55 protein-coding genes and 1 pseudogene (1 of these 56 running past the window's edge) are annotated in these 54,809 nt (G+C 65.3%); 30 read left to right on the top strand and 26 right to left on the bottom strand.

Translation table 11 applies throughout. The features are described 5' to 3' along the window. Positions 1 to 279: a hypothetical protein gene (locus BJ6T_RS21480; protein WP_014494570.1), complete on the bottom strand. Its 279-nt coding sequence runs from the start codon at positions 277 to 279 to the stop codon at positions 1 to 3. A gap of 311 nt (positions 280 to 590) precedes the next feature. On the opposite strand from BJ6T_RS21480, the gene BJ6T_RS21485 reads away from it, so the two are divergent. Next, positions 591 to 1,049: a host attachment protein gene (locus BJ6T_RS21485; protein ID WP_014494571.1), complete on the top strand. Its 459-nt coding sequence runs from the start codon at positions 591 to 593 to the stop codon at positions 1,047 to 1,049. 32 nt (positions 1,050 to 1,081) lie between these two features. On the opposite strand, the gene BJ6T_RS21490 is transcribed toward BJ6T_RS21485, so the two are convergent. Next, a complete protein-coding gene (locus BJ6T_RS21490; RefSeq protein ID WP_014494572.1) occupies positions 1,082 to 1,345 on the bottom strand; it encodes a hypothetical protein in 264 nt (87 codons plus the stop codon). A 291-nt stretch (positions 1,346 to 1,636) separates the two neighbouring features. Here BJ6T_RS21490 and BJ6T_RS21495 point away from each other — a divergent pair, with 291 nt between their 5' ends. From BJ6T_RS21495 to BJ6T_RS21505, 3 genes are all read left to right on the top strand, one after another. Beyond that, positions 1,637 to 2,083: a hypothetical protein gene (locus tag BJ6T_RS21495; protein ID WP_014494573.1), complete on the top strand. Its 447-nt coding sequence runs from the start codon at positions 1,637 to 1,639 to the stop codon at positions 2,081 to 2,083. 99 nt (positions 2,084 to 2,182) lie between these two features. Beyond that, on the top strand, positions 2,183 to 3,055 hold the full coding sequence (locus tag BJ6T_RS21500) for a DMT family transporter (RefSeq protein WP_014494574.1): 873 nt from the start codon (positions 2,183 to 2,185) through the stop codon (positions 3,053 to 3,055). A gap of 97 nt (positions 3,056 to 3,152) precedes the next feature. Beyond that, on the top strand, positions 3,153 to 3,899 hold the full coding sequence (locus BJ6T_RS21505; protein WP_028169903.1) for a hypothetical protein: 747 nt from the start codon (positions 3,153 to 3,155) through the stop codon (positions 3,897 to 3,899). A gap of 55 nt (positions 3,900 to 3,954) precedes the next feature. Here BJ6T_RS21505 and BJ6T_RS21510 read toward each other — a convergent pair whose 3' ends face one another. Continuing rightward, positions 3,955 to 4,251, bottom strand: coding sequence for a hypothetical protein (locus BJ6T_RS21510; protein ID WP_014494576.1), 297 nt, complete (start codon positions 4,249 to 4,251; stop codon positions 3,955 to 3,957). A gap of 66 nt (positions 4,252 to 4,317) precedes the next feature. After that, the gene (locus BJ6T_RS21515; RefSeq protein ID WP_240537996.1) at positions 4,318 to 5,709 is read right to left on the bottom strand and encodes a cryptochrome/photolyase family protein; all 1,392 of its coding nucleotides are present in this window, start codon (positions 5,707 to 5,709) and stop codon (positions 4,318 to 4,320) included. Between the two features lie 169 nt (positions 5,710 to 5,878). Between BJ6T_RS21515 and BJ6T_RS21520 the strand changes: the two genes are divergently transcribed. Next, positions 5,879 to 7,609 carry a methyl-accepting chemotaxis protein gene (locus BJ6T_RS21520; RefSeq protein ID WP_014494578.1) on the top strand — a complete coding sequence of 577 codons (1,731 nt, stop codon included), beginning with the start codon at positions 5,879 to 5,881 and terminating at the stop codon, positions 7,607 to 7,609. Positions 7,610 to 7,738: 129 nt separating this feature from the next. Here BJ6T_RS21520 and BJ6T_RS21525 read toward each other — a convergent pair whose 3' ends face one another. Next, positions 7,739 to 8,398 (bottom strand): peroxiredoxin, encoded by a 660-nt coding sequence (locus BJ6T_RS21525; protein ID WP_014494579.1) that lies wholly within the window; start codon positions 8,396 to 8,398, stop codon positions 7,739 to 7,741. A 380-nt stretch (positions 8,399 to 8,778) separates the two neighbouring features. Here BJ6T_RS21525 and BJ6T_RS21530 point away from each other — a divergent pair, with 380 nt between their 5' ends. Continuing rightward, a complete protein-coding gene (locus tag BJ6T_RS21530; protein ID WP_014494580.1) occupies positions 8,779 to 9,351 on the top strand; it encodes a hypothetical protein in 573 nt (190 codons plus the stop codon). 76 nt (positions 9,352 to 9,427) lie between these two features. Here BJ6T_RS21530 and BJ6T_RS21535 read toward each other — a convergent pair. Next, positions 9,428 to 11,275, bottom strand: a pseudogene (locus tag BJ6T_RS21535) (alkaline phosphatase family protein); the annotation flags it as partial. Positions 11,276 to 11,734: 459 nt separating this feature from the next. Continuing rightward, positions 11,735 to 12,649 carry a LysR family transcriptional regulator gene (locus BJ6T_RS21540; RefSeq protein ID WP_014494582.1) on the bottom strand — a complete coding sequence of 305 codons (915 nt, stop codon included), beginning with the start codon at positions 12,647 to 12,649 and terminating at the stop codon, positions 11,735 to 11,737. Between the two features lie 156 nt (positions 12,650 to 12,805). On the opposite strand from BJ6T_RS21540, the gene BJ6T_RS21545 reads away from it, so the two are divergent. From BJ6T_RS21545 to BJ6T_RS21565, 5 genes are all read left to right on the top strand, one after another. After that, positions 12,806 to 13,552, top strand: a complete 747-nt coding sequence (locus tag BJ6T_RS21545) for an SDR family oxidoreductase (protein ID WP_014494583.1) — start codon at positions 12,806 to 12,808, stop codon at positions 13,550 to 13,552. Positions 13,553 to 13,564: 12 nt separating this feature from the next. Beyond that, on the top strand, positions 13,565 to 14,353 hold the full coding sequence (locus BJ6T_RS21550) for a carboxymuconolactone decarboxylase family protein (RefSeq protein ID WP_014494584.1): 789 nt from the start codon (positions 13,565 to 13,567) through the stop codon (positions 14,351 to 14,353). 83 nt (positions 14,354 to 14,436) lie between these two features. Then, positions 14,437 to 14,832 carry a (R)-mandelonitrile lyase gene (locus BJ6T_RS21555; RefSeq protein ID WP_014494585.1) on the top strand — a complete coding sequence of 132 codons (396 nt, stop codon included), beginning with the start codon at positions 14,437 to 14,439 and terminating at the stop codon, positions 14,830 to 14,832. A 5-nt stretch (positions 14,833 to 14,837) separates the two neighbouring features. Then, entirely contained in the window at positions 14,838 to 15,209 is a 372-nt protein-coding gene (locus tag BJ6T_RS21560) for a DUF2255 family protein (protein WP_014494586.1), read from the top strand. Between the two features lie 145 nt (positions 15,210 to 15,354). Next, positions 15,355 to 15,804 carry a hypothetical protein gene (locus BJ6T_RS21565; RefSeq protein ID WP_014494587.1) on the top strand — a complete coding sequence of 150 codons (450 nt, stop codon included), beginning with the start codon at positions 15,355 to 15,357 and terminating at the stop codon, positions 15,802 to 15,804. Positions 15,805 to 15,822: 18 nt separating this feature from the next. Here the strand turns inward: BJ6T_RS21565 and BJ6T_RS21570 are convergent, their stop codons facing one another. After that, on the bottom strand, positions 15,823 to 16,665 hold the full coding sequence (locus BJ6T_RS21570) for a GNAT family N-acetyltransferase (RefSeq protein WP_014494588.1): 843 nt from the start codon (positions 16,663 to 16,665) through the stop codon (positions 15,823 to 15,825). 112 nt (positions 16,666 to 16,777) lie between these two features. On the opposite strand from BJ6T_RS21570, the gene BJ6T_RS21575 reads away from it, so the two are divergent. Both BJ6T_RS21575 and BJ6T_RS21580 read left to right on the top strand, forming a co-directional pair. Next, positions 16,778 to 17,482 carry an SDR family oxidoreductase gene (locus BJ6T_RS21575; RefSeq protein ID WP_014494589.1) on the top strand — a complete coding sequence of 235 codons (705 nt, stop codon included), beginning with the start codon at positions 16,778 to 16,780 and terminating at the stop codon, positions 17,480 to 17,482. A gap of 278 nt (positions 17,483 to 17,760) precedes the next feature. Continuing rightward, on the top strand, positions 17,761 to 18,594 hold the full coding sequence (locus BJ6T_RS21580; RefSeq protein ID WP_014494590.1) for an outer membrane protein: 834 nt from the start codon (positions 17,761 to 17,763) through the stop codon (positions 18,592 to 18,594). A 67-nt stretch (positions 18,595 to 18,661) separates the two neighbouring features. On the opposite strand, the gene BJ6T_RS21585 is transcribed toward BJ6T_RS21580, so the two are convergent. Beyond that, complete coding sequence (locus BJ6T_RS21585) at positions 18,662 to 19,717, bottom strand: serine hydrolase (protein ID WP_014494591.1); 1,056 nt, start codon at positions 19,715 to 19,717, stop codon at positions 18,662 to 18,664. Between the two features lie 280 nt (positions 19,718 to 19,997). On the opposite strand from BJ6T_RS21585, the gene BJ6T_RS21590 reads away from it, so the two are divergent. The 3 genes from BJ6T_RS21590 (at position 19,998) to BJ6T_RS21600 (ending at position 21,925) form a co-directional block, all read left to right on the top strand. Further along, positions 19,998 to 20,387, top strand: a complete 390-nt coding sequence (locus BJ6T_RS21590; protein WP_028169901.1) for an ArsR/SmtB family transcription factor — start codon at positions 19,998 to 20,000, stop codon at positions 20,385 to 20,387. Beyond that, on the top strand, positions 20,387 to 20,878 hold the full coding sequence (locus BJ6T_RS21595; RefSeq protein ID WP_014494593.1) for an SRPBCC family protein: 492 nt from the start codon (positions 20,387 to 20,389) through the stop codon (positions 20,876 to 20,878). Before BJ6T_RS21590 ends, BJ6T_RS21595 begins: the two co-directional genes overlap by 1 nt. 204 nt (positions 20,879 to 21,082) lie before the next feature. Continuing rightward, positions 21,083 to 21,925 (top strand): hypothetical protein, encoded by an 843-nt coding sequence (locus tag BJ6T_RS21600; protein ID WP_014494594.1) that lies wholly within the window; start codon positions 21,083 to 21,085, stop codon positions 21,923 to 21,925. A gap of 5 nt (positions 21,926 to 21,930) precedes the next feature. On the opposite strand, the gene BJ6T_RS21605 is transcribed toward BJ6T_RS21600, so the two are convergent. The 4 genes from BJ6T_RS21605 to BJ6T_RS21620 form a co-directional block, all read right to left on the bottom strand. Continuing rightward, positions 21,931 to 23,142: an ABC transporter substrate-binding protein gene (locus BJ6T_RS21605; protein ID WP_014494595.1), complete on the bottom strand. Its 1,212-nt coding sequence runs from the start codon at positions 23,140 to 23,142 to the stop codon at positions 21,931 to 21,933. A 44-nt stretch (positions 23,143 to 23,186) separates the two neighbouring features. Beyond that, on the bottom strand, positions 23,187 to 24,038 hold the full coding sequence (locus tag BJ6T_RS21610; protein ID WP_014494596.1) for a fumarylacetoacetate hydrolase family protein: 852 nt from the start codon (positions 24,036 to 24,038) through the stop codon (positions 23,187 to 23,189). A gap of 22 nt (positions 24,039 to 24,060) precedes the next feature. Then, on the bottom strand, positions 24,061 to 25,569 hold the full coding sequence (gene mhpA, locus BJ6T_RS21615) for a bifunctional 3-(3-hydroxy-phenyl)propionate/3-hydroxycinnamic acid hydroxylase MhpA (RefSeq protein WP_014494597.1): 1,509 nt from the start codon (positions 25,567 to 25,569) through the stop codon (positions 24,061 to 24,063). Between the two features lie 76 nt (positions 25,570 to 25,645). Then, positions 25,646 to 26,437: a DNA-binding transcriptional regulator gene (locus tag BJ6T_RS21620; RefSeq protein WP_014494598.1), complete on the bottom strand. Its 792-nt coding sequence runs from the start codon at positions 26,435 to 26,437 to the stop codon at positions 25,646 to 25,648. A gap of 147 nt (positions 26,438 to 26,584) precedes the next feature. Between BJ6T_RS21620 and BJ6T_RS21625 the strand changes: the two genes are divergently transcribed. Together BJ6T_RS21625 and BJ6T_RS21630 are read left to right on the top strand one after the other, a co-directional pair. Then, positions 26,585 to 27,568, top strand: a complete 984-nt coding sequence (locus BJ6T_RS21625) for a VOC family protein (protein WP_014494599.1) — start codon at positions 26,585 to 26,587, stop codon at positions 27,566 to 27,568. Between the two features lie 45 nt (positions 27,569 to 27,613). Then, positions 27,614 to 28,576, top strand: a complete 963-nt coding sequence (locus BJ6T_RS21630; protein ID WP_014494600.1) for an MBL fold metallo-hydrolase — start codon at positions 27,614 to 27,616, stop codon at positions 28,574 to 28,576. A 13-nt stretch (positions 28,577 to 28,589) separates the two neighbouring features. On the opposite strand, the gene BJ6T_RS21635 is transcribed toward BJ6T_RS21630, so the two are convergent. Together BJ6T_RS21635 and BJ6T_RS21640 are read right to left on the bottom strand one after the other, a co-directional pair. After that, a complete protein-coding gene (locus BJ6T_RS21635; RefSeq protein WP_014494601.1) occupies positions 28,590 to 29,237 on the bottom strand; it encodes a response regulator in 648 nt (215 codons plus the stop codon). Beyond that, a complete protein-coding gene (locus tag BJ6T_RS21640) occupies positions 29,234 to 30,619 on the bottom strand; it encodes a HAMP domain-containing sensor histidine kinase (RefSeq protein ID WP_014494602.1) in 1,386 nt (461 codons plus the stop codon). The genes BJ6T_RS21635 and BJ6T_RS21640 overlap by 4 nt, the downstream gene beginning before the upstream one ends. 188 nt (positions 30,620 to 30,807) lie before the next feature. On the opposite strand from BJ6T_RS21640, the gene BJ6T_RS21645 reads away from it, so the two are divergent. After that, positions 30,808 to 31,674, top strand: coding sequence for a DUF3280 domain-containing protein (locus tag BJ6T_RS21645; protein ID WP_014494603.1), 867 nt, complete (start codon positions 30,808 to 30,810; stop codon positions 31,672 to 31,674). A 14-nt stretch (positions 31,675 to 31,688) separates the two neighbouring features. On the opposite strand, the gene BJ6T_RS21650 is transcribed toward BJ6T_RS21645, so the two are convergent. From BJ6T_RS21650 to BJ6T_RS21660, 3 genes are read right to left on the bottom strand one after another with little or no spacing between them, the layout of a single operon-like run. After that, positions 31,689 to 32,720, bottom strand: coding sequence for an L-idonate 5-dehydrogenase (locus BJ6T_RS21650; protein WP_014494604.1), 1,032 nt, complete (start codon positions 32,718 to 32,720; stop codon positions 31,689 to 31,691). Positions 32,721 to 32,742: 22 nt separating this feature from the next. Continuing rightward, complete coding sequence (locus tag BJ6T_RS21655; RefSeq protein WP_014494605.1) at positions 32,743 to 33,510, bottom strand: SDR family oxidoreductase; 768 nt, start codon at positions 33,508 to 33,510, stop codon at positions 32,743 to 32,745. Between the two features lie 12 nt (positions 33,511 to 33,522). After that, on the bottom strand, positions 33,523 to 34,722 hold the full coding sequence (locus BJ6T_RS21660) for a mandelate racemase/muconate lactonizing enzyme family protein (protein ID WP_014494606.1): 1,200 nt from the start codon (positions 34,720 to 34,722) through the stop codon (positions 33,523 to 33,525). A gap of 174 nt (positions 34,723 to 34,896) precedes the next feature. On the opposite strand from BJ6T_RS21660, the gene BJ6T_RS21665 reads away from it, so the two are divergent. Together BJ6T_RS21665 and BJ6T_RS21670 are read left to right on the top strand one after the other, a co-directional pair. After that, positions 34,897 to 35,664, top strand: coding sequence for a GntR family transcriptional regulator (locus BJ6T_RS21665; protein ID WP_014494607.1), 768 nt, complete (start codon positions 34,897 to 34,899; stop codon positions 35,662 to 35,664). 25 nt (positions 35,665 to 35,689) lie between these two features. Beyond that, complete coding sequence (locus BJ6T_RS21670) at positions 35,690 to 37,054, top strand: MFS transporter (protein WP_014494608.1); 1,365 nt, start codon at positions 35,690 to 35,692, stop codon at positions 37,052 to 37,054. A gap of 9 nt (positions 37,055 to 37,063) precedes the next feature. On the opposite strand, the gene BJ6T_RS21675 is transcribed toward BJ6T_RS21670, so the two are convergent. From BJ6T_RS21675 to BJ6T_RS21690, 4 genes are all read right to left on the bottom strand, one after another. Beyond that, positions 37,064 to 38,314 carry an arsenic transporter gene (locus BJ6T_RS21675; RefSeq protein WP_014494609.1) on the bottom strand — a complete coding sequence of 417 codons (1,251 nt, stop codon included), beginning with the start codon at positions 38,312 to 38,314 and terminating at the stop codon, positions 37,064 to 37,066. Between the two features lie 25 nt (positions 38,315 to 38,339). After that, positions 38,340 to 39,626, bottom strand: a complete 1,287-nt coding sequence (locus tag BJ6T_RS21680) for an MFS transporter (RefSeq protein ID WP_014494610.1) — start codon at positions 39,624 to 39,626, stop codon at positions 38,340 to 38,342. Positions 39,627 to 39,694: 68 nt separating this feature from the next. After that, complete coding sequence (locus BJ6T_RS21685; RefSeq protein ID WP_014494611.1) at positions 39,695 to 40,135, bottom strand: EamA family transporter; 441 nt, start codon at positions 40,133 to 40,135, stop codon at positions 39,695 to 39,697. Positions 40,136 to 40,145: 10 nt separating this feature from the next. Further along, positions 40,146 to 42,623 (bottom strand): PAS domain S-box protein, encoded by a 2,478-nt coding sequence (locus BJ6T_RS21690; RefSeq protein ID WP_014494612.1) that lies wholly within the window; start codon positions 42,621 to 42,623, stop codon positions 40,146 to 40,148. Positions 42,624 to 42,836: 213 nt separating this feature from the next. Here BJ6T_RS21690 and BJ6T_RS21695 point away from each other — a divergent pair, with 213 nt between their 5' ends. From BJ6T_RS21695 to BJ6T_RS21710, 4 genes are all read left to right on the top strand, one after another. Beyond that, positions 42,837 to 43,907: a zinc-binding metallopeptidase family protein gene (locus tag BJ6T_RS21695; RefSeq protein WP_014494613.1), complete on the top strand. Its 1,071-nt coding sequence runs from the start codon at positions 42,837 to 42,839 to the stop codon at positions 43,905 to 43,907. Between the two features lie 176 nt (positions 43,908 to 44,083). Beyond that, positions 44,084 to 46,099, top strand: a complete 2,016-nt coding sequence (locus tag BJ6T_RS21700; RefSeq protein WP_014494614.1) for an acetyl-CoA carboxylase biotin carboxylase subunit — start codon at positions 44,084 to 44,086, stop codon at positions 46,097 to 46,099. Positions 46,100 to 46,256: 157 nt separating this feature from the next. Beyond that, positions 46,257 to 47,123: an isocitrate lyase/PEP mutase family protein gene (locus BJ6T_RS21705; protein WP_014494615.1), complete on the top strand. Its 867-nt coding sequence runs from the start codon at positions 46,257 to 46,259 to the stop codon at positions 47,121 to 47,123. Beyond that, positions 47,120 to 47,419, top strand: coding sequence for an acylphosphatase (locus tag BJ6T_RS21710; RefSeq protein WP_014494616.1), 300 nt, complete (start codon positions 47,120 to 47,122; stop codon positions 47,417 to 47,419). Before BJ6T_RS21705 ends, BJ6T_RS21710 begins: the two co-directional genes overlap by 4 nt. Positions 47,420 to 47,546: 127 nt before the next feature. On the opposite strand, the gene BJ6T_RS21715 is transcribed toward BJ6T_RS21710, so the two are convergent. Continuing rightward, positions 47,547 to 49,067, bottom strand: a complete 1,521-nt coding sequence (locus BJ6T_RS21715; protein WP_014494617.1) for a PAS domain-containing hybrid sensor histidine kinase/response regulator family protein — start codon at positions 49,065 to 49,067, stop codon at positions 47,547 to 47,549. Positions 49,068 to 49,218: 151 nt separating this feature from the next. Here BJ6T_RS21715 and BJ6T_RS21720 point away from each other — a divergent pair, with 151 nt between their 5' ends. From BJ6T_RS21720 to BJ6T_RS21735, 4 genes are read left to right on the top strand one after another with little or no spacing between them, the layout of a single operon-like run. Continuing rightward, complete coding sequence (locus BJ6T_RS21720; protein WP_014494618.1) at positions 49,219 to 49,776, top strand: GbsR/MarR family transcriptional regulator; 558 nt, start codon at positions 49,219 to 49,221, stop codon at positions 49,774 to 49,776. 16 nt (positions 49,777 to 49,792) lie between these two features. Next, on the top strand, positions 49,793 to 50,458 hold the full coding sequence (locus BJ6T_RS21725) for a DUF4166 domain-containing protein (protein WP_014494619.1): 666 nt from the start codon (positions 49,793 to 49,795) through the stop codon (positions 50,456 to 50,458). Then, entirely contained in the window at positions 50,455 to 51,891 is a 1,437-nt protein-coding gene (locus tag BJ6T_RS21730) for a TIGR01777 family oxidoreductase (protein WP_014494620.1), read from the top strand. Before BJ6T_RS21725 ends, BJ6T_RS21730 begins: the two co-directional genes overlap by 4 nt. Before the next feature lie 60 nt (positions 51,892 to 51,951). Further along, positions 51,952 to 52,329, top strand: coding sequence for a hypothetical protein (locus tag BJ6T_RS21735; protein WP_141378656.1), 378 nt, complete (start codon positions 51,952 to 51,954; stop codon positions 52,327 to 52,329). On the opposite strand, the gene BJ6T_RS21740 is transcribed toward BJ6T_RS21735, so the two are convergent. After that, positions 52,326 to 53,177: a LysR family transcriptional regulator gene (locus BJ6T_RS21740; RefSeq protein WP_014494622.1), complete on the bottom strand. Its 852-nt coding sequence runs from the start codon at positions 53,175 to 53,177 to the stop codon at positions 52,326 to 52,328. The genes BJ6T_RS21735 and BJ6T_RS21740 overlap by 4 nt on opposite strands. A gap of 113 nt (positions 53,178 to 53,290) precedes the next feature. Between BJ6T_RS21740 and BJ6T_RS21745 the strand changes: the two genes are divergently transcribed. After that, a complete protein-coding gene (locus BJ6T_RS21745; protein ID WP_014494623.1) occupies positions 53,291 to 53,713 on the top strand; it encodes a tautomerase family protein in 423 nt (140 codons plus the stop codon). Between the two features lie 45 nt (positions 53,714 to 53,758). Here the strand turns inward: BJ6T_RS21745 and BJ6T_RS21750 are convergent, their stop codons facing one another. Both BJ6T_RS21750 and lipB read right to left on the bottom strand, forming a co-directional pair. Further along, entirely contained in the window at positions 53,759 to 54,472 is a 714-nt protein-coding gene (locus BJ6T_RS21750) for a DNA helicase (RefSeq protein ID WP_014494624.1), read from the bottom strand. A 199-nt stretch (positions 54,473 to 54,671) separates the two neighbouring features. Then, on the bottom strand, positions 54,672 to 54,809 hold the final stretch of the coding sequence (gene lipB, locus BJ6T_RS21755; protein WP_028169900.1) for a lipoyl(octanoyl) transferase LipB. Its footprint extends 600 nt past the window's final position; the window shows 138 of its 738 coding nt (coding positions 601-738); the start codon falls outside the window, past its right edge; it ends in the stop codon at positions 54,672 to 54,674.

A 54,809-nucleotide genomic window follows, 5' to 3' on the forward strand; every position in this document is an offset into this window, starting at 1 on the left:
TCACCAGCGGCGATAGCGTGGTCCGTAATAGCGAGGCCCATAGTAGCGCGGACCATACCCATAATATCGGGGCCCGTAATACGGCCGCGGGCCGTAATACCCATAATAGTTCGGGCGCCAGAAACAGCGACCCCAGGCGTCGCAGACCATGCGGACCTGCTCGACGTCGGAGACCTGCGGCGTCGCAGGTGCGGGCGCGATGGGCATGGCGGACGCCGCCGGCGATGCCATGACGGCACCGAACAAGGATGCGGCGACGAGGCCAGTCTTGAGATTCATGATGTCTTCCTCTGCTTACGCAATGCAGGATATCGAAGTTGTTCTGATAAAATTGTGGCGGAACCGAAATGTAATGCTGATGAACAAATCTTCAGCAAAGCTCGCCGCAGACCTGACCTTTCGCTTCGCAAGATTATCCCAGGTTCGCGCGTGTGACCAATGCTGCGCTTGCACTGGCGCTGCCTGGCAGGACATTGCGTTCATCCTTGATCCTGCGCAAGTCGCCGGCACGACTTCATCCCTAGTCTTGCCGAAGCGAGCGCTTCGAGGAATTCGAAGAGCAGGCTCGCGAGATTGCCTGGAGCTGTGCAATGGACAAGATGAGAATAGACAAGGGTGACTGGCTGATCGTGTGCGACGGGCGCAAGGCGCTCATTCTGGAAAACCTCGGCGACGAGATGTTTCCGAACCTCCACACCCGGGAGGTGCACGAGCAGCCCAATCCCTCGACCGGTGCGCAAGGGACCGATGCGCCGGGCCGGCTGAACGCCGCCGTCGGCGGCGCGCGCAGCTCGGTCGAGCAGACCGATTGGCACGATGAGGCCGAGCGTGCCTTCCTGCGGAACCTGGCCGGCCGGCTCGATGCCGCCGTCAGCGCGGGCGAGACCTCGGCCCTGACCATGGTGGCCTCACCACGCGCGCTCGGGATGATCCGCGCCGATTATTCGGCCGTGGTGCGCAAGGCGCTTCAGGGCGAGGTCGGCAAGGACCTCGTCAAGCTGCCGGTCTACGAGATCGAGAAGCAATTGCTGCTGTCGGGCGCCAAATAGCGGCACCCGCAGAGGATGCGCCAGCGCGCCCCTCAGAAGCAGGGGTGCCGCCGGCCGTCCTGGCCGATATAGGTGGCCGAGCTCTGGTAGCAGCGGTTGTTCGACGGGCCGTCGTAAAAGGCGTAGGTGCCGGGGGTGATGCCGGGCCCGTAATTGTGCAGATAGCTGATCGGGTAGGGCAGCGGGTTGGTGTAGTGGCGGTGGTACCGGTGGTGTCCCCGCGCCTCCGCAAGGCTGGGGGCGAGGATTGCGGCCGACAGGGCAGCAACCGCGGCTACAAGCTTCAACGTGCTCATCTCGATTCTCCGGAACCCGCGCGAATAGGTCAGGTGTTTATAGCCATTTCGGGCCGCCGGGACACCCGTCCGGGGCCTGGAAATCGGGGCCAATCCCGCCGATTCCCGGGTGGGTGTGACAGAATTGCCCGAAGCAGGGTCGAAGGCTGCCCATTTTTGGCCTTTTCGGGATGCTTAACGAATTCCCCACACAAGTATGGCCAAAGAGAATTCGCTCAAGAATCCTGTCGCCGGCCCTTTGGGGGTCCTTCGAGGCCGGTTCATTCCTGAAGGCTTTCGCCGTCACGCACCATGCGCATCACGCTTTTGAGCCTGCTGTTGCTCTCCGTCGCCGCCGCCACGCCGGCGCGCGCAGAGCTGCACATCACCCGTGACCACGGCGGCTACGTCGAGGAGTACAAGGCCAAGTACAAGCGCGTCCGCGAGAAGGGCGAGCGGGTCATCATCGACGGCATCTGCAATTCGGCCTGTACCCTGGTGCTCGGCATCGTGCCGATGAACAAGATCTGCGTGACGCCGCGCGCCAGCCTCGGCTTCCACCAGGCCTATTACGACAAGGCCTTCACCTTCGGCATCAAGGTCACCAGCGCGGAGGGGACGTCCGACCTGATGTCCTATTACCCCAACACGGTGAAGGACTGGATCCGCCGCAATGGCGGGCTCACCACCGACATGAAGAAGATCAAGAACGGTGTCGAGCTCTGGAAGATCATCGACCCCTGTCCGGAAGAATGGTGAGCGGCTGAGCTGCGCGTCCGCTGTCCGTCGCAGCGCAGCATCGCTCGTTTGGAAATTCGCATTGCCGCACAGGCCCCGGTCGCGCAATGAGGGGCGGCAATGAACCATAATCAAGAAGCCCTGACCGCCCGCGCCGCACCGATCCTGTTCGTCGTGCTCTGGAGCACCGGATTCATCGGCACCAAATACATCATCAACAACGCCGATCCCTTGACCTATCTCGCCATTCGCATGGCGATCGTGGTCGGCCTGATGGCGATCATCGCGGCGATTGCGCGACCGAAATGGCCGGACCGTGTCGACGTCGCGCATAGCGCTGTTGCCGGCATTCTCGTCCACGGCTTCTATCTCGGCGGCACGGCCATCGCGATCGCGCATTCGATCCCGGCGGGACTCTCGGCGTTGATTCCGGGCCTTCAGCCGATCCTGACCTCGACCATCGCCAACCGCTGGCTCGGCGAACGCGTGACGCCGGTGCAATGGGCGGGGCTGGTGCTTGGCCTCGGCGGTGTAGCGCTGATCCTGCACGGACGCCCGATGACCGGCGAGGCCGGGCTCGGCTGGCTCGCCTCGGTGGTGTCGCTAATCAGCATCACGCTCGGCACGCTCTATCAGCGCCGGTACTGCAACCACATCGACTGGCGCGCCGGCAATCTCGTGCAATATGTCGCCGTCACCGTCTTCTTCACGGTCGGCGCCTTCCTGTTCGAGGACCGCGTGGTGCACTGGACGCGGGAGTTCGTGCTCGCGCTTGCCTGGCTCGCCGTGGCGCTCTCGATCGGATCGATCGGGCTGTTGTACTGGCTGATCCGCCACGCTGCGGCGACCTCGGTTGCGAGCCTGTTCTACCTGGTGCCCGCCGTCACGGCGCTGATGGCCTATCTGCTGTTCGGGGAGAAGCTCGATGCGCTGGCGATTGCCGGCATGGCGATGTGCGCAGCGGCGGTGTTCGTGGTCAACCGGCGTTTCTAGGCAGGCAAGCCAGTACGTCGGAATACATCCCTGACGTGCGGAGCGCGCTCGTGCTAGGCTGGACTGATTTCAGCTTCCCTTTCGCAAGGTGATTTCCATGAAGAAAGCGAGACGCGCGCTGCTCGGCAGGTCCTTGAGGCCGGTCCGGATTGCCTGCATCAACTACGCGGAGGAGATGATGAGCGAGCGGATGATGGGGAGGCTCACGACGGCGCTGCAGAAATGCTACGATGAGCATTTCCTGCCGGTCTGGGGCTATCCCATCGACCTCGACGTCACCCGCAAGCCGAAGCCGACGGACTGGCAGCTGCTCTATTTTGACGACGCCACCCACAAGAACTTCCTCGGGCGGCACGAGCTGACGCACCGCGGCCAGCCGATCTCTAAGATCTTTCTGAAGGCACTCGGCGAGGATGATCCGGTCAGCCTGGCGGCTTCGCACGAACTGTTCGAGATGGTGCTCGATCCCATGGCCAATCTGTGGGCCGACAAGACCCGGCACACCCAATATGCCTACGAGGTCTGCGACGCCGTGGAAGAGGAGTCTTTTCTCGTCAACGGCTTTCCGATGTCGAACTTCGTCTATCCGTCCTGGTTCGAACCGTTCGAGCATCCCCGCGGCACCAAGTTCGACCATATGGGGTCGCTCAAGGCGCCGTTCTCGATGACGGAAGGCGGCTATGTCATCAAGAAGGTCAACGGCCGAAAGGTGATCAAGCAGTTTGGCTCACCCGAGAAGCGGAAGCGCTTCGCCAAGGAGGACCGGCGCGGCCATCGCAGCGAATTCCGCGATCCGAAGGGAGAGCATCACCCGGGCCGGCGCGCCGCCAAGCGGCGAGGGTAGGGATGGGAGAAGTCTCCGGGCGCCCCGCACCCGGAGACGTGCACGAGCGCAGCGATCAGCGCTTGGCCTTCTTGGCCTTCTTTTTCGACTTGGCAGCCTTCTTCGCAGACTTCTTGTTGGTGACCTTCTTTGCAGCCTTCTTGGCCGCTTTCTTCGACGACGTCTTTGCAGCCTTCTTCGAAGCTTTCTTGGCTTTCTTCTTGGAAGCCTTCTTCGGCGCTACTTTCTTCGCGACCTTCTTGGCGGCTTTCCTGACCTTCTTGACGGCGGTGACTGCGGCTTCGCTGGTCGCTTCCACGGCGGTGGTGATCGTGTCCAGCGCCTGTTCGGTGATCGGCTTCTCGTCGTCCATATCGTCCCCCACGGTTTGTATGGAGCGATGACGATAGCGGGTTTCATAATTGTGTCAAAGCAACGCTCAACCTTTGCGGATCTTTGCGTAGGCGGCGAGCGCGCGCTCGCGCCCCTTGGCGTGATCGACGATCGGCTGCGGATAGGTCTTGCCGAGCGTGACGCCCGCGCTCGCAAGCTCGATCGGTGATGCCTGCCAGGGCTGGTGGATCAGCTTGGCCGGCACGTCTTTCAGCTCGGGCACCCAGCGCCGGACATAGGCTCCATCAGGGTCGAACTTCTCGCCCTGGAGAGTTGGATTGAACACGCGGAAATAGGGCGCGGCGTCGGCGCCGCAGCCGGCGACCCATTGCCAGTTGGCGGGATTGCTGCCGGCATCCGCATCGACCAGCGTGTCCCAGAACCAGCTCTCGCCATCGCGCCAGTCGATCAGGAGATGCTTGACCAGGAAGGACGCCACCACCATCCGCACCCGGTTGTGCATCACGCCGGTGTGCCAGAGCTCGCGCAGGCCGGCGTCGACGATGGGATAGCCGGTGCGTCCGCGTTGCCAGGCGGCGAGCGCCTTCTTGTCTCCCTTCCAGGGAAAGCCATCGAAATTCGTTTGCAGGTTTTCGGTGGCAAGGCTCGGGTGATCGTGGAGGAGGTGGCGGCAGAATTCGCGCCAGCCGAGCTCGCTCAGGAACTTTTCGACGCCGGGCCCGATCGCGGGATTCTCCGCTGCGGCAAAGCGCGCGGCGTGCCAGACCTGGCGCGGGCTGAGCTCGCCGAACCTCAAGTGAGGCGACAGGCTTGAAGTCCCCTCGCGATCGGGACGGTCGCGATCGCCGACATAGACGCGCGCGGTGTGCCTCAGGAAGTCGCGGAGGCGCATGCGGGCCGAGGCTTCGCCCGGCGTCCAGGTCTGGCGCAGGCCGCCAGCCCAGTCGGGCTTTGTCGGCTCGAGCGTCCAGCTCTCCAGCGCGTCGCCGGCGAGCGGCGGCGCAGGGCGTAGCTCCCGCGGTGCGGGCAGAGGCTTGGGCGGATCGCCCAGCGACACCACCCGCCGCCAGAACGGCGTGAAGACGCGAAGGCCGCGGCCCTCCTTATTGCGGATCGCCGAGGGTGGCACCAGCAAGTCGCCAGGGAAGCTCTGCGAGTCCACGCCGAGCTTTGCCAGCGCCGCTTCGAGCTGTTTCTCGACGGACTGATGTGGCGCCTGCGCGACCCCGTTCCAGTAGACCATTGCGGCGCCGCTCTCGCGCGCCACTTCGGGGATCACCTTGGCCGCCGGCCCCTTGCGCAGGATCAGGGATCCGCCGCGCGTGGCGGTCTCGGCGCCGAGCGCCCGCAGCGACTGCGCCAGCCACCAGCGCGTCGCGCCGCCCGGCGCCCGTCCGGCCATCTCATCCATCACATAGAGGCAGATCACCGGCGCGCCTGTCTTCGCCGCAGCATGGAGGGCGGGATGGTCGGACAGGCGGAGGTCATCGCGGAACCAGACGATGACGGGCGGCGCGCTTGGCGTGGTCAGGGCAGGCCTCGTTTACAATTTGGCAAGCATGCCGCGTGCGGCGGTGTGAACCGTCGTTAATTCGGTCGTAAGCCGAATGCATGAATATGCAGGAATTCCGGGGGTAGTTCCATTCATGTCCAACCGTGCGACGGCAAAGTTCTTGCCGCAATTCAAGCTGGGTACCAAGGCCGTCCTGTGCGCCGTGCTGCTGATCGCCGTGAACACGGCGCTCGTGGTCGGCGCCGGCTACTTGTCGCTCACCTCCGCCTTCAACGATCGTGCGCTGCGCGACATCGAGGTCAATTTGCGCACGCTGGCCCTGGCCTTTGCCGAGGTCGTTCCCGACGCGAAGATCACGATGCGGGATGGCGGGGTGGCGCGCGCCGAGATTCCCAAAATGCCGGAGTTCAGGGATCACGCCATCGTCGATCGCGCGGTGTCCTATGTCGGCGGCAACGCGACCCTGTTCGTGTTCGATGATGCGAGCGGCCAGTTCGTCCGCCGCTCGACCAATGTGAAGAAGGAGAACGGCGACCGCGCTGTCGGGACCCAGCTTGCCGCCGATCATCCCGGGCAGGCCGTCCTGCGCCGCGGCGAGGCGTACAAGGGCCCGGCCACGCTGTTCGGCAAAACCTTCATGACCGCCTATTTCCCGGTCGCGGATGCCACCGGCAAGGTCGTCGGCATTCTCTATGTCGGCATCCCGATGGCGCAGTTCGAGAGCATGCTGACCCAGGCCATCGAGAGCATGGCGATTGCGGCCGGCATCGCCGCGCTCCTGGTCCTGGTCCTCACCTTGCTGGTCGTCCGCCGTATCACCAAGCCGCTCACCTCGGTCACGCGCTCGCTGACGGCGCTGGCCGAAGGCCAGAGCGACGTCGAGATCGATTGCGAGGATCGCGCCGACGAGATCGGCGAGATCGCCCGCACGGTCGCCGTGTTCAAGAGCAACTCGCTGGAGCGGGCACGCCTGCGCAGCGAGCAGAGCGCGGCCACGGCTGCCGCGGCAGAGCAACGCAAGGCGGAGCTGCGCAATTTCGTCGAGCAGTTCCGCGGCAGCGTCGGCGGCATCCTCGACAAGGTGCTGAACTCCTCCGGCGAGTTCGAGCGGGTGGCGCGGCAACTCACCGACACCGCACGCTCCACCGCCGACCTGTCGGCGCAGTCGGCCGGCGCATCCGAGAACGCCTCCGAGCACGTGCGCACGGCGGCCTCGGCCTCCGACGAACTGTCCCAGTCGATCTCCGAGATCACCCGCCGGGTACAGGAATCGAACGAGATCTCCGCCGAGGCGGTACGGCAGGCCGAAGCCACCGACCAGCGCATGGCGCAGCTCTCGGAGGCGGGGGCGCGCATCGGCGACGTCGTCAAGCTGATCACCTCGATCGCCGAGCAGACCAATCTTCTGGCACTGAACGCCACCATCGAGGCCGCGCGCGCCGGAGACGCCGGCCGCGGCTTCGCGGTGGTGGCCCAGGAGGTCAAGACGCTCGCCGGCCAGACCGCCAAGGCGACGGACGAGATCTCGAACCAGATCGCCAGCATGCAGCTTGCAACGGAGGAATCGGTCACCGCCATCAAGGCGATCGGCCAGACCATCGAGCGCATCAGCGGCATCGCGGGTTCGATCTCGGCCGCGGTCGAGCAGCAGAGGAGCGCCACCCACAACATCGCGGCCAGCGTTCGCGCTGCGGCCTCGGGTACCGCCGATGTCGCGGTCAATGTCCGTCACGCTGCCAAGGGCGCGAGCGAGACGGGGGAGACCTCGAGCCGGATGTTTGCCTCTGCCCAGGCGCTGTCAGGCGAGAGCCTGCATCTGAAGGCCGAGGTCGACAGCTTCCTCGACCGCGTGCACGCGGCCTAGGAGCGGGCGTGTGACCTGACACTGTCATCCCGGGATGGTCCGAAGGACCAGGTCCGGGATCTCGAGATTCTCAGGTGCGCAATTGCGCACCATAGTTCGGTCCTGCGGACCGCACGGGAAGACAGTGAGTTACTTCGGCTGCGGCACGATGCGGATGTAGGGCTTCGGTTCCTTCCAACCCTGCGGATAGATCGTCTTCGCCTCGTCGTTGGAAACCGAGCCGGCGATGATGACGTCCTCGCCCTGCGTCCAGTCGGCCGGCGTGGCGACGCGATGCTTCGCCGTCAGCTGAAGCGAGTCGATGACGCGCAGGATCTCCTGAAAATTCCGGCCTGTCGTCATCGGATAGACCAGCACCAGCTTGATCTTCTTGTCCGGCCCGATGATGAAGACGTTGCGGACGGTCTGGTTGTCGGCCGGCGTGCGGGTAAGGGGATCGCCCGAGGTCGAGGCCGGCAGCATCTCGTAGAGCTTGGAGACGTTGAAGTCGGTGTCGCCGATCATCGGGTAGTTGGGGGCGGCGCCTTGGGTCTCCTTGATGTCCTCCGACCATTTCGAATGGCGGTCGACCGGATCGACCGAAAGGCCCATCAGCTTGACGCCGCGCTTGTCGAATTCCGGCTTCAGCTTGGCAAGCGCGCCGAGCTCGGTCGTACAAACCGGCGTGAAGTCCTTCGGGTGGGAGAACAGGAGAGCCCAGCTATTGCCGATCCAGTCGTGGAACTTGATCTTCCCTTCGGTGGTCTCGGCTTCGAAGTCGGGCGCGGTGGTGCCGATCGGGAGTGTCATGGTTCTACCTCATCTCATTGAATTTACTTGGTAATTTATCTTTGCCGTCGCGGCCAGTATAGGGTCTCCGCGACCCTAAGTGAACCGCTTCAAGTAAAATGTGAATTTCTTCTCTGAAGGGCCGATTTCCTAGCACCTTTCTGTTACAGCCGCGCCTGCGACGAAACATCTCGACCGGAGCCGTACGGTCTCGATTGCCCCCATAAAGCCGTTTATGACCCGCATCACGCTCGCCCCGACGCCTCCGGAACCGAAATGGTCCTCGTAGCGACTAATCGGCAACCATTGAGAAAAGTCGCGATCCCCGTATCGAATCATTAACCACCCCTTTACGCCCGCATGAAAATGCTGGTCGATCAGAAGAAATCTGGAAGTGAACTATGTCCGCCGCTGCGCCTAAGTCTGTTGAGTCGCCGTCCCTCGAACCATCCTGCCGCGATACCGCGGCTCATGCATTGACCGTCGTGCGCGACGGCGTGATCACGGGCGAAGGCCCGACCACCAAGGGCCGGGTCCACTTTTCCCGCTCGCTCGATGCCGATGACACCGCCTGGTGCGCGCGCATCCTGACTGCCACGGCCGTCAACGACCAGCCGGTCAGCCGCGCCGAAGCCGAGGCGCTGTTCGAGATCAATGAAGCCGCAACCGAGCGCACCGATGGCGGCCGGTTCGACGACCTGCTCGCCAAGGCCGTTGCCCATTACGCCGCGAGCGCCTCGGGCCTGAAGGTGCCGCCGCGCAGCGTCGCGCTGTCGGCAGAGTCCGAGATCGAGAGCTGGGCGCCGTCCTACGCCGCCAAGGTCAACAGCGAGATGCTGGAGTGGATCGCAGGACAGATGCGCGGCAAGCGCCAGAACAACCGTCGCCTGATGGCGATGGTAGCGACCTTCCTGGGCGCCACCGCGCTGCCTCTGGCGGGCCAATTGCCAAACGTGTTCGACATCGGCATGTAAGTTTCTTGGGCATGTAAGTTTCTTGACGAGATTGTCGCGCCTCTTGCGAGGCGCGACAGACAGCGGCGGGGTTATTTCCCCGCCGTTTTTGTTTGCCGGCGTCCGGCTCGAGCCCGAGCGTGCGGCCCGGGAAACCGGCGGCGTCGAAATAGCGCTGGCTGCCGACGCGCTGGAAGTTCAGCACGGTCACCAGGCCGCCCTCGGCGGGCTTGGACTTCAGCGTGCCGATATAGGCCTTCGGCACGATGCCGTTGGGCAGGGCCTCCGACATCACGCGGCCGACAAGGCCGCCGTTCTGCGGGCCGCGCAGGCCCATGAGCTGGGCGGCCGTCATGCCGACGTCGGCATTGCTGACCGGGATCTGGCTGACATAGCCGGCTTTGAAGTCCGGACCGATCGCGGCCATGAAGTTCATGGTGTCGCCGCGGCTGAAGCTGCCATGCATGCCCTGACCCTGGCGCAGCACGGTGTCGGCGACCTGCACCGAGCAGTTGGTCGGCGCCTCACCGCAATCGCTGGCATAGGAGCGGAAGTTGACGACGATCGACGGCGTCGGCGTCGCCGACTTGCCGCGCAGATTGACGCTCGACAGCGGCAGGGTGCCGGGGAGGCGGCCGAGCGAGTCGTCCACGAACAGGCCGGAGACGTAATCCTGCTCGAGCAGCGCCTTGATCGTCTTCGCCGCCAGCTTCTTGTCCTTGTTCGGCAGGTAGATCAGGTCGGAGCCGCCATTGGTGGCGACGACGAGATCGGGCTTCTCCGGATCCTTGCCGAGCACGCCGTTACCGGCCTTCGGATGCTTGTTGCCCTCGACCTTGGCGTTCTTGTCGTTCGGGTCGAACAGTGGCAGGTCGAGCGCCTTGGCGAGGTCGATCGCCAGGAAGCCCATGGGCAAAAAGTCCTTCGGCGTGTCGTCATAGCTGACCTTGGCCGAGGGGCTGGTCTTGCTCTCCTTGGAGATGGTCGAGAAGCCGTGGTCGGCCTGGATCATGATGTTGGTGGTGGCGGCAAGGCCGAGCTCGTCGAGCGCCTTGCGGAGCTGGGCGAGGTTGTTGTCTGCATTCTTGATGCCGGCCATCGAGGTCGGCCCGTTAATGCCGGGCAGGATCTGGTTGAGGCTGTCGCCGGTGTTGTGCTGGCTGCCGTCGGGATCGCGCGACCAGAACACCAGCACGAAGGGCTTGTTGCGCGCCTTGAACATCGGCAGCAGCACCTTGGTGGCGACGTCTGCGAAATAGGCCTGCTGCGCGATATTGGCGACCGTGGTGCCGGGCGTCTTGGCATCGCCCGCCTTGGAATTGTCGCCGCGCGGGGGCGGGGCGAGGGGCAGGCCGGCCTTGGTCAGCGCCGCCTTCACGTCGTCCGACAACGCCACGCCGTTCTTGCCGCCGGTGGCATCGTCGAACACGACCGAATGCAGGCCCGGTTTTTCGGGCTTGTCGGTGTGGTCGAACTGATAGGTCGGACCGTGCTTGCCCAGCGCCGCGGTGCTGTATCCCTTGTCGCGGGCCATCTTCAAAATGGTCTCTTCGTTGAGATAGTCGCCCTTGAAATGCTCGTCGATGTCGCCGAGTACGGCGTCGTTCTCGATGAAGGGGACGACGGTGTCGCCGGCGGGAACGGACGTGTAGTTGGTCCAGATCGTGTTGGAGAACACGCCGGTGTCGCCGAGATAATGGCCGGTCGACATCGCCGAGCCGTTGGCCATGGTGAAGGTCGGGAAGAGCGAATGCGGGTTCTTGAAATTGACGCCCTTGTCGCGGACCTCGGCCATCGCCGGCGCGGTCTCCGGCGTCACCTTCAGCGCGCGCAGACCGTCGGGGATGAAGAGGATCAGGTTGCGGGGCGTGTTGTTCTGGGCGGAGGCAAGTCCGGTGGACAAGACTGTCAGTCCGGCGGACAGCAACACCAGTGAACGGCGCATCGAAATCTCCTGCGGTGAGGCGGCAATGGCCGCGACCGCGGCCCCCGGCCATCGTTTAGTTTTGCTGTATGACAGTTTTGTTACAAGGGGGCGAGGCATGCAAGAGGGCTGGGGAGGGGGCTCGTTCTCACGGACAAGTCATTGCCGAGCGCATCAAAACGGAATTCACCCCCTCTCGTTTCCCGGACGCGCTGCAGTTTCTTACGCCGCTGCGCAGAGCCGGGACCCAGGAGGCCGCACCGGTTCGCCACAACATGGGCCCCGGCTCGGCAGCGCATCACTTCGTGCTGCGCAGCGTCCGGGGCACGAGAGTGAGTTTGTGGCGCGCACCTGCATCAACATCGTCATTGCGAGCGCAGCGAAGCAATCCAGAATCCCACCGCAGAAACACTCTGGATTGCTTCGCTGTGCTCGCAATGACGGAAGTTGGGGCAAGTATCGCATAAGGACATCCGCTGGTCAGCCTGAGGCGGTCTGACCCCTGCCGCGGTAGCGCAGCGCCTCCACCAGCAGTGAAAACGCCGGCGAGGATTGGCGGCGGCTCGGATAATAGAGGTGGTAACCGGAGAAGGGCGGGCACCAGTCGGCGAGCACGCGGACGAGCTGTCCGCTCACCAGATAGGGCTGCACCTGGGTCTCTGTGATGTAGGCGAGGCCGAAGCCGCGCAGCGCGGCACTCAGCAATGCGCCGGCGCCGTTGAAGACGAGCTGTCCCTCGACACGAACGTTGAGGTCGCGGCCGTTCTTCTCGAACTCCCAGGCATAGAGCCCGCCATGCGTGGGCAGGCGCAGGTTGAGGCAGTTGTGCTCGGTCAGGTCCTGCGGGGTGCGGGGCTTCTTGCGCCCTGCGAAATAGGACGGCGCGCCGATCACAGCCATGCGCATATCGGGACCGACGCGGACCGCGATCATGTCCTTGGCGACGAGACCGCCCGGCCGGATGCCGGCGTCATATTGCTCGGCGACGATGTTGGACAGGCCATAGTCGATGATCACCTCGACCTTGATATCGGGATAGTTAGGCAGGATCTTTTCCAGTGCCGGCAGCAGGACGGCATCGGCCGCGTTCTCGGTTGCGGTGATCCGGATGGTGCCCGCGGGCTTCTCGCGGAATTCACCGAGTGCGGCGAGCTCGACGTCCATCTCCTCGAATTTCGGAGCAATCGACCGGAACAGCTTCTCACCGGCCTGGGTCGGGGCGACGTTGCGCGTGGTGCGGCTCAACAGCCGCACGCCGAGCCGCTCCTCCAGGGCACGCACGATCTGGCTGAGCGCGGATTGCGACATGCCGAGCTTGATAGCAGCCCGCGTAAAACTGCGTTCTCTCGCGACCGCGAGGAAGGCGAGGAGGTCACTGGCGTTGTCGCGGTCCATTCATTAGCCCAGGCGATAAATCTATTCAGGTTTTATCATCTAATCACTTGGCCGGAAACGGCCTAGCTTCAGCCGACAGCAAATCACCGGAATGGACCTCCCGTCCGCGAACGACGGAGGGATCGTCGCTGCGCGCATTGAAGAAGGTTGAACGTCATGAACGAGGGTATCTCAGGCAAGGTCGTCGTCATTACCGGCGCCAGCAGCGGTCTCGGCGAGGCTGCCGCGCGGCTGCTTGCATCACAGGGTGCGGCGGTCGTGCTCGGTGCGCGGCGCGCCGATCGCCTTGCCTCGCTCGTGAACGAGATCACGGCGAGCGGCGGCAAGGCGCTGGCCGTCACGACCGACGTTGCCGACCGCGCGCAGGTGAAGGCCCTGGTGGACGCGGGTGTGAAGGCCCACGGCCGCATCGACGTGATGCTCAACAATGCCGGCCTGATGCCGCAGTCGCTGCTCGAACGGTTGAAGGTCGATGAGTGGGACCGCATGATCGACGTCAACATCAAGGGCGTGCTCTACGGCATCGCGGCGGCGCTGCCGCACATGACCGCGCAGAAGGCAGGTCATATCATCAACGTCTCCTCTGTTGCCGGCCACAGGGTGGGACCGGGCTCGACCGTCTATGCTGCGACGAAATTCGCGGTGCGGGCGCTCTCCGAAGGGCTGCGCCAGGAGGTGAAACCCTACAACATCCGCAGCACCGTGATCTCGCCCGGCGCGGTCGCGACCGAACTGCCCGACAGCGTCACCGACCGCGACGCGGCCTCCCGCATCCAGCAATTCTATGCGCAGGTCGCGATCCCCGCGTCCTCGTTCGCGCGCGCCGTCGCCTTCGCGATCAGCCAGCCCGAGGATGTCGACATCAACGAGATCCTGTTCCGCCCGACGCGCCAGGACTATTGAGCGAGGCGCGCCATGTTTCCCGTGAGACGAATGACCATCACCATCGCTGCGCTCGGCCTGATCGCCGCTGCGCCGGCGAGGAGCGAGCAGGGAACCGAAGGAGCCAAACCGATGTCTGACAGCATCAGGGACGTCGCCCCCGCGCTGGAAAAATACCGCGAGACCGTCGTGCTCGGCGATCTCTGGAAGCGTCCGCAGTTGAGCGCGCGCGATCGCAGCATCGTCACGCTGGCGGCGTTGATCGCGCGCAACCAGACCGTCGAGCTCGCCTATTACCTGAACCTGGCGCTCGACAGCGGCGCCAAGCCCGCCGAGATCTCCGAGATCGTCACGCATCTGGCTTTCTACACGGGATGGGCGAATGCGATGTCGGCAGTCTCGGTTGCGAAGGATGTCTTTGCGGCCCGAAAGATCGCGTCGGACCAGTTGGCGGCAGTCTCGCCTGCGCTGTCGCCGCTCAACGAGGCCGCGGAATCCGAGCGGGCCACGCGCGTGGGCCAGCAATTCGGCAACGTCGCGCCCGGCCTCGTGCAGTACACGACCGATGTATTGTTCCGCGATCTCTGGCTGCGTCCGGGCCTCGCGCCGCGCGACCGCAGCCTCGTTACGGTCAGCGCGTTGGTCGCAACCGGACAGGTCGCGCAGATCACCTATCATCTGAACCGGGCGATGGATAACGGGCTGACACAGGAGCAGGCCGGCGAGGTCGTCACGCAGCTTGGGTTCTATGTTGGCTGGCCCAACGCGTTCTCGGCAGTGTCGGTGTTCAAGGACGTATTCGAGAAGCGGCCGAAGCCGTGAGCCAGCTATCGCGACGGAGCGTGCTTGTTGCGGCGCTGCTTGCGAGCGCGTCTGCGAGGCTGGCAGCAGCCAAGGAGACCGACATGGACATCAAGCGCAATGGTTCGCAGCCCTCCCGCAAGGGGCCTGCGGAATGGTTTTCGGGGTCGGTGCGTATCGACCCGTTGTTCCAGGTGCCCGAACCCGGACGCGTCGGTGCCGGGCAGGTGACCTTCGAGCCCGGCGCGCGCACCGCCTGGCACACTCACCCGCTTGGCCAGACGCTGATCATCACGTCGGGTCTTGGCTGGGTGCAGCGCGAGGGCGGCCCGATTGAGGAGGTCAGGCCCGGCGACGTCGTGTGGTTTCCACCTGATCTGAAGCACTGGCATGGTGCGACGCCTGCGACCGGGATGACGCACATCGCTATCCAGGAATCGGTTGGCGGCAAGACTGTCGACTGGCTCGAGCATGTCACCGATGCCCAATACAGGGCGTGAGCATCATGACGTTCTGGCCAATTGACGAGCTGCGCCGTATCGCGGATGCGGACGACCTGCACGTTGCGCCGTTCCGCGAGGACGGCGCAACGCCGGGCACGCCGACCTGGATCTGGTCGGTCGCGGTCGACGATGCGCTCTATGCGCGCCCGTATAACGGGCGGAACTCGAGCTGGTACCAGGCCGCGGTGCGGCAGAAGGCGGGACGGATCGTCGCGGCAGGCATGATGAAGGACGTCACCTTTGCGCCGGTCGAGGGGGCGATCAACCATCGCATCGACGAGGCCTACCGGGCGAAATACGCCAAATGCGCCTATCTCCAGCCGATGATCGGGGCGCGCATGCACGGCGTCACGATCCGGATATTGCCGCGCTGACCGATTTCGGGACAGCGGCAATCGGCCGCCGCACCGCTGTAATTCCGTGCCTTAACCAACAATTAATTATACGTTTGCGGGCGGGTGACGGCCCGGCCTAGCGTGCGGTGGGGAGCCGCCGAAGCCAAACGAGTTGGTGCGTATCATGATGTCCAGATCATATGGGGCGCTCTTCGCCTCGCTCAGCGCAGCCGCGCTGCTCCTTTCTTCCAATGACGGTTTTGCCAGGCCCGGCGCCACCGCCACCGCCGCGCACGGGATGGCCGCGCCTTCCGGCGCGATCGCGCGTCCGCAGATCGCTCCTGGCGCCCGGTTCCGCGGCCGCAACACGCCCTGGGTCTACTGGCCGGGCGGCGGCGGGTTCTTCTACGACAACGGAGGCTATAGCCAGCCTTTCGTCGATGCCGGGCAGCCGACCTCCACCGACGTGCGTTACACCTATACGTACGACGTTCCCTGGGACTGGACCCATCGGTTCCCGCCGAACGTGGTGCCGTCCGACCGGCCCTATGTGCCGAGCTGCCCGACGGAGCAGGTGACGGTGCCCGGCCGCGGCGGCGGCGAGCACACGGTCAACATCATGCGCTGCTACTGAGCGGCTCGGTCCGCTCAACTAGCCCAGCTCAAAGCTGGTCACGCCGAATACGCGGTCGATCCGCAGCGGCGGGATCGGCCCTGTGTACATCCGCGTCGTCTCGAACACCGGCTTGAGCCCGAGCGATTCCGCGAGCGCGATGGCCTCGCGATTGATGGCGGGGACGTCGAGGAAGACCTCGCCGCCGCCTACGCTCGCGAGCAGGGCCTGCACGATCGCGTCCGCCGCTCCGCGGTCGTCGGCGACGAGCGGGCCGATCTTGTGGCCGGTCCGGCAGGGCCGGATCACCCCCCATGCCGCGAGCTTGCCGTCGCGCAGCAGCGCGCCGCCGAGATGGCCCGATGTGTTGATCCAGGCGCGCAGGAAGGCGCTACGCGCGGCTGGGAAGACGGTCGCGTCGTCGGCTTCGACGAGCGCGAACGGGATATTGTCGAGCGCGACGATTTCGGCGGGCGGATTCGGCGGCGCGGCGACGATGCCGCCGTACCGGATATTGGCGTAGGCAAGCTGGAAGCCGGACTTCCTGTAATTGTCCTGCTGCGCGACGACGCCATCGAGCCCGATCACGCGGGCGCCCGCATGCGCGATCGCCGTGTTCCAGATCCGCAGGCCGTGGCCCGCGCCGCGAAAGCCTGAGCGCACGATGTAGAAGCCGAGGAAGGCGAAGCGATCGTCGTAATTGACGCAGGAGACGGTCGCGACCGGCTGGCCGTCGATCTCGCCGACGAAGAAGCCTTTCGCGTCCGGGATCGCGAAACAGGCGGCGTCGCCGAGGCCCGGATTCCAGCCCTCGGCCGCGGCCCAGTCGACGGCGATGGCGATCTCCTCGGGGCGCAAATTGCGGATCTGCAGATCGCTCATGACGGATGCCTTGACGGATGCCTTGGGCGGTGGACCTGGCGGCAGGTCCGGCGGTAGAAGGCCTCATGATAGGCCGGGCCCGGGGCTCGCCTCAACACAGGGATGATCGGTCATGGCAGCAGAGAAGGTCGCACTTGTCACCGCCGGCGGCAGCGGCATGGGGGCAGGGGCTGCGCGGCGGCTCGCGGCCGACGGCTTTCGCGTCGCGATCCTGTCGTCCTCGGGCAAGGGCGAGGCGCTGGCAGTCGAGCTCGGCGGCCTCGGCGTCACCGGCTCCAACAAGTCGAACGATGATCTGAAGCGGCTCGTCGACGGGGCGATGGCCAAATGGGGACGCATCGACGTGCTCGTCAACAGCGCCGGCCACGGGCCGCGAGCGGCGATCACGGAGATTACCGACGAGCAGTGGCACACCGGCCTCGACACGTATCTCCTCAACGTGATCCGGCCGACCCGGCTGGTGACGCCGGTGATGCAGGCGCAGAAGAGCGGCGCCATCATCAACATCTCGACCGCCTGGGCATTCGAGCCGAGCGCGATGTTTCCGACCTCTGCGGTCTTCCGCGCAGGCCTTGCCGCCTTCACGAAGATCTTCACCGACACCCATGCCGCCGACAACATCCGCATGAACAACGTTCTGCCGGGCTGGATCGACAGCCTGCCGCAGCTGGACGCGCGCCGCGACAGCGTGCCGATGAAGCGCTACGGCAAGGTCGAGGAGGTCGCGGCGACGGTGTCGTTCCTGGCGTCCGAGGGTGCCGCCTACATCACCGGCCAGAATATCCGTGTCGACGGCGGACTGACGCGCTCGGTGTGAGTCGGCGCGCGGCTTCGCTCCGCCATTCTGATGCACTTGTCGTAACGCGACGCGCGGCCTGCGCGGTGCGCCGCTGCGGCGGGGCGGCGCGTGGCGTTTGGGTCACACTCGCCACTGGCCTTGCGCGATAAGTCACTGACTACGTCACAGTCCATACGAACTGCGCCGCAGGCCGAGACGAACGGACGTCCTCCGCCTATTCCCAAACTGCGCGGGATGGCTCCCACCAGCGCGCATCGAAAACGCGAGATCAAGCGCGTGGGGGAATGGAGATTGGAATGAAGAAGCTTTTGCTGGCGGTCGCGTCGATTGTGCTCGGCACCGCATCCGCGCAGGCGGCCGACCTCGCGGCGCAATACACCAAGGCGCCGATCATGGCGCCGGCCTATAACTGGACGGGCTTTTACGTCGGCGGCAATGTCGGCGGGCAGTGGGGCGACTCTGACCTGAACACCTCGACGGTGTTCTCTCCGACCGGCTATTTTGCGGCGAGCAGCGTCCCCGCCATCAACACGGTCGGCGCCCAGGGCGTCAACAGCTCCAGCGTGACCGGCGGCTTTACCGCGGGCTACAACTGGCAGGTCAACCACGCCGTGCTCGGCCTCGAAGGTGACATCAACTATTTCGGTTTCAAGGGCAGCGCGACGGGCTCGGCGCTCTATCCCTGCTGCGCCCCGACAGGCTTTACCGTGTCGTCGTCGGTCTCGGCCGATTGGCTCGCCACCATCCGTGGTCGCATCGGCTTCCTCGCGGCTCCGACCTGGCTGCTATACGCGACGGGCGGCGCGGCGATCTCCGAGGTGAAGGGCAATTTCAACTTCACCGACACGTTCTCGGCCGCGACCGAGTCCGCCACGATCCGCGACACGCGGCTCGGCTGGACCGCGGGCGTCGGCACCGAATACGCCTTCGGCGGCGGCTGGTCGCTCAAGGCCGAATATCTCTACGTCGATCTCGGCCGCGCCAGCGCGACCAGCACCAATCTGGTCGGCTTTGCCGGAACGACGCCATTTCCAAGCAACGTCTACACCCACTCGGTCGATCTCAAGTCGAACATCGTGCGCGTCGGCGTGAACTACAAGTTCGGCGGACCGGTCGTCGCCAGGTACTGAGCATCCCGTTCCTGATCTGGCGCGGAAAGCCCCGGCTCTGCCGGGGCTTTCTGTTGCGAGGGACGGTTCAGTGCGAGGCGACGAGTTTCGCCAGCGCGGGCAGGATCTTGTAGCGAACGATCTCGTGCGGGTATTCGCCCCGATTGGCGAGCAGGACGAAGCCGATCTGCCTGATCGGGACGAGGCCGAGATAGCCGGAGGCATTGTTGAGACCGCCGGGCTTGTCGACGATGGTGGCGTCGGGGAGGTGGACCGTCTCCCAGGCCATGCCTTGTCCGAATTTGTCGTCGACGCGGAAGATCTCGCGCTGCGTCATCCGCAGCGCCTCGCGCAAATGCGGATCGACCGAGCGGCCGTCGACGCAGGCCGCAACGAAGGTCGCGAGATCCCGCGCGGACGAAAACATCTGGCCGGCGCCGGGAAAGTCGAAATAGCTCTGCTGGTTGCCGGGTGGGCCGATCGCCATGCCCTGATCCGAATAGCCTTGCACGACGCGCTGCATCCACGCCGCGTCCATGACGGCGCGGTTGTCCTCGCCGCGCTCCGGCAGGGAGGTCGCATTCATGCCGATCGGCCCAAGGATGCGCTGTTCGAACAGGGTTGCGATCGGAGCGTCGTAGCAGCGCTCGAGCACGAGCTGAAGCAGCACGTAACAGGCATGGCTGTAGACACGCTGCTTGCCGGGCGCCTCGCCGGCCTGCGGCTCGAAGGCGTTGAACATGTCGATGAACCGCGCCCGCGAGAACGAGTCGTTCGGCCAGGGTGGATGGTCGGTCGGCAGCAGCATGCCCGACGTGTGCGTGGCGAGCTGGCCGACGGTGACGCGGCGGACATAGTCTCCGGTGAGCTCGGGCAGATATTTCGGCAGGCGGTCGTCGAGCCGCAATTCACCCCGGAGCGAGCCCAGCGCCACCAGCGTCGCCTCGAACGGCTTGCGCAGCGAACCAAGGTTGAACAGCGTATCCGGCGTGACCGGTCGTCGCGTGGCGTCATCGGCGAAGCCGTAGTTGAAGAACTCGACATGGCGGCCGGCATAGAGCGCGGCGGCAAGGCCGCCCGGCTGGTCCGGCGTCATGGTCGGCGCCAGCTCGTTGGCGACGATGTCGCGCATCTGCGCGATCATGTCGGAATCCGCGGATGCGCGGCGCGGCCAAGCCAGCGCGAGGGGAACGAGCGCAGCCCGGGTGAACGCCCGCCGGGTGAGGTGTGATGAGGTGACAACAGACGGCACGGCTCTGACGCATGATGCGATGCGCCCCCTCTCTCTTCTAACGGGGAGGGCCGGCTGCCCCAATTCACGATTGCGCGTTGTGGGCTCCTTCGGCGGGGGCTTGCGGAAAAATACTTAGCTTATGGGCTAACAATTATTGACGGCGGGCGGTGGCGAGTCTATAGTTAGCTTCATGGCTAACCAATTATCCCAGCTCGACCAGATCTTCGCAGCCCTCGCTGATCCCACAAGGCGCGCGATCGTGATGCGGCTCTGTGCCGGCGAGGCGTCGGTCGGCGAGCTCGCCGATCCGTTCGAGATGGCGCTGCCGAGCTTCATGAAACACATCCATGTGCTGGAGACGAGCGGGCTCGTTCAGTCGGAGAAATCCGGCCGCGTGCGCACCTGCCGTCTCAGTCCGGACGCGCTCGTCGGCGCGGAGGACTGGTTCCAGCAGCAGCGCGCGATCTGGGAGGCGCGGCTCGACCGGTTCGAGGCTTACGTCTTGCAACTGAAGAAAGAGAAGGAGAGGGCGTCCGCCAAGCGGCCGTCCCGCACAACCAAACGGAAAGGTTCTGAGTGATGACGAATTCTGCCAATCCCGCTCTGTCGCAATGGTCGATGGACCGCGAGATCGTGATGTCGCGCGTGATCGACGCGCCGCGCGATCTGGTGTTCGAGGCGTGGTCCGATCCAAAACATCTCCCGCAATGGTTCGGGCCGAAGGGCTTCAAGCTCGAGACCTTCGAGATCGACGTGCGCGTCGGCGGCGTCTGGCGCTTCAACATGATCGGTCCCGACGGCACCGTCTATCCGAACCGCATGCGCTTCCGCCGCATCGAGCGGCCGTCGCTGATGGAGATGGACCACGGCGTCGACCAGGACGACGATCCCGGCATGTTCCGCTTCACCATCACCCTTGCCGAGCAGAGCAACGGCAAGACCGTGCTGATGATGCGGCAACTGGCCTCGAGCACCGAGCAGCGCGACGGCATGATCGGCTTCGGTGCCGTCGAATACGGCTACCAGACGCTGGACAAGCTCGCGGCGTATGTTGGTGGGATGAAGAAATAAAGTCCCCGCGTTATTCCGGGGGCCTCGAAGAGGCGCCCCGGAATAAACTCGGAAACATGTGGGGAGAGCCGTCGCCTTCGCGAATATGACAGCGCGCAGGTCAATTATGACAGCGCCATAACGTAGATTTTTGTCGCGTCGCGCCGCCGATTTATGACAGAATTGCTACCGCTTGATGTCATATCGATTACGGCGGAGCGATTCATGTTGCAGTGGCCGGCGCGGTCAAATCCCCTCGCGTGGTGGTGGGGCTCCCTGACGCTTGTAAGCAGTGCCAACATCCTCGTCTGGTTCATGCTGTACCGCGAGTTCTATCCGACGGTTGCCGGCAGCGCCGGCGGCGGTTCGGATATCGGGCTGATGTTCCTGCTCTGCGCCGGCTATGTGTTCGGCTGCGCGTTCCGATCGTTCCTGCCGCGCGCCGACGTGCAGCGCATCTGCCTGTTCGACACCTGGCTCTCCAGCGTCTTCGTCGGCCGCACCGTCGCGACCGTGGCCGAGCTGTGCTTCGTGGCGCAATGGGCGATCATCCTGCATCAGCTGGGTCACATGACGGGGGCGGAGACCGCGGTGAACATCGCGCTGGTGATCGTGCCCATCATCATCATCGCGGAGTGCTTCTCCTGGTACGCGGTCGTCACGACGAATTTCCTCTACAACGCGATCGAGAATTCGCTGTGGGCGGTGACGTTTTTCCTCGCCGGCATCGCGCTGTGCCGCCTCATGCCGGAATTCCAGGGACCGGTGCGCTGGGCGCTGATCGCCGGCATCATCGGCATCGCCTGCTTCCTCGCCTTCCTCGTCACCGTCGACGTGCCGATGTATCTCAGCCGCTGGCGGGCAGGGCATGAAGAGGGCAACAGGCTCCTCGGCTTCCTCGAAGGCCTGCACGACGTTGCGACGCGCTGGGTGGTGACCCACGACATCGCGCACTGGAAGGGCGAGCTGACCTGGATGTTCCTGTATTTCACCGCCGCGGTGTGGTCGAGCCTCGCGCTCTGCGCGCTCTACGCCATGGAAGGCTATCTCACGCGTTATCTCGCCTGATTCGATTACCTGCCGACCAGGCTGCACTTGCTGCGGTCGAGCGGGCGGAAGGCCTGGTCGGGCGGGATGGTCGCGACCAGCTTGACGAAGTCCCACGGGCCCTTCGATTCCTCGGGCGTCTTGACCTGCACCAGATAGAGATCGTGCACCATGCGCTGGTCCTCGCGGATGCGACCGTTCGGCGTATACGCATCCGACACCGGCGTCGCCTTCATCTTGGCCATCACGGCTGCGCTGTCGTCCGTATCGCTGTCCTTGACGGCTTGCAGATAGTGACGCACGGCGGAATAGACGCCGGCCTGGATCTGTGACGGCATCGCCTTGCGGCGGGCATAGAACGCGTCCGAGAATTTCCGGGCGGCCGGCGAGACGTCCTCGAAGAACGAGGTGACGATGAGATCGCCGCGCGTCGCCTTCAGGCCGACCGCCTCGATGTCGACGTTCTGGAACGACATCGGCACGATCTTCATGCCCTGGTCTGCGAGCCCGAATTCCTCCGCCTGCTTGATCGCGGTGGCGTTGTCGCCGGCGACGTTGATCGCGAGGATTTTTGCGCCGGACGACTGGGCCTGAAGCAGGAACGACGAGTAGTCGGGCGTGCCGAGCTGGGCCTTCACGCTGCCGGCAACCTTGCCGCCGAGCACGGCGATGCGATCGCGCGCGGTCGCCTCGATCGAATGGCCGAAAGCATAGTCGCCGGTGATGAAGAACCACGGCTCCTTGCTGGTCTGCATGATGCCGGAGACTACGGCGGTCGCAGTGGAGTAGGCGTCCTGGGTCCATTGCACGCTGGTCGGTGCGCAGGCCTCGTCGGTGAGCTGGTTGGCGCCGGCGCCGGAGACCAGGAAGATCTTTCCGTTGCCGCGCACCAACTCCTGCACCGCGAGCGCCGCGCCGGAACTGCCGCCGTCTGCGATCGCCTGCACACCGTCGCTGAACCATTTGCGGGCGAGCGAGGCCGCAAGGTCCGGCTTGTTCTGGTGATCGGCCTGCAGGATCTCGATCGGCTTGCCGTTGATCTTGCCGCCGAACTCCTCCGCCGCCATCCGCGCCGCCTCGACCGAGCCCGGGCCCATGGCGGTCGCGAAAATGCCGTTCATGTCGGTGAGTACGCCGATGCGGATGGCGTCGCCCTTGATCTCGGCGCGCGCGGTGGAGCCTGCGAGCGCCAGCGCAATGAGCAGAGTGGCGGCGGATGTCGTGCGAAGGGGGACCATGGCGTTTCCTGATGTTGTTATGTTTGATTGATCGGCATCGGCGGTCAGGCCGGTTCGGCGATGACCTCGTTGCGCAAGGTGCCGATGCCGGAGATCTCGATCTCGACGGTGTCGCCGGGGCGCATCCACAGCGGCGGCGTGCGCTTGGCGCCGACGCCGCCCGGCGTGCCCGTCACTATGACGTCGCCGGGGACGAGCGGACAGATCGTCGAGATGTAGGCGATCAGCTCGGGGATGGCTGTGATCAGGAGATCCGTGGTGGTGTCCTGCACCACAGTGCCGTTCAGCCGCGTCTGCAGGGTGAGCTTGGACGGATCAGGAATCTCGTCCGCCGTCACCAGCCACGGACCAAAGCTGCCGCTCTCGGCAAAGGTCTTGCCGGAGAGGAACTGGCTGGTGTGGCGTTGCCAGTCGCGGATGCTGCCTTCGTTGTAGCAGGAATAGCCGGCGATATGATCGAGCGCGCGGCCTGCGGGGATATGCCGGCCTGCCTTGCCGATGACGAGCGCGAGCTCGCCCTCATAGTCGAAATCGTCGCTCACTTTCGGCTTCACGATGGGCTGGAGATGGCCGACCTGGCTGCTGGGGAAGCGGACGAACAGCGCCGGCTTCTCGGTGACGGTACGCCCCGTTTCGGCGACATGATCGTGATAATTGAGGCCGACGCAGATGATCTTGCCGGGATCGGGGATCACGGGAGCGAAGGCAATGCTGCCGAGCGGATGATCCGGCGCGGTGGATGCCACTAGCTTTGCCGCCTCGGCGACGCGGCCGGCTTCGAGCAACTGTCGCAGCGTGGTGCAGGGCGTCATGCGGGTACCGAGATCGACGACGCCATCGTCCTTGACGGCCCCGAAGGAGGTGCGGCCATTGGCGACGAAAGAGAGCAGCTTCATGGGATGTCCTTGAGAGGTTCGGTCAGGCCGCGGACGGCACGTGGGTTGGAGGCGTGATGGCGGCGATGAGCCGGCCGAGTTCGATCTCGTTGCGGGCGGTACCGCGAATGTAGCGGTCGGGGCGAACGAGCGCGGCGATGACGCCGTGCTCGCGGAGCCAGGGGCCGATGCCTTCTGCATCATCGCTGGTCAGGATATCGAGCCCTGCCTGCGAATGAGCCAGATGCGACGGGAGCGTGGCGGCGCTTTCGACGAGCAACACATGCCTGTAGCCGATCTGATCGTCGGAGCGGGCGCCATCGCTGAGTATGAACTGCGGTGCGAGATGTCCGGCAACCGGCAGATCGCCGAGCGCGAGCCCCGGGCCGAGCAGGGGCTTTTTCACCTCGAGCTTGACCGGCGCATTCTCGCGCGCCTGCCCGGCGGCAAGGCCGGCTTCGATCGCCTTGGTGTTGATGACGCCGCCGAGGCGAATGGCAAGCTCGATGAACTCGCGCACATGCGGCTGGCGCTCGCTCTGATAGGTGTCGAGCAGATCGGGCGTGACGCCCTCGCGTATGACCGCAGCAAGCTTCCAGGCGAGGTTTGCGGCATCGCGGATGCCGGCGCACATGCCCTGGCCGAGGAAGGGTGGGGTCTGGTGCGCGGAGTCGCCCGCGAGCAGCAGCCGCTCGCTCCGCCATTGCTGCGCAATGACGGAATGAAAGGTGTAGACCGCGGCGCGCTCAAGCTCCGCATCGTCGGGGGTGACCCAGCGCGACAGCAACTCCCAGACCCTGGCCGGCTGCGCGACATCCTGGGAGGTCTCGTCGGGAAGAACCGTGATCTCCCAGCGCCGCCGCGTGCCGGTGCCGCGCACATAGGTCGCAGGCCGCCGCGGATCGCAATGCTGGAGGCTGTAGTCGCCGAGATCGTCGCGCTCGCGCTTGAGCAGCACGTCGATGACGAGCCAGCGCTCGTGGAAGCCGAGATCCTCCATGCCGGAGCCGATGAATCGTCGCACCAGCGAGCGGGCGCCGTCGCAGCCGATGACGTAGCCGGCACGAACCTCGCCGAGCTGTCCGTTGGAAAGGTCTTCGTAGCGGACGCGCACGCCGGTCTCGTCCTGATCCAGCGCAAACACGTCGCAGCGGCTTCGCAAGGTAACATGCGGCCAGCGCGAGAGGCCACCGATCAGCACGTCCTCCAGATCAGGCTGGTGGAAGCGGTAGCTGAGATTCCAGCCCATCGGCGTGAGCGTCTGCGGCCGCGACCAATCCAGCAGCATCCGACCGTCGGCGTCGAGGAAGAGCATCCCGGGGCTGAGGATGGTTTGCGGCAGGATCGCGTCGGCGAGGCCAATGGTCTGGAACACGCGCATGCATTCGTCGTCGAAATGCACCGCGCGCGGCAAATGATAGGTCCGCGCCTCGCGATCCAGTACCAGCGTCCGCACGCCGCAAAGGCCGAGCAGATTGGCGAGCGTGGCCCCGACCGGGCCACGGCCGACGATCACGACATCAAACTCTTCGGGGGCGGATTTATCTTGCATGGGGCTATCTCTTCCCCAAGCGATGCCACCCCTTCAACGTCGCCGCGCCAAGTGTCCGCCCAGCGGACGGGCCCGCCTACACCTCGACCGGAATGGCGGATGCCGTCTCCTGAAGTTGCGCTGCAAACTGCGCTACCGCTTCCTCGATCCCCAGAGCCGAGCGGATCCAGATGATGGAGATACACCCGAACACAGCGCCGTTCCGCTTGATGGGGACGGCAATCGAGGCGGTCTTCGGATTGTATTCGCCCTCGCTGCGGATCGCGTAGCCGCGAGCGGCAGTCTCCGCGATCATCTGGTCGAGGCGGGCTTGGTCGAGGAAGGGGCGGTCGTCGGCCTCGTCGATACGGCGGAGATGATTGACGATCAGGTCGCGTTCGCGGGCCGGGCACGCGGCGAGATAGGCGCGGCCCGCAGACGTCCGCAACATCGGCAGGCGCTTGCCGATCATGCCGCGGTCGATCGAGAGAGGGCTGCGGGAATGGGTGGTCTCCTGCACCACCATCGCGGCGTTCTCGTAAGTGGAGAGATCGACCGGCCAGACCAGGGTCTTGCTCAGTTCCGCGAGAAAAGGTGCGGCGGCCTGGCAGATCACCACGCCGGGATCATATCCGTCGCCGAGACTGAGCGCGCGCCGGGTCACGCGAAAGCGGTCGTCGCTGGCGCTGCGGGCAACATAGCCGAGCTCCTCCAGCGTTTCGAGCAGGCGATAGACCGTGGGACGGGGCAGGTCGAGCGCGCGCGCGACGTCGCCTGCACGGATGCCGCCGGAGCGGTTGACCTCCTGCAGTACGTCCAACCCGCGCTTGAAGGCGCGGACGCCCTCCGATTGCCGCGGTTGTCCCTTCCGCGTCCGCTCCTTGGACACTTCGTATTTCCTCCCTTGTAGCCGATCGCGGCGCGACTATCGTCTTTGCGAATGCGCAGCGATTGCGGGACGCCACCGTAGGATCGCGCGCGGCCGGTATCAAGTTCGCCGCAGTGCGGCGAATGCGATGCCCTCGGGAGGACGTCGATGGAAATCACCGCGCTCGGCTATATCGGGATCAATTCATCCCAGCTCGATCAGTGGGGCCAGATGGCGACCGGGCTGCTCGGCATGCAGCAGGTCGATCGCGGCGGCAAGATGCGCGCCTTCCGCATGGATGATCGCAAGCAGCGCCTGATCGTCGATGGCAGCAGCGACGCGGGCCTTGCGGTGATGGGCTGGGAGGTTCCCTCGACGGCGGAGCTGGATCAGTTGGCTGGGCGGCTGGAAAACCACGGCGTGAACGTGACGCGCGGATCGCGCGCGCTCGCCGACGAGCGTCACGTGGCCGAATTGATCGCGTTCGCCGACCCCGCAGGCAACCGGCTCGAGGCCTTCTGCAAGCCGGGGCTTGCGAGCGAACCTTTCAAGCCGGGCCGGCCGATCACGGGTTTCCGCACCGGGGCACTTGGCATGGGGCATGTTGTGCTCAATGTCGAGAACGTCGAACCGTTGGTGCCGTTCTATCGAGACGTGCTCGGCTTCCGCGTCTCCGATTTCGGGCTGAAGCCGTATGGGCTCTATTTCTTCCACGTCAACGGCCGCCACCACTCCTTTGCGATGGTCGGGTCGGGGCGGAAGGCCCTGCACCATTTCATGGTCGAACTCGGCAGCCTCGACGATGTCGGGCAGGGCTACGACCTTGCGCAGCTCGAAGATGGCCGCGTCGTCTACACACTGGGTCGGCACACCAACGACCACATGACCTCGTTCTACGTGAATACGCCGTCCGGCTTCTTCATCGAATATGGCTGGGGCGGGCGCGTGATCGATCCCGAGACCTGGCAGCCGCACGAGACCTTTGACGGGCCCTCGCTGTGGGGCCACGAGCGCCTTTACATGCCGGAGGAGCCGCGCAAGCGCCTGCGCGACATGCGGCTGGATGCGGCGGCCCGCGGCGTCCGTGTCGCCGACCCGCGCGTTCCGCCGCTTAACTGCGCATGGCTGGACGCGGTGGTCGCGCGCGAATGATCCGCGGCGACGCGGCAATTATCTGACATCCAAGGAAGGGACGATATGCTCAACACCCTCTTGAGGGCGGGCCTTGTGCTGCTCGCGTTCAGCACTTCTGCCTCGGCCGAACCGATCAAGGTCACATTGCTGGGCACCGGGGTACCGACGCCGCGGCCAACCAGTTTCAGCGCTTCGACGCTGGTCGAGGCGGGGAGCGAGAAGCTGCTGTTCGATCTCGGCCGCGGCTCGACCATGCAGCTCTACAAGCTGAAGATCCCGCTCGGCGCGATCACCGCGAACTTCATCACCCATCTGCATTCCGACCACCTCGTCGGTCTTCCCGACATGTGGCTGACCGGCTGGCTCGCCACGCCATGGGCGTCACGCAAAGGACCTATGAAGCTCTATGGCCCCAAGGGCACCGTCGCCATGACGGAGAACCTGACCAAGGCGTTCGCCGACGACATCCGCATTCGCATCGACGACGAGCATCTCGATCCCGGGGCGATCACTTTCGCCGCAAAGGATATCGAACGCGGGCTGGTCTACGACAACAACAGCGTCAAGGTCACCGCGATCGAGGTCAACCATGGTGACAAGATCAAGCCGTCGTTCGGCTATGTCGTCGAATATGGCGGCCAAAAGGTCGTGCTATCCGGCGACACCAAATACGATGAGCGCATCGCGAAGGCGGCTGAAGGCACCGATCTGCTGATCCACGAGGTTGCGGTGATCGAGCCGGAGCTGCTGGTCAGAAATCCGGTCTATAAGGACATCCAGGCGCACCACACGTCACCCGAGGAAGCCGGCCAGATCTTTGCATCCGCCAAGCCAAAGCTCGCCGTCTATTCCCACATCGTATTCGGCTCGGTGAAACCGGGGCCCGACATTCCGGAGGAGCCGCTGATCCTGCGCACGCGGACCGCCTACAAGGGGCCGCTGCTGGTCGGCCGCGACCTGATGTCGTTCAGGATCGGCGACACGGTCGAGTCATTTGCACCTGACGGAGCGAAGCTGGAGCCTTAAGCTTTCGTCGAGATCAGACCTCCGTCAATATCCCTTGCCGCAGCGCCAGCCGGACCAGCTCGATGTCGGAGCCGACGCCGAGCTTGTCCTTGATCAGCGAATGCAGGTTCGCCACCGTCTTCGGGCTGACGTGGAGCGTCTCGGCGATCTCCTCCGTGGTGTTCTCGGCGAGCAGCAGCCGCAACACCTCGAACTCGCGCGGCGTGAGCACGTCGGCGGCCGAGCTCTCGCCGCTGATACGGCTGAGCGCGAGCTCGTGGTCGATGTCGGGGCTGATGGCGATCTTGCCGGCGAGCACGTCCATAACGGCGCGCACCAGCGTCTCGGGCGGGCTGGTCTTGGTGACATAGCCCCGCGCGCCGGCGCGGATCGCCTGCACGGCGAAGCCGGCATTCTCGTGCATGGTGAAGACGAGGATCCGCGCCGCCTTGTCCCATTGCCTGATGCGCCTGACGGCCTCGATGCCGCCGATGCCGGGCATGCTCAGATCCATGATGACGAGGTCGGGCACCTCGGATTTGAACAGACGGTACGCCTCGGCGCCGTCGGCGGCTTCCGCGACGACGCGAAGCCCGGGCTGCTTCTGGAGCACGGAGCGATAGCCCTCGCGGACGACGGAATGGTCGTCGACCAGCAGGATGGTCGCATCGGCCGCGCTCATGCCGCGCGCTCCAATGGCTGCCGGTCGAGGCCTGCAAGCGGAATGACCACGCGCAGCGCGGAGCCGCCGTTCGGCGCGGCCTCGAAGCTCAACTGGCCGCGCAAGGCCGCGACGCGCTCGCGCATGCCGAGCAGGCCCATTCCGGATTTTACGACGGGATCGTTCGACCGTCCGTCGTCGTCGATCGCAAGTGCGATCTCGTCGGCACGCATCGCAAGCTCCAGGCTGACCCGTGTGGCGCCGGCATGCTTGGCGGCATTGGTGAGCGCCTCCTGCACGATCCGGTAGAGGCTCGCGCTGATCGTGGCCGGCAGGGTGGCGAACGCACCGTCGAACCGGATCGAAAACCGCGTCTGGCCGCGGCTACGCCCGTTCCAGCCCGCAACCAGGCCTTCGAGGCTCGCCACGAGTCCGAGCTCCTCGACGTCGGGCGGGCGCAGCCGGAACAGCGCGCCGCGCAACGTCTCCATCATGCCGGTTGCGGTCCGCGCGATGCCGTCGCACTCGCCAAGCAGGGAGGGGCAGTCCTGTACGGCGGTCTGGCGGGCAGAGGAGGCGAGCGCGCGGATGGCGGCCAGCGACTGGCCGAACTCGTCATGCAGCTCGCGCGCGAGATGGCGGCGCTCCTCGTCCTGGAGTGCGATCAGTTTCCGCGTCAGCTCGCTGCGCTCGGCCAGCGCGGTGTCGAGGCTTTCGGCCAGATGGTTGAAGACGTCGCGGATCGCCGACAGCTCGGCGAGATCGAACGGCGGCAGCCGCGTCGAAAGGTCATTGGCGGCGATCCGTTCGAGGCCGGAGCGGATCATGCGGGTGGGGCGCAGCGCACGCGCCAGTGCGGCGTAGACCAGGACGCACAGGAGCGGCAGTGCGATCGCAAGTGCGAGCATCAGGCGGCCGGCCTCGTGCCAGGCGTCGGCCGTCTGCACGGCCGGATCGAGCGAGACCACGGTCTCGCCGAGCTTCGTTCCGCGCACGATCACGGGCCGGGCCGCCTCGCGGCCGGGGTCGAACAGGCTGCGATAGAAGGCCGCGAAGGCTTGCGGCGGCGGGTTCGCCGGTATCGGCGCGCCGCTGCAGAATCGCTGGAGGATGTCGCCGCTCACGCCGCGGAACGCCAGGCACAGGCCGGGCGTCATCACATAGGCGGAAACGGGGTCGAGGTTGGGGAAGTCCGAGCGCGGGCTCGCCACCCACTGGATCTTGCCCTGTTGCAGCTCCAGCGTCTTGGCCACGATGGCGGCGATGTCGTCGAGGCGCGCATGGGCCGCGCGGTCGGCGGTGATGAGGAAATAGGCGGAGATCGCGGCGAAGCACGCGGCCGATATGGCGGCCACGCGCAACGTCAGACGGACCTTGAGATCGAACCTCGGGCGGTTCCACATCGGCGGGCACCTGGTGCGAACGGAATTGTCGCCCCGGCATTAAACGGCAGAACGCAAGCGGCGCAAAGCGCCGCGCTTACCGCGGTGCAACGTCGTGAAATTTTCCCGGCCTTGGTCGGGACCAGCGCAGCTGCATGACCTAAGGCTGCCGTCCAGATTGCGCCGCCGCTCCATCACACGAGGCCCGCATGCGCCGTATCAGCTTGATCCTCTCTGCTTTCCTCCTCTTCGTCCTCCCGGCGGCCTCTTCGCCAGCCGGCGCCGAGGATGCCATCGGCGTTGCCATGGACGATTTCAGCTACACCGATACGTCGGCCGAGCCGGCCAACCAGACCGCCGCCCATGAGCGGCGGCTATCGGCGTTCATGGCCGCGCTCAGGCGGGATATCAGTGCGGACGGCCGTTACCGGCCGGTGCCGTCTGCCCAGGACGGCGCGGCCTTCAAGGTCATCGGCGGCATCCAGAAGACGAGCACGCTGGTGCAATGGGCCAAGGTCGCCGTCATCGACGTCGGCGCCAAGAAGCTCGTGATGGACAAGCTCTACACCTTCCGTGGCGACAACGATGAATCATGGGAGCGTGCCGAGATTTTCGTGTCTCGCGAGGTCATGGCCGCGCTCGCCACGCCTGCGCCGGTCGCGCTGGCCGTGTTCGATTTCGAGCTGGAGGACACGACCGCCGCCTCGGCGGGCGCTTCGGCCGCGTCGGATGCGTCATACCTGGCCGAGGTCACCGGCAGCGTGCGCGAGGCGCTGGGCCAATCCGGCCGCTACCGCATCGTTGATGCCGGCGGCGAGGCGGTCAAGGCGCGCGCCTTGCGGGATTGCGGTGGCTGCGAGGCGGCGATCGCGCAAAAGCTCGGCGCGGATCAGTCGCTGATCGGCGTGGTGCGGCGGGTCAGCCGCACCGAATACACGCTCGGCTTCCAGGTCCGCGATGCCAGGACCGGTGCGGTGCTGTCGCGTGGCGACAGCGGCCTGCGCATGGGTGCCGACTATTCGTGGAAACGGGGCGCGGTCCGGCTGGTCAGCGATAAGCTGATCGGGAGCCAGTAACCGCGATACCAGCCCTAGAACGTCAGCTGCACCTTCATCGACTGCGAGCGGTCGCTGGCGAGTTCGAACGCGGCGACAGCGTTCTCGAACGGCATGGTGGCCGTGATCAGCGGTTTCACGTCGATCAGCCCTTCGCCCATCAGCCGCACCGCGAGCTCGAATTCGGGGTCGAAGCGGAAGGTGCCGCGGAGCTGCAATTCCTTGGCGACGATGGAGTTGATCGGCAGCGTCATCTCGCCGCCGAGACCGAGCTGCACCAGCGTCGCGCCGGGCCGGAGCACGTCGAGCGCGGTGCGGAGCGCGGCCTGGTTGCCGGAGGCCTCGAACAGGGTGTCGAACACGCCCTTGCCGGCGCGCCAGGGATCGAGCGCTGTGGCATCGGTCGCGACATTGATGGCGTGGGTGGCGCCGAGCTTCTTTGCGACCGCAAGAGGCGCGTCGGCGACATCGGTCACCACGATCTCGGACGCGCCGCCGAAGCGCGAGACCAGGATCATCAGCGCACCGATCGGCCCGCAACCCGTGATCAGCACGCGCTTGCCGAGGAGGGGGCCGGCCTGCTTGCCGGCATGCAGGCACACTGCGAGCGGCTCGGCCACTGCGGCTTCCGCCAGCGACAGCTTGTCAGCGATCGGCACGGCTTGCGTGGCATCGACCGTGATGAACTCGCGAAAGCCGCCCTGGACATGGGGGAAGCGCATCGCGCTGCCGAGGAAGCGCATGTCGAGGCACTGGTTGCGCATGCCTTCCTGGCAATGCAGGCACTGGCCGCACGGTCTGCTCGGATTGACGGCGACGCGCGCGCCCGGCTTCACATTGGTGACGCCGTCACCGACGGCCGCGACCACGCCCGCGATCTCGTGGCCCAGCGCCATCGGCTGCTGGATGCGCACGACGCCGAAACCGCCGTGATGATAGTAGTGCAGGTCGGAGCCGCAGATGCCGCCGTTCGCAATCTTGACGCGGACTTCGCCCGGGGCGGGGGCTGGATCGGGATAGCTGTCGATCCGCAGGTCTTTCGGGGCGTGGATGACGACGGCGCGCATGGTCTCGTTCCCTGTTTCGCGATTACATCGCGGCGATCATGCCGCCATCGACATAGATGATCTGTCCGTTGACGTAGGTCGAAGCGTCCGATGCCAGGAAGATCGCCGCGCCCACCAACTCGTCCGGCTTGCCCCAGCGCTTGGAAGGGATGCGACCCATCAGCCAGTTGTTGAAGTCGGTGTTGTTGACCAGCGCCTCGTTCATGTCGGTCAGCATGTAGCCGGGGCCGATCGCGTTGGCCTGGATGCCGTGCTGGGCCCATTCCACCGCCATTGAGCGGGTGAGATTCTTGATGCCGCCCTTGGCCGCGGTGTAGGGCGCGATGGTGGGACGTGCGAGCTCGCTGCCGAGCGAGCCGATATTGATGATCTTGCCACGCTTGCGCGGGATCATGCGCTTGCCGGCCTCGCGGCCGATCACGAAGGCGCTGGTGAGGTCAGTCTCGATCACCTTGCGCCATTCGTCGGTGGTGAACTCGACCAGCGGCTTGCGGTGCTGGATGCCGGCATTGTTGACGAGAATATCGACCGCAATACCTTGTCTGTCGAAGTCGTTGAAGGCGGCGACAATCGCCGGCTCGTCGGTGACGTTGAACGCGGCGCCCTCGGCCTGATGTCCGGCGGCGCGAAATTCGGCCACGGCCTGCTCGACGCGCTTGGGATCGACGCCGTTGATGATGATCCTGGCGCCGGCTTTCGCCATGCCCTCGGCAATGGCGCGGCCGAGCCCGCGGGAGGAGCCGGTCACGAGCGCAGTGCGGCCGGAAAGGTCGAAGAGGGCGGTGCTCATCTCAAGAAATCCTCACGCGTTGGAGCGACGCACGGTCAGATCGGAGCGGTCGAATACGGCGGGCAGAAGGTCGACGCCGAGGCCGGGTCCTTCCATCGGATAGACAAAGCCGTCCTTGATCGTCGGCATCGTGGTGACGAGCTCATTGTACCAGCCCTTGTAGAAGGCGCGTACCGATTCCTGGATCAGCGTGTTGGGCTGGCTGAACGACATGTGGATGGCGGCGATGAAGCCGATCGGGCCGATGCAGTCATGCGGCGCAAACGGGCGGTGATAGGTCTCGGCCATCGCCGCGATCTTGCGGCCTTCGGTCAAGCCACCGGTCCAGCACAGATCCGCCATCACCACATGCATGGCATCGCGGTCGAGCATGTCCTTGTAGGGGAAGCGCGAGCCAAGCGTCTCGCTGGCGCAGACCCAGACGTCGGTCGAGCGGGCATATTCGGCCAGCGCCTGCGGCGAGTTCATCCGGATCGGGTCTTCGTACCAGGTCGGCTTGTAGGGCTCGAGCGCGCGCGCGATCTGCTTGGCGGTCGGCAGGTTCCAGAGCGAGTGGAGCTCGACCATGATCTCCATTTTGTCGCCGACGGCCTTGCGGATCTTTTCGAACGGTTCGATCGCCCGCTTCATCTGGGCTGCGGTGATGTAGAGGCCCTTGTTCTCCTGTGCCGCCGGATCGAACGGCCAGATCTTCATCGCGGAAATGCCGCTCTCCAGCAGGCTTTCGGCCAGCGCGTCGGCGTGGTGCATGAAGCCGTCGAGGTCTTCGTAGGGGCCCTTGGAGGCGCCGAGATTCCAGTTGGCGACGGGGCTGATATTGGTCGAGCGGACATATTGCGTGCCGGCGCAGGTGTTGTAGATGCGCTGCTTGTCGCGGCAGAGGCCGCCGAGCATCTGGTGCACAGGCTGATTGCAGACCTTGCCGAACAGATCCCATAGCGCGATGTCGATTGCGGAAGCTGCGCGGTATTCGACGCCGGTCGAGGATTGCGCCATCGGCAGGTTCAGCATGTCGCGATGGATCGCCTCGATGTGCAGCGGATTGCGGCCGAGCAGGCGGCCGGCAAAGGTGTCGTGGATCTGCGCTTCGACCGCGCCCGCGCCATAGAAGGTTTCGCCGAGACCGATCATGCCCGTGTCGGTGTGAACGCGCACCCAGATGACGTTGGAAAATTCCTCGGTGCGCAGCGTCTCGATCGACGTGATCTTCACGGCAACAATCCTCCCATCACAGGCGCCTCGCGCCTGACGTCTCATTTCGCACTGCAACATGTTGCAGGTCGCGCGAACGTCTTACGCCTGCTTGTAATATATCACAACATGTTTTAAGGGTCCCACAAATATCGCGCCACCGAGCAATGAGAGCGCGGCTGACAGGAGGACGACATGGCACGGCGCAAGCGCGCGCTCGAGGTGGTGAGAAACGAGGACGACGGCGAGGGCAAGCCCTCCCGGCACAACCGGCTCAACTTCTTCGAGCTGGCTTACCAGAAGATCGAAGAGCTGCTCGTCCACTGCGAGCTCAAGCCCGGACAATTCATGACGATGCTGGAATTGCAGCACATCACCGGCTTCGGGCGCACACCGGTGCATCACGCCGTCAATCGTCTCTCCGCCGATACGCTCATCATCATCCGTCCGCGCCACGGCCTGCACATCGCGCCGATCGATCTCGCGCGCGAGCGGATGCTGCTGGCCTTGCGCCGCGACATGGAGCGCTTTGTCGTGCGGCTCGCGGCCGATCGCGCCAGCCTGTCGCATCGCAATCAGGCGCTGCACATCGAGCGTCTGCTGCGCGAACGCCGCGCCACCCTGACCCTCGACGAATTCAACAGCATCGATCGCCGCATCGACGCGCTGGTGCTGGAAGCCGCCGGCGAGCCCTTCCTGGTGCACACGCTGCGGCCATTGCACACGCTGTACCGCCGCATCGGCTACATCCACCATCGCTTCATGCCGGGACAGGCCGACCTGTCGGGCACGATCGATCACCACCTCGCCATTCTCAGTGCGGTCGCCGGCCGCCACGTCGAGGACGCCGTGAAGGCGAGCGATGCGTTGATCGACTACATGGACCAGATGTTCACGGGCATGGAGGCGGGGATCGATCCGCGCCTGCTCGATTGCAGCATCGAGCCGCTGCTCGGCACGTAAGAGAGTTTTGAAGAGAGGACCAAAGATGCAGACGATGGCGATGCCACAACCGACCGCGAGCGAAGCCGCGGTCCGCTACCTCATCACGAACTACAGTCCCAAGGGCAACAAGGTCGGCTGGCTGATGATGGCCTCGATCCTGGTCGAAGCCTGGGATCTCTATTCGATCGCCTTCGTGCTGATCTTCATCAAGGAGCAGTACAATCCCGATCCGCTGATGCTGGGTCTTGCCGCGGCCGGTACGCAGGGCGGCGCCTTGATCGGCGCGCTGCTCGGCGGCTGGCTCTCCGACAAGATCGGCCGCCGCGTCATGTTCCTGGTGACGATGGTGCTGTTCATCGTGCTCGCTCTGGCGCAGGCTTTCGTACCTAATGTCACCTGGCTCATCGTGATCCGCTTCCTGCTCGGCATTCCGCTCGGCTCGGATATCTCGACCGGCTACACCTACATCATGGAATCCATGGCCAAGGGTGAGCGCGAGGTCATGGGCAATCGCTGGCAATTCATGTTCGCCGTCGGTGAAGTTCTCACCATCGGCGTCATCGTGATCTTCCTGCTCACCGACATGCAGCACGAGATGCTGTGGCGCGTGACGCTCGGCCTCGGCGCTTTGCCGGCGCTGATCATCCTGGTCATGCGCCACGACGTGCCGGAGACGGCGGTGTGGCTCGTGCAGAAGGGACGCTACCGCGAGGCCAAGCAGGTCGCGCGCGAGATGTTCAACGACAATCTCGACATGCTGCCGAACCATGACGTGGAGGTGCCGAAGGTCTCGACCCGCGCGTTCCTCGCCGATCTCAAGAAGGATCCGATCCGCTGGCGCGCCACGATCTACGGCTGGATCGCCTGCTTCGCCCAGGGCAGCGAGTTCTCGACCTTCGCGTTCTACCTGCCGGTCCTCTTTGTCATGGTCGGCGTGTCGAGCGTGCTCGGCATCAATCTCGTGACGATGGCGCTGTTCTGCTTCGCCGCTCTGTCCGGCTGGGTCGGCCCGCTGCTGACGCCCAAGATCGGCCACCGCGGCATCGCGATCGCCGGTTTCGGCATCGTGCTGGCCTCGCTGCTGGTCGCAGCCTTCGCGCTCTACACCGACAACAAGATCCTGCTGCCGTTCGCAGCGGCCGCCATGTTGTGGGGCCATTATTGGGACGCGTCGAACTGCATGACGATCCCGACCATGGTTGCGAAGCCCAAGTATCGCGGCACGGCCAGCGGCTTCGCCTACATGTTCGTAAAGCTGCCATCGTTCCTGGCGATCTTCCTGTTCCCGACGGTGTTCGCGGCGATTGGACAGGCGAATGCCACGCTGATGGTCGCGATCTTCCCGTTGATCGGATTGCTCGCCGCAATCTTCATCCTGCCGGAAGTCTACGGCTACGAGAACGACTGATCTCGCAAGCTACCTGATCGCGGCAGCCAAGGCCGCGATCAGGGCCGGTGGCGTCACCAGCAGGCCCAGCTTGAGGAACGGCCAGGCGCCGACCTCGATTTTTTCGCGGCGGAGCGCGACCAGCCAGAGGATAGTGGCGAGCGAGCCGGTGATCGAGAAATTCGGTCCCAGGTCGACGCCGATCAGGATGGCGCTGACGACCGAGGTGGGCAGGTGATCGGCGGCCACGATCGACCCGGCGACGAGGCCGACCGGCAAGTTATTGGCAATATTGGTGGCGATGGCGGTGGCGATCCCAACGCTCCAGCCGGCCCCGGGTACGGACTGCGCGACGGCCTCGTGCAGAAGCGCGCTGAGATGGCCGATCACGCCAGTCTTCACCAGTGCTTCCACCATCACGAAAAGCCCGCCGACCAGCGGCAGCACGCTCCAGGACACGTGCTTCAGCACCGGCATGGGCGACTGACGGCTGAGCAGCAGGACGAGGCCGGTCGTCACGGCGCCGCAGATGAAGGTCGGCAGGCCAAGCTGCTTGTCGAGCGCGGAGGCCGTGATCAGCACGACGCCGATCGCAGCAATGCCGATCGCGGTCAGCTTGCCGCCGCGGCTGAGCACCTTGTGCGGCACGCGGCGCTCGATGGTCTCCTCCTTCAGGGCGCGATGCTGGGTGAAGCGCAACACGACATAGGTCAGCACGATCGAGGCGAGCGAGGGCAGGGCGAACTGACGCAGCCATTCGGTCAGATGCGGCATGCGCGAGCCGAACACCACGAGATTGGCGGGGTTCGAGATCGGCAGCACGAAGCTTGCGGCGTTCGCGATGAAGGCGCAGACGAAGAGATAGGGCAGCGGCTTGGCGCCGGCCGCGCGCGTCGCGGCGTAGACGGCGGGTGTCAGCACGATCGCGGTGGCGTCGTTGGAGAGCAGCACGGTGACGAGCGTGCCGACGAGATAGATCAGCAGGAACAGCCGCTGCGGCGAGCCGGCTGCATATTCCACCGCAAGCGCGGCGAGATAGTCGAACAGGCCTTCGAGCCGGGCGAGCTCGGCGATCAGCATCATGCCGATCAGGAAGAGATAGACGTCGACGCCTTTCTCGATGCCTGTGAGCGCGTCCTGCCACGGCAGAAGGCCGAACAGCACCAGGGCGCCGGCGCCGATCACGGCCCAGATCGCCTCGGGCAGGCGAAAGGGCCGGATGATGACGGCTGCGGTCGCGGCGACGATGATGCTCCAGGCCCAGATGGCGTCAGACGGCACGTTCAGTCCTTGAGGTTGGGTCGGTTCATTCGGCAGCGATAACCGATGCTGGAGCCGCTGTCTTCCCCTGTGCCTGCAAGGTGCCACGCCGGGTCTCGGGCAAGGCGAGGAGGCAGACGATGGCACCGATTGCGGCGACAGCGCCGAGCGTGATGAACGCCGCGCTGTAGCCGGCTCCGACCACGACGAGGCCCGCAAGCGTCGTCGATAGCGCCGCGCCGATGCTCTGGGCGGTGATGACCGCGCCTTGCGCTACGTTGAAGCGGCCGGTGTTGCGCATGAGGTCGGCGACGATGACGGGGAAGATCGCGCCAAATATGCCGGCGCCGACGCCGTCCAGAAGCTGCACACCGACCAGCCAGAACGGATTGTCGGAGAGCGTATAGAGCGCGCCGCGAATGGGCAGGATCAGCAACGCGGCGAGGAAGAAGCGCTTGTGGCCCCAGCGGTCGGCCTTCGCGCCGACCAGCATCGCGAACGGCACCATCACAATTTGGGCTGCGATGATGCAGGCCGACATCAGGCTAGTGCCCATGTTCTTGTCCTGCAGCGCGAGTTTCTGGCCGACCAGCGGCAGCATGGCCGCGTTGGACAGGTGAAACAGCACGACGCAGACCGCGAAGACGAGCAGGGGGCGGCAGGTCAGGAGCACCGCGAGACCTGAGGGCTGCTCCGGCTGGTCACCGGTATCGGCGTCGCGCAGCCCGCGCGCGAGGTCGTGGTCGATGGCGCGAGCGGGGATCGCGAGAATGCTCACGAGGCTTGCGACCGCCATGGCAGCGAGAACGTAGAACACCACGGTCGGACCGAACCAATAGGCGGAAAGTCCCGCCAGCCCGGCGGCGACTGCATTGCCGGCGTGATTGAAGGTCTCGTTGCGGCCGATCCGTCGGGTGAAGGCGGCATGACCGAAGATGCCGAGCGAGACGGCGGCGATCGCCGGCGGAAAGATCACTGCGGCGGCCTGCGCGATGCTTTGCGAGACCGCGACCGGCAGGAAGCTGGGAAACAGCGGCAGCGACAGTGACGCCAGCGTCACCATGATGGCGGCGATGACCATCGCCAGCCGCTTCGCCCGCGTCGCATCGATCAGCGCGCCAGCCGGCGCCTGCGCCACGATGCCGGCGATGGTCGCAATCGACATCACGAGGCCGATGCGTGCCTCGTCCCAGTGCTGTTCGGTGAGCAGATAGACGGCGAGATAGGGCCCAAGCCCGTCGCGGACGTCGGCGAGGAAGAAGTTGGCCGCATCTAGCGCGCGGCCGGCGCGTTTCGTCTGGTCGGTGGGGTGATGGGAGGCCTGGCTCGACATCGGTCTCTCGATCGAGGCTGGGAAGCGATCCGCCAGAAACCGATCTCACGCCACCTTTGTTCCGCTCTTCAAAACTTCACGGCCAGCAGCACCGCGCCGGCGCCGATCATGGCGATCCCGAGCCAGCCCTGTGCGGTCGGACGCTCGCCGAGAAAGGCGAAGGCGAACAAGGCGACCAGCACGACGCTGAGCTTGTCGATCGGCGCCACCAGCGTCGCGGGGCCGAGCTTCAGCGCACGGAAATAGCACAGCCAGGACGCGCCGGTCGCAAGCCCGGACAACACCAGGAACAGCCAGGTCTTCGACGAGACCGCCGACGGCGCCGCGAATTGTCCGGTGAAGAACAGCAGCACCGAGAAGGCCAGCAGCACCACGATCGTGCGGATGAACGTCGCCAGATCTGGATTGATGTTCTCGACGCCGACCTTGGCGAAGATTGCCGTGAGCGCCGCAAAGCAGGCCGAGAGCAGCGCCCAGGTCTGCCAGGCGGAGAGGAGGGCAGGTTTCATCGGTTATCTCTCACCGCGCCGCCGCCACTTTCTCCGTGATCGCCTTGCGCAGGATACGCGACAGCGACTCCACCGAATACGGTTTCTGGATCAGCTCGAACCCGCGATGCGCGTTCTCGGCGAGGACGTTGCTGTAGCCGCTGGTGAGCACGACGGGCAGGCCCGGATAGCGCTCGCGGATGACGCCGGCGAGCTCGACTCCGTTCATGCCGGGCATGATGACGTCGGAGAAGACAAGGTCGACGGCGAATTCGTTCTCGCCGAGAATGCCGAGCGCCGCATTGGCGTTGGCGACCCGGCGGACGACATAGCCGAGATCTTCCAGCAGCTCGGTCGAGAACTGGCCGACGTCGTCATTGTCCTCGACCACGAGCACGCGATAGCCGCGCCCGGTGGTGGCGGCCTCGCTGGTCAGTGCCGCAGCGTCCTTCTCCGCGGTGGGACTGTGCGCCTGCGGCAGGTAGATGGTGAAGGTCGCGCCTTCGCCGCGCGTGCTCGTCACCGCGATGTCGCCCTCGGACTGCTTTGCGAAGCCGAAGGCCTGGCTGAGGCCGAGGCCGGTGCCCTTGCCGACCTCCTTGGTGGTGAAGAACGGCTCGAAGATGGCGTCGATGTTTTCAGGCGCAATGCCGCTGCCGGTGTCCGCAACCGAGATCGCGACATAGTCGCCACCGCGCGCCGACTGCGCCCGCAGGCTCGGGATGCCCGCGACCTTGCGCACGGCGATGGTGAGGCGGCCTTCGCCCTCCATGGCGTCGCGGGCGTTGATGGCGAGGTTGATCAGCGCGGTCTCGAATTGCGCGACGTCGGCCACCGTGAAGCAGTCGGCATCGTTCACCTCGACGGCGATCTCGATGCGGCCGCCGACCAGCGGCCGGACCAGTTGCGCCACGCCCTCGACCTGGCTGCCGACGTTGAAGATCTGCGGCTTCAGCGGCTGCCTGCGCGCAAAGGCCAAAAGCTGAGCAGTAAGCTTGGAGGCGCGCTCCACGGTGTCGGAGATGGCGTCGACATAGCGGCGGCGGCGTTCTTCCGGCAGCTCGCGGCGGCGCAGGAAGTCGGTCGCGGAGCGGATGATGGTGAGGAGGTTGTTGAAGTCGTGGGCGACGCCGCCGGTAAGCTGGCCGATCGCCTCCATCTTCTGCGACTGCCTCAGCGCTTCCTCGCCGCGACGGCGCTCGGTGATGTCGACGGCCTCGGGCACCGCACCGGTGATGTTGCCGTGGCGGTCGAGCACCGGGCGCATGCCGAAGTCGAAATCGCGCTCCCCGATGGGCAGGCGCAGGCGCATCTCCAGCCGCACCGCTTCGCCTCTGAGCACGGTGTCGAAGGCCTTGCGCACGGTTGCGCTCATACCGTGGGTGCCGGTGAACCAGGGCGTGTCCCAGAAAGGCTTGCCGATCACGTCTGCGGCGCTCGCCCCGATGCCGTCGAGCGCGGTCTTGTTGGCATAGAGCAATTCGCCATCGAGGTTGACCAGGCCCTGATACTGGTTGCTGGTCTCCAGGATGGCGCGCAGTCGCGCCTCGTTGGATTCGAGCTGGGCGGTGCGCTCCACGATACGCTCTTCCAGCGTCTCGTTGAGCTGCCGCAGCTCGATCTCGGCCTGCTTGGCGACGGTGATGTCGTGGGCGACGCCGATGAAGCCGATATGCTTGCCGGTCGGGTCCCAGCGCGGCTGCGATTCCGAGCGCAGCCAGCGCCATTCGCCGGATGCGTCCCTGTAGCGCGCCTCCAGCACGAACGGTTTCAGCGACGCTTCGCCCTGGACCGATTGCTGCAGCACATGCGGCAGGTCGTCGGGATGCAGCACCTTGCGCCAGTCGAAGGCGATGGCCTGGTCGTAGGGCAGGCCGACGAAGTCCACATAGGCCTGATTGGCGAAGGAGCGCGTGCGGTCGAGCTTCGTGACCCAGATCGGCACCGGTGCGCTGTTGGCGATCAGCCGGAAACGCTCCTCGCTCTCGCGCAGCGTTTCGCGCGCGAGCGCCTGGGCGGTGATGTCGATATGGGCGCCGACGAGGCGAATGGCGCGGCCGTCGCTGTCGCGCTCGAACTTGGCGACAACGCGGATCCAGCGGGTCTCGCCGTCGTTGGGGCGGATGATGCGGTATTCGGCGGTGTAGTCTTCGTTCGTCCCGGCCAGCGAATCGAGGAAGTGCTTGACCGCCGCGTCGCGATCCTCGGGATGGATGCGGTTGACCCAATCCTCATGCGACTCGTCGACGGCATCCGCTGGCAGCCCGTGAAGCATCAGATATTCCGGCGAGCGGCGGTTCTTGAAGCCTTCGCGGAAGTCGACCTCGAGGCCGCCGACCTTGCCGATCCGCTGGATGCGCGCCAGCTCTGCCTCGCGCTCCTGGAGCGCGTGATAGGCGTTGTCGCGCTCGCGCGCGATCTCTTCGAGGTGCCGGCGCAGCCTTTCTGCGGCGGTGGTATCGGGCAAAGGATCGTTCAAGGTGTCGGCCGTTGTGATGCAATAGCGCACGTGCCGGGCCGATATTCACACAGACAAAGCGTGATAGCCATTGCTCAAAACGGAATAAGGACGGAAAGGCGCCACCGATCGCAGGGGCGGGTATGGACCAACGCCGGGTCTGGCTATTTGTTCCCGAATGTTGGAACGATGAGCCCCCGTGCGCGTATTTGCGAGGCGCCGCAACTCTTAATCATAAAACTCTCTTCCCGAAGAGGTTAAATCTTGAAGCTCTTTGTCTGCCAGGACTGCGGTAACGTCCTCTATTTCGAGAACCGCGCCTGCGAACGCTGCGGCCACCGCGTCGCGTTCCTGCCGGAGAAGGAGACGATGTCGGCGATCGAGCCCGACGGCGAGGCCTGGAAGATACTGGCCGACAAGGGCGAAAGCCGTATGCTCTGCCGCAACGCCGAGTACGATGCGTGCAACTGGCTGACGGATGCGGGCGATACCACCGGCTATTGCCGCGCCTGCCGCCACAACGGCATCGTGCCCGATCTGTCCGATCCGGTTCAGCTCGCCGGCTGGCGCGAGTTGGAGGTGGCGAAGCACCGGCTATTCTATTCCCTGATCCGCTGGAAGCTGCCGCTCCAGACGCGGCAGGAAAATCCCGAACATGGGCTGATCTTCAATTTCCTCGCCGACGATCCGAACAGCGGGCAGAAGATCATGACCGGCCACGATAACGGCCTGATCACGATCGCGCTGACCGAGACCGACGAGATCGAGCGCGAGCGGCGCAGGCTCGAGATGGGCGAGCCCTACCGCACGCTGCTCGGGCATTTCCGCCACGAGGTCGGCCATTACTTCTGGGACGTGCTGGTGCGCGAGGGCGGCAGGCTGGACGAATGCCGCGCCGTGTTCGGCGATGATTCCGCCGATTACGGCCAGGCCTTGCAGCTCCATTATGCCGAAGGCGCGCCGCCGGACTGGCAGCAAACCTACGTCTCGGCCTACGCCACCACGCATCCCTGGGAGGATTTCGCCGAGACCTGGGCGCACTACCTCCACATCGTCGATACCCTGGAGATGGCCTCCGAGTTCGGCATGGAGGTGCGCCCCAGGGTCGACCGCGACGGGGAGTTGACGGCGCGCATCCGTTTCAACCCCTATGAGACGAGGGACGTCGAGGCGCTCGTCAATGCATGGCTGCCCTTCACCTTCGCCATCAACAGCGTCAACCGCGCCATGGGGCTGCGCGATCTCTATCCGTTCATCCTGTCGCCGGCGGTGGTCGGCAAGCTGGGCTTCATTCACGACTTGGTCAGGGACGTGGCCAAGGCCGCGAAGCCGTAGGTCCGCTCATGGGCTCACCGGGCCCATTTCCGTCTTGCGCTGGTACGCCAGAGGGCCCCGGATTTAGACCGTTGCCTCCGGCCGATTTTGATGTACCACGGGGGCCACACGGCCCGTCCCCGCAGGCCCCAACGGCCAGGGAAGGGTCCCGCCCAAGGTCGAGACTCAAGAAAAGCATGTTCAAACGCATTCTGATCGCCAATCGCGGCGAAATCGCCTGCCGGGTCATCAAGACCGCTCGCCGCATGGGAATTCAGACGGTTGCGGTCTATTCCGAGGCCGACCGTGATGCCCTCCATGTCGAGATGGCCGACGAGGCCGTTCTGATCGGCCCGCCCGCGGCCGCCGAGAGCTATCTGGTGATCGAGAAGATCGTGGAGGCCTGCCGCAAGACGGGCGCCGAGGCCGTGCATCCCGGCTACGGCTTCCTGTCCGAGCGCGAGGCGTTTCCGCGCGCGCTGGAGGCCGCCGGCATCGTCTTCATCGGCCCGAACCCGGGCGCGATCGCCGCGATGGGCGACAAGATCGAATCCAAGAAGGCCGCCGCGAAGGCTAAGGTCTCGACCGTGCCGGGCTATCTCGGCGTCATCGAGGATGACAGGCACGCGGTCAGGATCGCCGACGAGATCGGCTATCCCGTCATGATCAAGGCCTCCGCCGGCGGTGGCGGCAAGGGCATGCGCATCGCGCATTCGAAGGCCGAGGTTGCCGAGGGCTTCAACCTTGCCAAGGCCGAGGCGAAAGCCTCGTTCGGCGACGACCGCGTCTTCGTCGAAAAGTTCATCGTCGATCCCCGCCACATCGAGATCCAGGTGCTGGGCGACAAGCACGGCAACGTCATCTATCTCGGCGAGCGCGAATGCTCGATCCAGCGCCGCAACCAGAAGGTCATCGAGGAGGCGCCGTCGCCGCTGCTCGATGAGGCCACCCGCCGCAAGATGGGCGAGCAGGCCGTCGCGCTGGCCAAGGCGGTGAATTACGACTCCGCCGGCACCGTCGAATTCGTGGCAGGGCAGGACAAGAGCTTCTTCTTCCTGGAGATGAACACGCGCCTTCAGGTCGAGCATCCCGTCACCGAGCTCGTCACCGGCGTCGACCTCGTCGAGCAGATGCTCCGCGTCGCCGCCGGCGAGAAGCTCGCGATCAGCCAGAAGGACGTGACACTCACCGGCTGGGCGGTGGAATCCCGCCTCTACGCCGAGGACCCGTTCCGCAACTTCCTGCCCTCGATCGGGCGCCTCGTGAAGTACCGCCCGCCGGCCGAAGCCAGCCAGGACGGCATCACCGTGCGCAACGACACCGGCGTGCAGGAGGGCGGCGAGATCTCGATCCATTACGATCCGATGATCGCCAAGCTCGTCACGCATGCGCCGTCGCGCGCGGCCGCGATCGAGGCGCAGGCCACCGCGCTGGATTCGTTCTATGTCGAGGGTATCAGGCACAACATCCCATTCCTGTCGGCGCTGATGCACCATCCGCGCTGGCGCGAGGGACGGCTCTCGACCGGTTTCATTGCCGAGGAATTCCCCAAGGGCTTTGCCGTGCGCGTGCCCGAAGGCGAGGTCGCGCGGCGGATCGCGGCGGTCGGCGCCGCCATCGACCACGTGTTAGGGGAGCGCAAGCGGCAGATCTCGGGCCAGATGGGCGGCCGCGTCGTGCAGCGCGAGCGTCGCCGCGCGGTCTGGCTCGACCGCCAGGAGATTCTGCTCGAGGTCGGACGCGAGGGCGAGGCGATCGCGATCCGCTTCGTCGATGCCGAAGGCAAGGCCGGCAACGCGCATCTGCTGCAGTCGTCGTGGAAGCCGGGCGATCCGGTCTGGCAGGGCACCATCGACGGCCATTTCGTCGCGGTGCAGGCGCGCCCGATCGCCAACGGCATCCGTCTGGCGCATCAGGGCGTCGAGGTGCCGGTCTATGTCTGGACCGAGGCGGAAGCAGCCTCGGCGCGGCTGATGCCGGTGACCACGGCCTCCGACAGCGGCAAGAAGCTGCTTTGCCCGATGCCGGGCCTCGTGGTCTCGATCGCGGTGACCGAAGGGCAGGAGATCAAGGCCGGCGAGACGCTCGCGGTGATCGAAGCCATGAAGATGCAGAATGTGCTCCGCGCCGAGCAGGACGGTACGGTGAAGAAGATCCACGCCAGCGCCGGCGCGACGCTCGCCGTGGATGCGCTAATTCTGGAGTTTGCGTAAAGCAAGTGAGTGGGGCCCTCACTGGCCCCACCAACACCGTCATTGCGAGCGCAGCGAAGCAATCCAGACTGCCTCTGCGGAAAGATTCTGGATTGCTTCGCTGCGCTCGCAATGACGGAGTATGTTGCGGCTGCGTCGCAACAGTTGAGAGGGCACCATGGCCTTTCGTTCCCGCCGCGAAAAACTGCGTTCGATCCTGACCGGCTCGGCCTGCGTTCATCCCGGCTCGGTCTATGATGCGATCTCCATCCGCATCGCCGAGGATCTCGGCTTTCCGCTCGGCATGTTCGGCGGCTCGGTGGCCTCGCTCGCTGTGCTCGGCGACCCCGATGTCACGCTGATCACGCTCACCGAGCTTGCCGAGCAGATGCGGCGGATGTCGCGCGCGGCGACGCTGCCGGTGCTGGTCGATGCCGATCACGGCTATGGCAATGCGCTCAACGTGCGCCGCACGGTGCAGGAACTGGAGACCGCGGGCGCCGCCGGCCTCACCATCGAGGACACGCTGTTGCCGGCCGCCTTTGGCGAGGCAAAGACACAGCTGATCTCGCTGGAAGAAGGCGTCGGCAAGATGAAGGCGGCGCTGGATGGCCGCAGCGATCCCTCGCTCGTCATCATGGGCCGCACGGGAGCTGCCTCGGTCACCTCGATCGAGGATGCGATCCGCCGCGCCAGGGCTTATGAGGCGACCGGCGTCGACGCGCTGTTCTTCACCGGCATCAAGTCGCGCGCCGAGCTCGAGGCGATTGTCGCCGCTACGCGCCTGCCGATCGTGCTCGGCGGTGCGCCGGACGAACTGAACGCGATCGACTATCTCTCGAACCAGCGCGTGCGCATCGCGCTTCAGGGCCACGCGCCGATCGCGGCTGCCACGCAGGCCGTCTACGAGACGCAGAAAGCGTTGCGCGAGGGCACGCGGCCGAAGAACCTCAAAGGACTTCCGTCGCCGGACTTGACCAGCCGCGTCATGCGCGAGGCCGACGTCAAGGCACGCAGCGCCGGCTTTCTCGGGCTGAAAAAATGAGCCGGGCGATCCTCCAGGTCATGATCCGCGGCCGCGTGCAGGGCGTCGGCTACAGGGCCTGGGTCGAGTACCAGGCGACAACAAGTGGCCTCGAAGGCTGGGTTCGCAACCGCCGCGACGGCAGCGTGGAAGCGCTGTTCGCAGGCACACCGAAGCATGTCGCCGACATGGTCGCGCTATGCCGCCACGGCCCGCCGTCATCGCGCGTGGATAGCGTGACGAGCGAGACGGCCGGTGCGGATGAGTTGAACCTGCGCAGGGCAGGGGAAGCGTTTTCGGTGTTGCCGACGGTGTAGGTGCGTTCTGTGAGGTCGTCATGCCCGTGCTTGTCCCGGCATCCACGTTCTTCGTGCGACGTGGCTAGGCGTTGATGGCCGGGTCAAGCCCGGCCAATGACGCGGTGAGGGCGAGGTGAAGAGACCATCACCTTGGCAGCTTCGCGATCGCCTCGCTCAGTTCGTGAATCTCGTAGGGCTTGCGCAGGATCGGGAAGTCGCCGCGGACATCGGCGGCGGCTTCGCTGTAGCCGGTGGCGAGCAGGATCGGCAGGCCAGGGTGGATCTGGCGCAGATGATGGGCGAGACCGAGCCCGTCCATCTTGCCGGGCATCACGATGTCGGTGAACACGAAGTCGACGCCGTTCTTCTCGAGCTCGCGCAAGGCGGACTCGGCGTCGGCAACCCGGTGCACGCGATAGCCGAGCTGCTCCAGCAAGCCGATGCTGACGATCGCGACGTCGGGATTGTCCTCGACCAGCAGCACGGTGCCGCTGCCGGGAACCGGCACCGGTTCAGGGATATCGATTGGTGCGGTCGCGCTTTCGCGCGGCAGCAGGATGGTGAAGGTCGTGCCCTTGCCGAGCTCGCTTGCGACCTTGACCGTGCCGCCCGCTTGATGAGCGAAACCGTGCACCTGCGACAGGCCGAGGCCGGTGCCTTTTCCGACGGGTTTGGTCGTGAAGAACGGTTCGAAGATCTTGTTGACGACGTCGGAGGGGATGCCAAGCCCGGTATCGGCGACGGTGATGGCGACGAACTCGCCGCGGTGGAGCGGATCATCCAGGACGACGTTGCGTGCGCCGACCGTCACGGTACCGCCGTCGGGCATGGCATCGCGAGCGTTGATGACGAGATTGAGCAGCCCCGTCTCGAGCTCGGAGACATCAGCCTTGACCGACCAGACCTCGCGGTCGATGTCGAAGGCGAGGCGAACGGCGCTTCCGACGCCGGCGTGAAGCACTTCGCGGATCGCCTCGATGCGGTCGCCGAGGCGGATCGCCTGCGGATTGACGCTCTGCCGCCGCGCGAAGGTCAGGAGCTGGCTGGTCAGTGCGGCGCCGCGCTTGGTTGCGGTCTCGATCGCGGACATCGCGCGCTGAACCTTGGCCTCGTCCTCATCGCGCTTCTTGAGGATGTGAAGGCTCCCGCTGATGATCATCAGGAGGTTGTTGAAGTCGTGCGCGACGCCGCCGGTGAGCTGTCCGAGCGCATCGAACTTCTGCGACTCGGCAAGTTGCCTCTGCATCGCTTCGAGCTTGAGCTGCGCATTGCGCCGCTCGGTGATGTCGCGGGTGATCTTGGCGAAGCCGACCAGGGCGCCGTGCTCGTAGATCGGATCGATGATGACGCTCGCCCAGAAGAACGTGCCATCCTTGCGGACGCGCCAGCCTTCCTCCTCGTAGCGGCCGTGGTCCCGCGCGATGCCGAGGGCACGCGCGGGCTTGCCGTTGGCGCGATCGGTCTCGGTGTAGAAGCGCGAGAAATGCTGGCCGAGGATCTCTTCGGGCGAATAGCCCTTGATCCGCTCGCCGCCGATGTTCCAGCTCGTGATGATCCCGGTGGGATCGAGCATATAGAGCGCGTAGTCCGCGACTCCTTCCACCAACAGCCGAAAACTGCGCTCGCTTTCGAACAAGTCTCTCTGTTGACTGGACTTTGTCGTCATTCTCAACCCGCCTGGAACCGGGGCAAACGCCCCGGAGGGCGTTTGGTTCCCGTTCTCTGGGCCGTTTTTAGGCAAATACGACGGACGGTATACAGGACGCAAGCCGCCGAGCGCTCTTGACAATCAGTCGCGCTCGTCAGATATTTCTGTTATGACAGAAATAACCGGAAAGAAGAAACTGCCCGCCGCCGTCGAGCGCTTCATCCTGCATTGGGGCGACATGGGGGACGGGTGGGGCGTCAACCGCTCGGTCAGCCAGATCCACGGGCTGCTCTATCTCGCCGAGGCGCCGATGACGGCCGAGGACATCGCCGACACGCTCGGCATGGCGCGTTCCAATGTCTCGAACTCGCTGAAGGAGCTGCTCGCCTGGAATCTGATCCGGCGGGTGCCGATCCTCGGCGACCGCCGCGACCATTACGAGGCCGAGACCGACATCTGGGAGGTTGCGGCCCGGATCGCGGCGCGGCGCAAGGAGCGGGAGCTCGATCCGGCGATCACGGCGCTCCGGGCCTGCGTGTCCGACGCCGCCGACGATCCCGCCATCAATCCGGTCGCAGCCAAACGGCTGAAGGAGATGCTCGCCTTCACCGAGCTCGCCGACCACTGGTTCATGCAGATGCTGAAGGTGCCGCGACCGCGGCTGGTCGCCCTGATGCGGCTTGGCGAGAAGATCGCCAACCTGCTGCCGCTGGGCAAGGCCAAATAGCGTTGAGGAGGGTGCGATGACGTCGGCTCGATTATCAGGCTCCAGCGCATCTCCCTCCGCTCACGTCAAACTACTCGACGACCGCCGCTTCCGCGCGTTGCTGTCGGACGAGGATTGGGGCCGGCTGCCGCTCGCGACCTGGCGGCGCTTTTCGAAACGCGTCGCCGACGGCGACAGCGTCGTCTATGTCGGCGCGGTCGATGAGGTCTCCTTCAGCGAGATCGGCTGGTGGTTCGCGCAAGCCGCGCGCCTGATCGGCGGACCGCTGCCGACCGGCCGCGACACCGGTGTCCCCATGATTGTGACCGTCACCGAGGACGGCGCGACCGGCGGCCAGACCTGGACCCGCATCTGCGCGCGCAAGTGCGGCTTTCCGCAAGTGATCCATTCCGCCAAGCGTTTTGCCGGCCCGACCGGGCTCGAAGAGTATGTCGGCTTCGGCGTCTCGATGGCGCTCCGCATCGCGGTCGAGGGACAGGCGCTGACCTTCCGTAGTGCCGGTTACGGACTCCAGCTCGGACGCTTGTGGATCCCGCTGCCGCAATGGCTCACGCCCGGCGATCTCACGGTGACGCATAGCGATCTCGGCGAAGGCGCCTTTCGTTTCACCCTCGATGTCACTCACCCGCGTTACGGCGCGCTGATCCACCAGTCCGCCGTCTTCAGGGAGGCCGTATCATGACGCCGCTGTTGTGGACCCTCATCGCCATCCAGATCGTGATGGGCGTGTTCGACACTTTCTATCACCACGAATTCACCGAGCGCCTGGCCTGGCGCCCGTCGCAGCGCTTCGAGCTGAAGCTGCACGGCATCCGCAACATGCTCTATGCGCTGCTGTTCCTGCTGCTCGGCTGGTTGGAGGTTTACGGCGTGCTGGCGATCCTGATCGTCGCGGTGCTGGTCGCAGAGATCGTCATCACGCTGATGGATTTCGTTGAGGAAGATCTGAGCCGAAAGCTGCCGCCGACTGAGCGGATCAACCACACGCTGCTCGCGATCAACTATGGCGCCATCCTGGTGCTGCTGCTGCCGGTGCTGATCGATTGGGCGATGCAGCCGTTCGGTGTGAGTGTCGTATATCAGGGCCTGCTCAGCATCGCCGCCACCGCCTGCGCAGTCGGCGCAGCGCTCTGCGGCGTCAGGGACTTTGCGGCGATGCGCCGACTCGGCCGCATGAAGAGCGTGCCGGCGCACGGGCTCGTCGAGAAGGTCCCCGGCCGCAAGACCGTGCTGATAACAGGCGCCACCGGCTTCATCGGCAGCCGCCTTGCCGCGAGCCTTGGCGGGGCAGGGCACGACGTCATCGCGCTGATCCGCAACCCCGCGAAGGCCGAGATGCTGCCGCCGCCGGTCACGCTGATCACCAGCCTCGATCAGCTCGCCGTGGACACACCAATCGACGCCATCGTCAATCTCGCCGGCGAGCCGATCGGCAATGGCCTCTGGACCGAGGCAAAGCGCGCTAAAATTCTCGGCTCCCGCATCGACATAACCGGCGAGGTCGTAAAACTGATCGCGCGGCTCGAGCGCAAGCCGGAGGTGCTCGTCAGCGGCTCCGCCATCGGCTGGTACGGCCTGTGGGCCGATCAGGTGCTGACGGAATCGGCGAAGTCGCATGCCTGCTTCAGCCACGAGCTCTGCGCGGCCTGGGAGAAGGCGGCGCAGCCGGCGGAGGAACTCGGCATCCGCGTGGTTTACTTGCGCATCGGCCTCGTGCTCGGCACCGAAGGCGGCTTCATCACGCGCATGCTGACGCCGTTCGAGTTCGGCCTCGGTGGCCCCCTCGGCACCGGGCGGCAGTGGATGTCCTGGATCGAGCGCGACGATCTGATCCGGCTGATCGCCTATGTGATGGCGACGCCTGATCTCGCCGGCCCCGTCAACGCCACCGCGCCGATCCCCGTCACCAACGCAAAATTCACCGAGGAGCTCGGCCGCCGCCTACATCGCCCCGCGGTGTTTCGAATCCCCGGCGGCCTGCTGCGCCGGATCGGTGGCGGCTTTGCCGACGAACTCCTGCTCGGCGGCCAGCGCGTGCTGCCGAACAAGGCGCTGAGCCGCGGTTTTGTGTTTCGGCACGAGACGCTGCGCAGCGCGTTCGAGGCGATCTTGTGAGGTGGTGTCATGGCTTGCGATAGCTGCCCGCGCGTGGTGAACGGTTGGTTTCGGGGATGCTTGACGGCAGCGACGACATTGGCGGCGATGCCGGTCATCGCGATGATCCTGTCCCTGCCGTACCGGGGTCTTGAGGAGAACCTCGGCGGTATCATCACCTTGGTATTGTTTGTCTTGCCGCTGATACTGATCCTGGTCTGCCTGCTCAGTGGGATGCCGGCCGCACTCGTGATCCTGTTCGGGGAAGCGCTCCGCATTCGCTCTGTGTTGTTCTACGTTCCTGCCGGTGCGGCGATCGGTGCATTCGTTTGGCGGATCACCGTTGGGGCCAACCATCCGTTGGGGCTGCACTTTGTACTGGCCGGAGCTCTCGCGGGAATCGCCTATTGGTTCGCCGCGGGCAAGTATGCGGGCGAGGAGGGGCAGCCTGAGCGCTAGGCTGCCACGCTCCGAAACGTCGCCGCCACCGCACGCAGCGCTGCCAGCTTGGCGGGATCGCTGACCTTCGAATGCAGCATTACCTTCGAGCTGCCGAGCTTCGGCAGCTTGTGCACAGGCCCGATGTCGATCAGGCCTGCCGGCGCGATCCGGCGCGCGAGCGGTGCGATCGCGAGGCCGGCAAGCGCGGCGGCGACCACCGCCGTAACGCCGCCGCCGACAAAGCGTTCGCGCCAGGCGAGGCTGGCCTTGTCGAGCGCGCGGACGGCGATGGCGCGGACGCCGCAGGGCGGGGCGAGGGTTGCGAGCGGCAGCGGCTCACCCTTCGGCAGGGTGAAGCGTCGCGACGCGAACCAGCCGAACTCGTCTTCGGCCAGCTTCTCGCCGCCGCGGCGGCTGCCTTCCTGGCGGACGATCACGGCATCGAGCTGACCTGCGTCGTAAGCGTCCTGCATCTCGCGCGAGAAGCCGATGGTGACGGCGAGGGTGAGACTTGAGGACATCGCGTGCAGGCGTTCGAGCAGCGGCACCAGCTCGGGGCCCGCGGCATGGTCGGAGATACCAAGCGAGAGCGATTGCGCAGTCGATGTTTCGCCCGACAGTGCACGGTCATGCGCCTCCATCAGCGCGCGGGCGCGATCGAGGAACGCGGCGCCGTCGGCGGTGAGTCGGACCGCCCGCGGCGAGCGCTCGACGAGGCGCTTTTCCAGCAGCGCCTCCAGCCGCTGCAGCTTCAGGCTGACGGCGGCCTGCGTCGTGCCGAGCGCTTCGGCCGCACGCGTAAAGCTCTGGAGGTCGGCGACCAGCAGGAAGGCCTTGATGGTGGCGATGTCGAGGGTTGCTGTCATTACAGATCGTTATCACTGGTATCAGAAGAGATAAGATACCAAAATGACGGGACAAGGTCTAGCTTCCTACCAACGCCGCGCAGACTCCGTGCAGCATCTTGAGGAGAACCACCATGCCCCTGATCACCGTGTACTACACCACCTCCCGCCAGTCGCCCTCGTTGAAGGCCGATATCGCCAACGCCGTGTCCGAGCTCACCGCAAAGATCCTGCACAAGGACCCCAGGGTCACCGCCATCATCGTGAAATCGGTCGACGCAGGCGACTGGTTCGCCGGCGGCAAGTCGATCGCCGAGCAGAAGCTGGCCAGCTACTGGATCGACATCCATGTCAGCGAAGGCACCAACACCAAGGACGAGAAGGCGGCCTATCTCGCCGCGATGTTCAAGCGCATGGCCGAGATTTTGGGCCCGCTGCATCCCGAGACGTATCTGCACGTCGACGAGGTCAAGGGCGATGCCTACGGGTTTGGCGGCCTGACCCAGGAGCGGCGCTACATTGCCGGCAAGCTCGAAGTTGCGTTGCAAGCGGCGTGAGGTCGCAAGCCGCGGGTGAAGAAACTCACCCGCGGCCTGAAGCCATCAGCTCGCCGCGCGGAACTGGACTTCGGAATTGTTGATGAAGCACGTCTTGTCGAACAGCTTGAGGTCCAGCGGGTTCGGCAGCCTGACGTCGTTGAGGTCGGGGCAGGGCTTCACCGACGGATCATAGGATCGGTCGATCTGCGCGATGAAGACGACGATCAGCCCGGCGTCGCGCGCGAAGGATTTCAGTGCGCGCACCTGAACAGCGAGATCGGGATTTTCCCGCCTCTGGTCGAGCAGTTGCAGATAGTCGATCACCACGACCGTGCCACGAGGCGCCGACGCCATCTGCTTGACGACGTAGTCGGCGCTGATGGCATCGGAGCAGTCGATCTCGAACATGTCAGCGAATTGCGTGGGGTCCACGCCAATCGCACGCAAGCGGTCGAAGACGTCTTTCTCGGTGTATTCGAGCGAGAAGAACGCAGCGCGATGGCCCGACTTCATGGCCTCCACGGCGAGTTCGAGGCTCATCAGGGTCTTGCCCTGACCGGGGCGCGCGCCCACCAGCACCAGATCACCCGGCCGGAATTGCGGGAACAGGCGATTGGCGGGCGTCAGTGCGGCGGCCTTTGCCGCCAGCATGCTCCAGGCGGAAAATCCTTCCGTCGTAGCGATGCGGTCAAGCGCGTCGTGGAGCGGAATCCTTTCCTCGCGCGACAGGCGCCTGGCTCGTCGCTTCAGATGAAAGATCGGCGCAGAGAGTCTCATCGTCAAAACCTCCCATTGCGAGCAGAAAGCGCAATCCCTCCTTATGCCTGGCGCTCGAACAGTCGGTCCGATGATCTCATCGCCCGGCATGAGGTCTGCTTTCCCGGCGGAGGGGGAGGCGTGGGCGGCACCGGAAGCAAGCATAGCCGATTCCGCCGTAAGCGGAGAATATGCGCCGGTCGGGCTCGAACAGGAAAAGTTAGACGGCCGCGTCCGCCACCAGCGCGCGGGTCGGCCCGAACAGCTCCTCGAACGCCTGGCGCAGCGCGATGTCGACATCGGCCATGGTCACGAGCTGGCCGAGATCGACCAGCGAGGTGACGCCGTAGCGGGGGTC

It is taken from the genome of Bradyrhizobium japonicum USDA 6 (assembly GCF_000284375.1).
Taxonomy (GTDB): domain Bacteria; phylum Pseudomonadota; class Alphaproteobacteria; order Rhizobiales; family Xanthobacteraceae; genus Bradyrhizobium; species Bradyrhizobium japonicum.

Excerpts from the sequence above, each read along its gene's own strand:
- BJ6T_RS21480 (WP_014494570.1), bottom strand. The coding sequence starts at position 279 with ATGAATCTCAAGACTGGCCTCGTCGCCGCATCCTTGTTCGGTGCCGTC.
- BJ6T_RS21485 (WP_014494571.1), top strand. The coding sequence starts at position 591 with ATGGACAAGATGAGAATAGACAAGGGTGACTGGCTGATCGTGTGCGAC.
- BJ6T_RS21490 (WP_014494572.1), bottom strand. The coding sequence starts at position 1,345 with ATGAGCACGTTGAAGCTTGTAGCCGCGGTTGCTGCCCTGTCGGCCGCA.
- BJ6T_RS21495 (WP_014494573.1), top strand. The coding sequence starts at position 1,637 with ATGCGCATCACGCTTTTGAGCCTGCTGTTGCTCTCCGTCGCCGCCGCC.
- BJ6T_RS21500 (WP_014494574.1), top strand. The coding sequence starts at position 2,183 with ATGAACCATAATCAAGAAGCCCTGACCGCCCGCGCCGCACCGATCCTG.
- BJ6T_RS21505 (WP_028169903.1), top strand. The coding sequence starts at position 3,153 with ATGAAGAAAGCGAGACGCGCGCTGCTCGGCAGGTCCTTGAGGCCGGTC.
- BJ6T_RS21510 (WP_014494576.1), bottom strand. The coding sequence starts at position 4,251 with ATGGACGACGAGAAGCCGATCACCGAACAGGCGCTGGACACGATCACC.
- BJ6T_RS21520 (WP_014494578.1), top strand. The coding sequence starts at position 5,879 with ATGTCCAACCGTGCGACGGCAAAGTTCTTGCCGCAATTCAAGCTGGGT.
- BJ6T_RS21525 (WP_014494579.1), bottom strand. The coding sequence starts at position 8,398 with ATGACACTCCCGATCGGCACCACCGCGCCCGACTTCGAAGCCGAGACC.
- BJ6T_RS21530 (WP_014494580.1), top strand. The coding sequence starts at position 8,779 with ATGTCCGCCGCTGCGCCTAAGTCTGTTGAGTCGCCGTCCCTCGAACCA.
- BJ6T_RS21540 (WP_014494582.1), bottom strand. The coding sequence starts at position 12,649 with ATGGACCGCGACAACGCCAGTGACCTCCTCGCCTTCCTCGCGGTCGCG.
- BJ6T_RS21545 (WP_014494583.1), top strand. The coding sequence starts at position 12,806 with ATGAACGAGGGTATCTCAGGCAAGGTCGTCGTCATTACCGGCGCCAGC.
- BJ6T_RS21550 (WP_014494584.1), top strand. The coding sequence starts at position 13,565 with ATGTTTCCCGTGAGACGAATGACCATCACCATCGCTGCGCTCGGCCTG.
- BJ6T_RS21555 (WP_014494585.1), top strand. The coding sequence starts at position 14,437 with ATGGACATCAAGCGCAATGGTTCGCAGCCCTCCCGCAAGGGGCCTGCG.
- BJ6T_RS21560 (WP_014494586.1), top strand. The coding sequence starts at position 14,838 with ATGACGTTCTGGCCAATTGACGAGCTGCGCCGTATCGCGGATGCGGAC.
- BJ6T_RS21565 (WP_014494587.1), top strand. The coding sequence starts at position 15,355 with ATGATGTCCAGATCATATGGGGCGCTCTTCGCCTCGCTCAGCGCAGCC.
- BJ6T_RS21570 (WP_014494588.1), bottom strand. The coding sequence starts at position 16,665 with ATGAGCGATCTGCAGATCCGCAATTTGCGCCCCGAGGAGATCGCCATC.
- BJ6T_RS21575 (WP_014494589.1), top strand. The coding sequence starts at position 16,778 with ATGGCAGCAGAGAAGGTCGCACTTGTCACCGCCGGCGGCAGCGGCATG.
- BJ6T_RS21580 (WP_014494590.1), top strand. The coding sequence starts at position 17,761 with ATGAAGAAGCTTTTGCTGGCGGTCGCGTCGATTGTGCTCGGCACCGCA.
- BJ6T_RS21585 (WP_014494591.1), bottom strand. The coding sequence starts at position 19,717 with ATGATCGCGCAGATGCGCGACATCGTCGCCAACGAGCTGGCGCCGACC.
- BJ6T_RS21590 (WP_028169901.1), top strand. The coding sequence starts at position 19,998 with ATGGCTAACCAATTATCCCAGCTCGACCAGATCTTCGCAGCCCTCGCT.
- BJ6T_RS21595 (WP_014494593.1), top strand. The coding sequence starts at position 20,387 with ATGACGAATTCTGCCAATCCCGCTCTGTCGCAATGGTCGATGGACCGC.
- BJ6T_RS21600 (WP_014494594.1), top strand. The coding sequence starts at position 21,083 with ATGTTGCAGTGGCCGGCGCGGTCAAATCCCCTCGCGTGGTGGTGGGGC.
- BJ6T_RS21605 (WP_014494595.1), bottom strand. The coding sequence starts at position 23,142 with ATGGTCCCCCTTCGCACGACATCCGCCGCCACTCTGCTCATTGCGCTG.
- BJ6T_RS21610 (WP_014494596.1), bottom strand. The coding sequence starts at position 24,038 with ATGAAGCTGCTCTCTTTCGTCGCCAATGGCCGCACCTCCTTCGGGGCC.
- mhpA (WP_014494597.1), bottom strand. The coding sequence starts at position 25,569 with ATGCAAGATAAATCCGCCCCCGAAGAGTTTGATGTCGTGATCGTCGGC.
- BJ6T_RS21625 (WP_014494599.1), top strand. The coding sequence starts at position 26,585 with ATGGAAATCACCGCGCTCGGCTATATCGGGATCAATTCATCCCAGCTC.
- BJ6T_RS21630 (WP_014494600.1), top strand. The coding sequence starts at position 27,614 with ATGCTCAACACCCTCTTGAGGGCGGGCCTTGTGCTGCTCGCGTTCAGC.
- BJ6T_RS21635 (WP_014494601.1), bottom strand. The coding sequence starts at position 29,237 with ATGAGCGCGGCCGATGCGACCATCCTGCTGGTCGACGACCATTCCGTC.
- BJ6T_RS21640 (WP_014494602.1), bottom strand. The coding sequence starts at position 30,619 with ATGTGGAACCGCCCGAGGTTCGATCTCAAGGTCCGTCTGACGTTGCGC.
- BJ6T_RS21645 (WP_014494603.1), top strand. The coding sequence starts at position 30,808 with ATGCGCCGTATCAGCTTGATCCTCTCTGCTTTCCTCCTCTTCGTCCTC.
- BJ6T_RS21650 (WP_014494604.1), bottom strand. The coding sequence starts at position 32,720 with ATGCGCGCCGTCGTCATCCACGCCCCGAAAGACCTGCGGATCGACAGC.
- BJ6T_RS21655 (WP_014494605.1), bottom strand. The coding sequence starts at position 33,510 with ATGAGCACCGCCCTCTTCGACCTTTCCGGCCGCACTGCGCTCGTGACC.
- BJ6T_RS21665 (WP_014494607.1), top strand. The coding sequence starts at position 34,897 with ATGGCACGGCGCAAGCGCGCGCTCGAGGTGGTGAGAAACGAGGACGAC.
- BJ6T_RS21670 (WP_014494608.1), top strand. The coding sequence starts at position 35,690 with ATGCAGACGATGGCGATGCCACAACCGACCGCGAGCGAAGCCGCGGTC.
- BJ6T_RS21680 (WP_014494610.1), bottom strand. The coding sequence starts at position 39,626 with ATGTCGAGCCAGGCCTCCCATCACCCCACCGACCAGACGAAACGCGCC.
- BJ6T_RS21685 (WP_014494611.1), bottom strand. The coding sequence starts at position 40,135 with ATGAAACCTGCCCTCCTCTCCGCCTGGCAGACCTGGGCGCTGCTCTCG.
- BJ6T_RS21700 (WP_014494614.1), top strand. The coding sequence starts at position 44,084 with ATGTTCAAACGCATTCTGATCGCCAATCGCGGCGAAATCGCCTGCCGG.
- BJ6T_RS21705 (WP_014494615.1), top strand. The coding sequence starts at position 46,257 with ATGGCCTTTCGTTCCCGCCGCGAAAAACTGCGTTCGATCCTGACCGGC.
- BJ6T_RS21710 (WP_014494616.1), top strand. The coding sequence starts at position 47,120 with ATGAGCCGGGCGATCCTCCAGGTCATGATCCGCGGCCGCGTGCAGGGC.
- BJ6T_RS21715 (WP_014494617.1), bottom strand. The coding sequence starts at position 49,067 with ATGACGACAAAGTCCAGTCAACAGAGAGACTTGTTCGAAAGCGAGCGC.
- BJ6T_RS21720 (WP_014494618.1), top strand. The coding sequence starts at position 49,219 with ATGACAGAAATAACCGGAAAGAAGAAACTGCCCGCCGCCGTCGAGCGC.
- BJ6T_RS21725 (WP_014494619.1), top strand. The coding sequence starts at position 49,793 with ATGACGTCGGCTCGATTATCAGGCTCCAGCGCATCTCCCTCCGCTCAC.
- BJ6T_RS21730 (WP_014494620.1), top strand. The coding sequence starts at position 50,455 with ATGACGCCGCTGTTGTGGACCCTCATCGCCATCCAGATCGTGATGGGC.
- BJ6T_RS21740 (WP_014494622.1), bottom strand. The coding sequence starts at position 53,177 with ATGACAGCAACCCTCGACATCGCCACCATCAAGGCCTTCCTGCTGGTC.
- BJ6T_RS21745 (WP_014494623.1), top strand. The coding sequence starts at position 53,291 with ATGCCCCTGATCACCGTGTACTACACCACCTCCCGCCAGTCGCCCTCG.
- BJ6T_RS21750 (WP_014494624.1), bottom strand. The coding sequence starts at position 54,472 with ATGAGACTCTCTGCGCCGATCTTTCATCTGAAGCGACGAGCCAGGCGC.